47 protein-coding genes, 1 tRNA gene and 1 pseudogene (1 of these 49 running past the window's edge) are annotated in these 57671 nt (G+C 71.1%); 18 read left to right on the top strand and 31 right to left on the bottom strand.

Going from position 1 to position 57671, the window contains the following annotated elements; all coding sequences use genetic code 11:
- Window positions 1-97: the 5' end (the start) of a potassium channel family protein gene (locus tag ACIA8K_RS11945; protein WP_396057758.1), read on the bottom strand. The gene continues 1685 nt to the left of window position 1, outside the view; the window shows 97 of its 1782 coding nt (coding positions 1-97); its start codon is at window positions 95-97; its stop codon lies off the left edge, out of view.
- 151 nt (window positions 98-248) lie between these two features.
- On the opposite strand from ACIA8K_RS11945, the gene ACIA8K_RS11940 reads away from it, so the two are divergent.
- Entirely contained in the window at window positions 249-2075 is a 1827-nt protein-coding gene (locus ACIA8K_RS11940; RefSeq protein ID WP_396057756.1) for a hypothetical protein, read from the top strand.
- A gap of 64 nt (window positions 2076-2139) precedes the next feature.
- Here ACIA8K_RS11940 and ACIA8K_RS11935 read toward each other — a convergent pair whose 3' ends face one another.
- Window positions 2140-5355 carry a S8 family serine peptidase gene (locus ACIA8K_RS11935; RefSeq protein WP_396057754.1) on the bottom strand — a complete coding sequence of 1072 codons (3216 nt, stop codon included), beginning with the start codon at window positions 5353-5355 and terminating at the stop codon, window positions 2140-2142.
- A gap of 67 nt (window positions 5356-5422) precedes the next feature.
- The gene (locus ACIA8K_RS11930) at window positions 5423-6421 is read right to left on the bottom strand and encodes a sensor histidine kinase (RefSeq protein ID WP_396057751.1); all 999 of its coding nucleotides are present in this window, start codon (window positions 6419-6421) and stop codon (window positions 5423-5425) included.
- A 79-nt stretch (window positions 6422-6500) separates the two neighbouring features.
- Here ACIA8K_RS11930 and ACIA8K_RS11925 point away from each other — a divergent pair, with 79 nt between their 5' ends.
- Window positions 6501-6971: an MSMEG_6728 family protein gene (locus ACIA8K_RS11925; RefSeq protein WP_396057749.1), complete on the top strand. Its 471-nt coding sequence runs from the start codon at window positions 6501-6503 to the stop codon at window positions 6969-6971.
- A 42-nt stretch (window positions 6972-7013) separates the two neighbouring features.
- Here the strand turns inward: ACIA8K_RS11925 and ACIA8K_RS11920 are convergent.
- A tRNA-Thr gene (locus ACIA8K_RS11920) sits at window positions 7014-7087 on the bottom strand.
- Between the two features lie 295 nt (window positions 7088-7382).
- On the opposite strand from ACIA8K_RS11920, the gene ACIA8K_RS11915 reads away from it, so the two are divergent.
- Window positions 7383-8471 carry an ABC transporter ATP-binding protein gene (locus ACIA8K_RS11915; RefSeq protein ID WP_396057747.1) on the top strand — a complete coding sequence of 363 codons (1089 nt, stop codon included), beginning with the start codon at window positions 7383-7385 and terminating at the stop codon, window positions 8469-8471.
- Window positions 8472-8759: 288 nt separating this feature from the next.
- Here ACIA8K_RS11915 and ACIA8K_RS11910 read toward each other — a convergent pair whose 3' ends face one another.
- The 6 genes from ACIA8K_RS11910 to uxaC all read right to left on the bottom strand — a co-directional run bounded on the left by ACIA8K_RS11910 (window position 8760) and on the right by uxaC (window position 16766).
- Window positions 8760-9833 carry a polysaccharide lyase family 1 protein gene (locus ACIA8K_RS11910; RefSeq protein ID WP_396057745.1) on the bottom strand — a complete coding sequence of 358 codons (1074 nt, stop codon included), beginning with the start codon at window positions 9831-9833 and terminating at the stop codon, window positions 8760-8762.
- Window positions 9834-9901: 68 nt separating this feature from the next.
- Window positions 9902-11224, bottom strand: coding sequence for a polysaccharide lyase family 1 protein (locus tag ACIA8K_RS11905; RefSeq protein WP_396057743.1), 1323 nt, complete (start codon window positions 11222-11224; stop codon window positions 9902-9904).
- 181 nt (window positions 11225-11405) lie between these two features.
- Window positions 11406-12554 carry a Gfo/Idh/MocA family protein gene (locus tag ACIA8K_RS11900; protein WP_396057741.1) on the bottom strand — a complete coding sequence of 383 codons (1149 nt, stop codon included), beginning with the start codon at window positions 12552-12554 and terminating at the stop codon, window positions 11406-11408.
- Complete coding sequence (locus tag ACIA8K_RS11895; RefSeq protein WP_396057739.1) at window positions 12551-14044, bottom strand: mannitol dehydrogenase family protein; 1494 nt, start codon at window positions 14042-14044, stop codon at window positions 12551-12553. Before ACIA8K_RS11895 ends, ACIA8K_RS11900 begins: the two co-directional genes overlap by 4 nt.
- Window positions 14041-15354, bottom strand: coding sequence for an enolase C-terminal domain-like protein (locus ACIA8K_RS11890; RefSeq protein ID WP_396057737.1), 1314 nt, complete (start codon window positions 15352-15354; stop codon window positions 14041-14043). The genes ACIA8K_RS11895 and ACIA8K_RS11890 overlap by 4 nt, the downstream gene beginning before the upstream one ends.
- Window positions 15351-16766 carry a glucuronate isomerase gene (uxaC, locus tag ACIA8K_RS11885; RefSeq protein WP_396057735.1) on the bottom strand — a complete coding sequence of 472 codons (1416 nt, stop codon included), beginning with the start codon at window positions 16764-16766 and terminating at the stop codon, window positions 15351-15353. The genes ACIA8K_RS11890 and uxaC overlap by 4 nt, the downstream gene beginning before the upstream one ends.
- A gap of 290 nt (window positions 16767-17056) precedes the next feature.
- Here uxaC and ACIA8K_RS11880 point away from each other — a divergent pair, with 290 nt between their 5' ends.
- From ACIA8K_RS11880 to ACIA8K_RS11860, 5 genes are all read left to right on the top strand, one after another.
- A complete protein-coding gene (locus ACIA8K_RS11880; RefSeq protein WP_396057733.1) occupies window positions 17057-18142 on the top strand; it encodes a LacI family DNA-binding transcriptional regulator in 1086 nt (361 codons plus the stop codon).
- A gap of 91 nt (window positions 18143-18233) precedes the next feature.
- On the top strand, window positions 18234-19514 hold the full coding sequence (locus ACIA8K_RS11875; protein ID WP_396057731.1) for an ABC transporter substrate-binding protein: 1281 nt from the start codon (window positions 18234-18236) through the stop codon (window positions 19512-19514).
- Window positions 19515-19526: 12 nt separating this feature from the next.
- Complete coding sequence (locus tag ACIA8K_RS11870) at window positions 19527-20516, top strand: carbohydrate ABC transporter permease (RefSeq protein ID WP_396057729.1); 990 nt, start codon at window positions 19527-19529, stop codon at window positions 20514-20516.
- The gene (locus tag ACIA8K_RS11865; RefSeq protein WP_396057727.1) at window positions 20513-21385 is read left to right on the top strand and encodes a carbohydrate ABC transporter permease; all 873 of its coding nucleotides are present in this window, start codon (window positions 20513-20515) and stop codon (window positions 21383-21385) included. Before ACIA8K_RS11870 ends, ACIA8K_RS11865 begins: the two co-directional genes overlap by 4 nt.
- 7 nt (window positions 21386-21392) lie before the next feature.
- Window positions 21393-22055 carry a hypothetical protein gene (locus tag ACIA8K_RS11860; RefSeq protein ID WP_396057724.1) on the top strand — a complete coding sequence of 221 codons (663 nt, stop codon included), beginning with the start codon at window positions 21393-21395 and terminating at the stop codon, window positions 22053-22055.
- Between the two features lie 180 nt (window positions 22056-22235).
- On the opposite strand, the gene ACIA8K_RS11855 is transcribed toward ACIA8K_RS11860, so the two are convergent.
- The 8 genes from ACIA8K_RS11855 to ACIA8K_RS11820 form a co-directional block, all read right to left on the bottom strand.
- Window positions 22236-24959, bottom strand: a complete 2724-nt coding sequence (locus ACIA8K_RS11855; protein WP_396057722.1) for an Hsp70 family protein — start codon at window positions 24957-24959, stop codon at window positions 22236-22238.
- Between the two features lie 85 nt (window positions 24960-25044).
- Window positions 25045-26193, bottom strand: a complete 1149-nt coding sequence (rlmB, locus tag ACIA8K_RS11850; RefSeq protein ID WP_396057720.1) for a 23S rRNA (guanosine(2251)-2'-O)-methyltransferase RlmB — start codon at window positions 26191-26193, stop codon at window positions 25045-25047.
- Window positions 26193-27608, bottom strand: coding sequence for a cysteine--tRNA ligase (gene cysS / locus ACIA8K_RS11845; protein WP_396057718.1), 1416 nt, complete (start codon window positions 27606-27608; stop codon window positions 26193-26195). Before cysS ends, rlmB begins: the two co-directional genes overlap by 1 nt.
- Before the next feature lie 74 nt (window positions 27609-27682).
- Window positions 27683-29398 carry a S8 family serine peptidase gene (locus ACIA8K_RS11840; RefSeq protein ID WP_396057717.1) on the bottom strand — a complete coding sequence of 572 codons (1716 nt, stop codon included), beginning with the start codon at window positions 29396-29398 and terminating at the stop codon, window positions 27683-27685.
- A 126-nt stretch (window positions 29399-29524) separates the two neighbouring features.
- Window positions 29525-30922, bottom strand: coding sequence for a class II fumarate hydratase (locus ACIA8K_RS11835; protein ID WP_396057716.1), 1398 nt, complete (start codon window positions 30920-30922; stop codon window positions 29525-29527).
- Window positions 30923-30975: 53 nt separating this feature from the next.
- Window positions 30976-33915 carry a BTAD domain-containing putative transcriptional regulator gene (locus tag ACIA8K_RS11830; RefSeq protein WP_396057714.1) on the bottom strand — a complete coding sequence of 980 codons (2940 nt, stop codon included), beginning with the start codon at window positions 33913-33915 and terminating at the stop codon, window positions 30976-30978.
- Window positions 33916-34108: 193 nt separating this feature from the next.
- A complete protein-coding gene (locus ACIA8K_RS11825) occupies window positions 34109-35776 on the bottom strand; it encodes a fumarate hydratase (RefSeq protein WP_396057712.1) in 1668 nt (555 codons plus the stop codon).
- A gap of 51 nt (window positions 35777-35827) precedes the next feature.
- A complete protein-coding gene (locus ACIA8K_RS11820; RefSeq protein WP_396057710.1) occupies window positions 35828-37240 on the bottom strand; it encodes a hypothetical protein in 1413 nt (470 codons plus the stop codon).
- A 111-nt stretch (window positions 37241-37351) separates the two neighbouring features.
- Here ACIA8K_RS11820 and ACIA8K_RS11815 point away from each other — a divergent pair, with 111 nt between their 5' ends.
- The 4 genes from ACIA8K_RS11815 to hisC all read left to right on the top strand — a co-directional run bounded on the left by ACIA8K_RS11815 (window position 37352) and on the right by hisC (window position 40751).
- Window positions 37352-38128 (top strand): HipA family kinase, encoded by a 777-nt coding sequence (locus ACIA8K_RS11815; RefSeq protein WP_396057708.1) that lies wholly within the window; start codon window positions 37352-37354, stop codon window positions 38126-38128.
- Entirely contained in the window at window positions 38125-38502 is a 378-nt protein-coding gene (locus ACIA8K_RS11810; protein WP_396057706.1) for a DUF3037 domain-containing protein, read from the top strand. Before ACIA8K_RS11815 ends, ACIA8K_RS11810 begins: the two co-directional genes overlap by 4 nt.
- Window positions 38503-38673: 171 nt before the next feature.
- Window positions 38674-39678: an RDD family protein gene (locus tag ACIA8K_RS11805; RefSeq protein ID WP_396057704.1), complete on the top strand. Its 1005-nt coding sequence runs from the start codon at window positions 38674-38676 to the stop codon at window positions 39676-39678.
- Window positions 39675-40751, top strand: a complete 1077-nt coding sequence (gene hisC, locus ACIA8K_RS11800; protein WP_396057702.1) for a histidinol-phosphate transaminase — start codon at window positions 39675-39677, stop codon at window positions 40749-40751. Before ACIA8K_RS11805 ends, hisC begins: the two co-directional genes overlap by 4 nt.
- 6 nt (window positions 40752-40757) lie before the next feature.
- Here hisC and ACIA8K_RS11795 read toward each other — a convergent pair whose 3' ends face one another.
- From ACIA8K_RS11795 to ACIA8K_RS11765, 7 genes are all read right to left on the bottom strand, one after another.
- On the bottom strand, window positions 40758-42014 hold the full coding sequence (locus tag ACIA8K_RS11795; RefSeq protein ID WP_396057700.1) for a hypothetical protein: 1257 nt from the start codon (window positions 42012-42014) through the stop codon (window positions 40758-40760).
- Window positions 42015-42080: 66 nt separating this feature from the next.
- Entirely contained in the window at window positions 42081-42563 is a 483-nt protein-coding gene (locus tag ACIA8K_RS11790) for an SRPBCC domain-containing protein (protein WP_396057698.1), read from the bottom strand.
- 94 nt (window positions 42564-42657) lie between these two features.
- On the bottom strand, window positions 42658-43524 hold the full coding sequence (locus ACIA8K_RS11785; RefSeq protein ID WP_396057696.1) for a hypothetical protein: 867 nt from the start codon (window positions 43522-43524) through the stop codon (window positions 42658-42660).
- Between the two features lie 50 nt (window positions 43525-43574).
- Window positions 43575-44672, bottom strand: coding sequence for a tetratricopeptide repeat protein (locus ACIA8K_RS11780; RefSeq protein WP_396057694.1), 1098 nt, complete (start codon window positions 44670-44672; stop codon window positions 43575-43577).
- A 9-nt stretch (window positions 44673-44681) separates the two neighbouring features.
- Window positions 44682-45158 (bottom strand): 2-C-methyl-D-erythritol 2,4-cyclodiphosphate synthase, encoded by a 477-nt coding sequence (gene ispF, locus ACIA8K_RS11775; RefSeq protein ID WP_396058501.1) that lies wholly within the window; start codon window positions 45156-45158, stop codon window positions 44682-44684.
- Window positions 45159-45166: 8 nt separating this feature from the next.
- Complete coding sequence (gene ispD, locus ACIA8K_RS11770; RefSeq protein ID WP_396057692.1) at window positions 45167-45874, bottom strand: 2-C-methyl-D-erythritol 4-phosphate cytidylyltransferase; 708 nt, start codon at window positions 45872-45874, stop codon at window positions 45167-45169.
- A 43-nt stretch (window positions 45875-45917) separates the two neighbouring features.
- Window positions 45918-46403, bottom strand: a complete 486-nt coding sequence (locus ACIA8K_RS11765) for a CarD family transcriptional regulator (RefSeq protein ID WP_033342403.1) — start codon at window positions 46401-46403, stop codon at window positions 45918-45920.
- A gap of 468 nt (window positions 46404-46871) precedes the next feature.
- On the opposite strand from ACIA8K_RS11765, the gene ACIA8K_RS11760 reads away from it, so the two are divergent.
- Entirely contained in the window at window positions 46872-47624 is a 753-nt protein-coding gene (locus ACIA8K_RS11760) for a hypothetical protein (RefSeq protein ID WP_396057689.1), read from the top strand.
- A 382-nt stretch (window positions 47625-48006) separates the two neighbouring features.
- Here ACIA8K_RS11760 and ACIA8K_RS11755 read toward each other — a convergent pair whose 3' ends face one another.
- Window positions 48007-49041: a type III polyketide synthase gene (locus tag ACIA8K_RS11755; RefSeq protein ID WP_396058499.1), complete on the bottom strand. Its 1035-nt coding sequence runs from the start codon at window positions 49039-49041 to the stop codon at window positions 48007-48009.
- The gene (locus ACIA8K_RS11750) at window positions 49041-49760 is read right to left on the bottom strand and encodes a methyltransferase domain-containing protein (RefSeq protein WP_396057687.1); all 720 of its coding nucleotides are present in this window, start codon (window positions 49758-49760) and stop codon (window positions 49041-49043) included. Before ACIA8K_RS11750 ends, ACIA8K_RS11755 begins: the two co-directional genes overlap by 1 nt.
- A gap of 47 nt (window positions 49761-49807) precedes the next feature.
- Here ACIA8K_RS11750 and ACIA8K_RS11745 point away from each other — a divergent pair, with 47 nt between their 5' ends.
- The 4 genes from ACIA8K_RS11745 (at window position 49808) to disA (ending at window position 54355) form a co-directional block, all read left to right on the top strand.
- Window positions 49808-50650, top strand: coding sequence for a UbiA family prenyltransferase (locus tag ACIA8K_RS11745; protein ID WP_396057685.1), 843 nt, complete (start codon window positions 49808-49810; stop codon window positions 50648-50650).
- Window positions 50651-50750: 100 nt separating this feature from the next.
- A complete protein-coding gene (locus tag ACIA8K_RS11740; protein WP_396057683.1) occupies window positions 50751-51545 on the top strand; it encodes a hypothetical protein in 795 nt (264 codons plus the stop codon).
- An 82-nt stretch (window positions 51546-51627) separates the two neighbouring features.
- Window positions 51628-53070 (top strand): DNA repair protein RadA, encoded by a 1443-nt coding sequence (gene radA / locus ACIA8K_RS11735; protein WP_396057681.1) that lies wholly within the window; start codon window positions 51628-51630, stop codon window positions 53068-53070.
- A 100-nt stretch (window positions 53071-53170) separates the two neighbouring features.
- Entirely contained in the window at window positions 53171-54355 is a 1185-nt protein-coding gene (gene disA, locus ACIA8K_RS11730) for a DNA integrity scanning diadenylate cyclase DisA (RefSeq protein WP_396057679.1), read from the top strand.
- 230 nt (window positions 54356-54585) lie between these two features.
- Here the strand turns inward: disA and ACIA8K_RS11725 are convergent, their stop codons facing one another.
- The 3 genes from ACIA8K_RS11725 to ACIA8K_RS11715 all read right to left on the bottom strand — a co-directional run bounded on the left by ACIA8K_RS11725 (window position 54586) and on the right by ACIA8K_RS11715 (window position 56456).
- Window positions 54586-55242: a hypothetical protein gene (locus ACIA8K_RS11725; protein ID WP_396057677.1), complete on the bottom strand. Its 657-nt coding sequence runs from the start codon at window positions 55240-55242 to the stop codon at window positions 54586-54588.
- A 144-nt stretch (window positions 55243-55386) separates the two neighbouring features.
- Entirely contained in the window at window positions 55387-55947 is a 561-nt protein-coding gene (locus ACIA8K_RS11720; protein WP_396057675.1) for a peptide deformylase, read from the bottom strand.
- Window positions 55944-56456, bottom strand: coding sequence for a glycine cleavage system protein R (locus tag ACIA8K_RS11715; RefSeq protein WP_396057673.1), 513 nt, complete (start codon window positions 56454-56456; stop codon window positions 55944-55946). Before ACIA8K_RS11715 ends, ACIA8K_RS11720 begins: the two co-directional genes overlap by 4 nt.
- A 97-nt stretch (window positions 56457-56553) precedes the next feature.
- Between ACIA8K_RS11715 and ACIA8K_RS11710 the strand changes: the two genes are divergently transcribed.
- Window positions 56554-57426: an A/G-specific adenine glycosylase gene (locus tag ACIA8K_RS11710; RefSeq protein ID WP_396057671.1), complete on the top strand. Its 873-nt coding sequence runs from the start codon at window positions 56554-56556 to the stop codon at window positions 57424-57426.
- A gap of 57 nt (window positions 57427-57483) precedes the next feature.
- Here the strand turns inward: ACIA8K_RS11710 and ACIA8K_RS11705 are convergent.
- Window positions 57484-57671 (bottom strand): annotated as a pseudogene (locus tag ACIA8K_RS11705) (AAA family ATPase); the annotation flags it as partial.

Genomic DNA, 57671 nt, shown 5'->3' with positions numbered 1-57671 from the left:
AGTGCGGCGCGGTGCTGTCGCCGTTGCCCCGCCCGTTCCACCACCGGGCGAGCGCCCGGCCGCGCCCGGCAGCGGGCGGAGGATCCACACTCGCCATTCCCGGATCATAGGCAGCAGGTCCAAACCGACCAATTTGGGCGAAACGTCCGTACTGGGTGGTTCGTTGGCTATTGAGGACCCGTGCACATGGACCCTTTCGTCGCGGCACACGGCGGGAGAGCCCTCTCGCCCCGAAAGGACCGCCCGCCATGAACAAGTGGCTGACCCGCGCCGTAGGCACCGCAGGCCTCGCCGGCGGCTTTCTCCTGCTGACCGCGACCCAGGCCCAGGCCGCAGCCCCGGACCACCTCCCCGCCGACGACCTGCTGCCGCTCTCCGGCCTCCAGGACGGCGGCGGCGTCCCGCTCCTGTCCGACCTGCTCGGCTCCGCCAAGTCCCCGAACAGCGCCGACCTGCTCGGACCCGCCGGCGGCGGGCTGTTCGGGCCCTCCGGCGGCGGGCTGTTCGGCGCGGACGGATCTGGGCTCTTCGGCGCGGACGGGCCGTCCGGGCTCCTGGGCGGCGGCAACACCTCGAACGGCCTCTTCGACGACGACGGCCCGGCCGGGCTGCTCGGCGGCGGCGGGTTGTCCGGGCTCTTCGGTGGCGGGCACAACGCCGCGGGACAGCATCCCGCGCAGCGACCCGCGTCGAAGCCATCCGGGAAGCCGTCCGCCAGACCCGGCTCCAAGCCCTCTCCACGCCCGGTCTCCAGACCGGCGTCCACGTCGGCCTCAACCGCGTCGAAGCCGGTCCTCAAGCCGGTGACGGACCCGGTCTCCGGGTCCATTTCCACGCCGGCCTCCGGGCCGCTCCTCGGGTCCGCTTCCATGCCGGCCACCGGGCCGGTCGCGGGGTCCGCTTCCACACCGGCCACCGGGCCGGCCTCGCAATTGGCAGGGGGGCCGGTATCGGGAACGGCAGGCCAGCCCGCCGCGGCGTCCAGCGCGGATGTGCCGGTCGCGGATGCGCCGGATGATCAGCCCGCTTCGGCGGTGGGCATGATCCCTAATCCGGCGGCGCAGTTCCTCGGCATCGACAGCGACTACATGCCCGCGCTGATCGGGAACTCGCTCGCGGCCCAGCGGCCCGAACTCTTCGGCGGCTCCGGCGGCGGCGGTGGGCTGCTCGGCGCGTTGACCGGCCAGAGTCGGCAGTCCGAGTCCCCGGCCCGCGGCCTCACCGCACTGCCCGGCTTCACCATGCTCTCCACGCTTACCGGCCAGCCCACAAGCGCGGGCCGCGGGGCCGAACGGCCCATCGCCACGCGCGGGGGCGAACGGCCAGCGGCCACCCGGCCTACCGGCGGACGACCCACGACCACCCGGGCGGACGCCGAACAGCCGCACAACACGCACGCCGCGGGCAAACGCCCCGGTCAGGCCGCCGACCGTCCCACCACGACGGCAGGCCCCGGGCGTCACCGGGCCCAGCCGGGCACGCTTCCCGCTCAGACCTCGCCACGTGGCGCCGGTGCCCACCGCGCCGATGACACGCCGAAGCACGGCCCGGCGACCGATCCGGGTCGCGGTGGCGGCACCCTCGCCGGTCACCCGGCCAACACGTGGGCCGCCGTCTCCCCCTCCGATGACGGCGCGATCGTCGTGACGCCGGACTCCGACCAGGGCTTCGGCCGGCCTTCCCGCGGTATCTCCGACCGGGCGTCCCAGGCGGCCCCGGCGCAGGCCCTGCACGCTGCGCCAGCGCGAGCGACACAGGCGGTCCCGCCCAAGGCGACAGGGACAACCACGCCCAAGGCAACGCAGGCGCCCCCGCCCAAGGCAACGCAGGCGCTCCCGCCCAAGGGAACACGGGCGACCCCGCCCAAGGCAACACGGGCGGCCCCGCCCAAGGCAACGCAGGCGGCCCCGCCGAGGGCGTCGCGCGCGAACCCGGCCGCGGCGGCACAAGCGGAGACTCCGCGGGCGGTTGATGCGCACCCGGCCGAGTCCCCGAGCCCGTCGACGATCCGGGAACGGCCCGTGGACCGGCCCGATGATCGGCGGGTCGTCGGCGTCGACCCCGACTACGCCTGACGAAGGTGAGAAGGCCCGCCTCCCGGTCGTACCCGGGAGGCGGGCCTTTCTTGTTGTGGGGTTTTCAGGGGGTGATGAGGACGGTGGCGGTGCCGATCACCGCGCCCATGTCGGTGATCACGGACATTTCGCCGGTGAGCGAGCGGTCGCCGGTGAGCGCGGAGGCGACTGTCAGCGAGCCCTTGACCTTTGTGGTGCCGTTTCCGTCGAGGCGGACCGGGTCGCCGGTGACGGCCAGCGAGCCGAGCGCGGGCGAGTAGTAGGCGTCGCGGTAGTCGAAGGCCGTCGTGCCCGCCGGGACCGAGTAGGCCTCGACCACCACGCGGTACGTCCCGGCCTCGGGTGAGGCGATCGAGATCTTCTCCTCCGAGCCGCCGTCCGCCGAGGTGACCAGCGGGGTGGTCTCCTTCTCCCGGTAGAGGAACAGGTCCAGGTCGGCGCTGGTGTCGCTGGTGCCGCCGATCGATACGTCCAGGCGTTTGGCGCCGGACGGCACGGTAAGCGTGTACTCGGCGGACTCGCCGTTCTTCAGCGTCGGCCGGCGGGACGCGAGGCTGCCCAGCGGGCCGCCCTGCGCCGCCACCCTGACCGGGCCGAAGCGGTTCTTCAGATCCCAGCTGAGCGGTTTCGCCACGCCGACGCCGACGGCTGCGAGGGTCGTCTCCGCGGGCAGCACCTCGACGCCCTGGACCGCGGCCGTGATCGAGTACGGGTTGGCAAGCATCGGTGTCGTCCGCCGTGCCTCGACCTCGATCTCCCAGATGCCGGAGAGCGGCTTGCGGTAGTCACGTTCGATGCCGGCGCACGGCGAGACCGGCTCGTAGTTCGGGTAGCAGCCGGTGGTGGCGGTCGGGTCGGCGGGCACGCCGTACGGGTCGATGGCGACGAACCGCGTCTGCGAGCCCGCGGCCAGCCCGGACAGGTTCACCTGCAGCGCCTCGGCCCCGTCCGGCACCTCGACGAAGTAGGACCGGGACGCGTTCCGGTCGATCCGCCCGGCCGCCGTGAACGCGTGCTCGGGTGCGGTGACCGGCGCGGCCACGATGACGGTGCTGAACACCTCGAAGTCGACGATCGGGGTGGCCGGGTCGTCGACGGTCAGGATCGCGCTGTGCACGCCCGCGCCGGGCCGGGCGCCGACGGTGATGGTGACCGGTTTGCGCAGCGGCAGCGTCACGGTCCGGCCTGCCTCGAACGTGCCGTCGTTGCCGATCCAGCCGAGCCGGTGCACGACGCCGCGCGCGGGCCCGGAGTTGCGGGTGAGGACGACCTGGTACGGCTTCCACTCGCCCGGCTTCTGCCCGCCCTCCGCGGCGGGGCAGCGGTTGTAGATGCCGGCGCCCTGGCCGGGTGATGGCACGTCACCGGAGCCGATCAGGTCGGACAGCGCGGTGCACACCGGCGCGACGGCCGTGTAGTCGCGCGTCTCCAGGTTCTTGGACAACAGCTTCCAGGCCGCCGGTACGTCGATCAGGCCGTACCCCTGGGCGACGGTCTTCGCACCCGGCAGGTGTTTCGCCGAGGTGTAGAGCGCCCGCCGCAGCTGGGCCGGCGTGATGCCCCGGTCCTGCGCGCGGGCCGCGGAGAGCAGCAGCGTGGCCGCGCCGGTCGCCTGCGGGGACGCCATCGACGTGCCCTGCAGCATCGCGTACCCGGCCGGCAGCGTGTATCCGGTCTGCGTCACAGGCGTTCCGGACTGCCACGTCGGCACGCTTGAGATCGCGGCGCCGGGCGCGACCAGGTCCGGCTTGAGCCCGCCGTCCTCCCGGGGGCCCCGTGAGGAGAACGGGTGCATCGAGTACGCGGCCGTGACCGTCGACCCGTAGTCGGCGGCCCAGGTCTCGCGGCTGATCGTGGAGCCGACCGAGACGACCTCGCCCGCGGTGGACGGGTCGCCGGTCGTGTTCAGGCCCGGCCCGGAGTTGCCCGCCGAGATGAACATCTGCACGCCGTAGTCGCGGATCAGCCGGTCGTAGAGCAGCACCCAGGCGTTGCGGCCGTCGTTGAGCGCGCCGAGGCCGCCGATTGACATGTTGATGATGTCGACGTGCCGGTTGACGACCATGTCCACGATGCCGTCGGTGAGCGCCGCGTACGTGCAGGAGCCGCCCCAGGTGCAGGCCCGCCCGGAGACGATCTTCGCACCGGGCGCGGCGCCGTCGAACGCGGCGTTGCCGAGCAGGTTGTTGCCGGCCGCGATGCCCGCGACGTGGGTGCCGTGCTGGCTCTCCAGGATGCCGATGTTGACGTAGTCGGACGTGGTCCTGTCGACCGCCACGTCCTCGCGGTACTCCACGACGAACGCCATCCGGTCGATCACCTCGGTCTTCGGATCGTCCACCCCGAAATGGCCGATGTCGTACTTCTCGCGGTACGGCCGGAGGACTGCCTCGTCGGTGAAGCTCTTGTCCTGGTCGACGTCCACCCGGACGTCGTGCGACTCCGGGTCGTAGAGCACGCCGAACGCGTCGGTGGTGTCGCCGTCGCGGTTGACGTCACCGGCGGGCTCGCTGGCCTTGGTGATGTCCTCGTAGAACCAGCTGAACGCGTACTTCCCGGGCGGCGCCGTGAAGCCGGACATGCCGCCGGTGAACGCCGGGCCGGTCACGGTGGTGTTCATCCGCAGCCAGGTGGCGTCCTCGAGCGGGTCGGTGGCGGTGAACGAGTCCACGATCTTGCGCTCGCCGGTGGTGGTCTTCTGCAGCGCGGGATGGTCGAGGTCCACGCCGGAGTCCATGATCCCGATGGTGATGCCGCGCCCGTCGTACGCCTGGTGCTTCGCGACGAAGTCGACAGCGCCGGTCTCCCCGGTCGGCAGGTACGGGTTGTCCGCCGGCGTGTCAGGTCCCGGCCCGGCGTAGGAGCCGCGCGCGACCGCACCGCCGCCGTCAAGCCCTTCGGCCGGGTCGGGACGCCGCACGGCGGAGTCGAGGTCGAGCGCTTCGACGCCGTCCAGCCGGGCCGCGGCCAGGACCGCGCCGGTGGGCATGCGGGCGAGCACGTATCCGAGCCGGTCGACGACGCGGGAGACGGAGCCGCCGAGGCGCACGAGATGACCTGCGACCGCGGTGGCGGCACCCGGGCCGGTGGCGACCAGGACGAGCACGGTCTCCCGGCCACTCGCACGGGCGTCGGCAAGCCGTCTGGCGTCGTCGGCGCCGAGCGCGGTGGCGGATGAGGACTTGGGCTTCCACGTGGTCGGCGCGGCGAGCGCCGGCGCCGGCAGCACCGCCCCGGTCAGGCCGGTGACCAGCAGTGTGGTGAGGAGTTTGCGCAGCACAGAGGCAGGTTATAAGTCTTTATAGGCATATGTCCGATTGATGGCGAGACTTAACGCGTGCGATATGTCAGCGCTTCCGGCCCGTACCCTTGCTGCCGTTCTTGTCCGTTTTCCTTGGTTTGGCGGCCTGCTTCACCGGCGCCTTCTCGACCCGCACCGAAAGCCTCACCTGCCAGCGCCCGTCGTCCTCGGCCGCGGAAAGCTCGCCGCGCACACTCGCCGCCCGCTCGCGCATGCCCCGCACGCCGTGGCCGGCCGGCGGCTCGGGTCCGCGTCGCGGCGGCACCGGATTACTCACGGTCGCGACCAGCCGCGACTCCTCGACCGTCAGCCGCACCTCGACCGGCTGCCCGGGCGCGTGGTTGAGCGCGTTCGTCAGCGACTCCTGCACCACGCGGTAGACCGCGAGGCCCTCCCGGCGGCCGAGCCGCACGTTCTCCGGCGCGACCATGGTCAGCGCCATCCCGGCCGCGCGCATTATCCGCACCAGCTCCGGAAGTTCGGCGAGGCCGGGAACCGCGCGCCGGCCCGGTTCGATGTCGTTGCGGAGCACGCTGAGCATGTCGCCCAGCTCCGCGAGCGTGCGCCGCCCGGTGCCGGCGATCGTGTCGAACGCGCGCGCCGCCGCCTGCGGCCGGCTCTCGGCCGCGGCCGTGCCGCCCTCGGCCAGCACCACGATCACGCCGATCGCATGGCTGACCAGGTCGTGCATCTCCGGGCCGATCATCGCGCGCTCGTCGGCGGCCTCCCGCGCCGCGTCCGCCTCGCGCCGTTCCGCCTCGGCCTGCTCGCGTGCGGCCTCCGCCTCGGCGCGCGCATCCTCCGCCTCGTGCCGGCGCTCCTCCGCCTCCTGCCGCCGCTGCTCCGTGACCAACTGCTGCCGGCGGACCTCGGTGGTCAGCCTGCGGAACTCGCGCGCGGACCGGCGGCCCTCGGCCGTGGCCGGCGCCAGCCAGGCCACCGCGGTGCCGAGCGCCACGATCAGGACGCCCTGCCACAGGCCGGATCGCGCGACCGCGAGCACCGCCGTGAGCAGTAGCGCCACCGCGACCGGCATCCAGCGCATGATCCCTACCTTCCGAGGCAAGCGCTCATTCTTACCGGTCGGGGGAATGACCGCTCGCCCAGTGGGTAATCCTTGCGTGATGCAGACATTCCTGCCTTATGCCAGTTTTCTGGAGAGCGCGCGCGTGCTCGACGACAAGCGTCTGGGCAAACAGCGCGCGGAGACGCTCCAGGTTCTGCGTGGGCTCACCCGGGTCAAGTACGGCTGGCGCAACCATCCTGCCGTCAAGATGTGGCACGGCTACCCGGAGGCGCTGGTCCGCTACGGCCTCGACATGTGCGCGGTCTGGGAGGAGCGCGGCTTCGCGGACACGGTCGCGGCCACGCTGATCGAGGACTACGCCGCCTACCGCGGGGAGTCGGCAGAGAACGTGACGATCCGCACACAGCAGCAGTTGGAGCGGATCATCGCGGTGCCACCGTGGCTCGGGAACGAGGAGTTCCACCTCAGCCACCGGTCCTCACTGCTGGCCAAGGACCCGGACTTCTACGGTCCGGTCTTCGGCGACATCCCGGCGGACCTGCCGTACGTCTGGCCGGTGCCGGCCTAGAGCGCTCCAAAAAGCCGCTCCGACCAGCCACGGGATGAAGTGAGCCTCCTGTCGGATTCGAACCGACGACCACTCGCTTACAAGGCGAGTGCTCTGGCCAGCTGAGCTAAGGAGGCGGGGCGTGCCCCGTCAGCATAACCACTGCGTCGCGTGTGTTCGGAGTGCCACCGCATAGCTTTCACCGCCGCCCGTACCAATCATCCGTTTTTGTCCGGAGAGTTTCGTGGCGGAACGGCCGGCCGGCTCTTGGCAGCGGTCACGAACGCGTTTACGGTGGCGTGACACGGGTGACATCCGGCGCGCCGCCAGGCACATCGGAGATCATCCAAAGGGTCGGTGGAGACATCGGCCTGCTCCTCTTCACTCGGATCGTCCGGCACGTTCCTGCCGGTGAAAGGAAGCGGCCTCACCATGGCTACCGTTACCTATGCGAAGGCGTCCCGCGTCTACCCAGGCCAGGAGCGCCCCGCGGTCAACGAGCTCCAGCTCGACATCGCCGACGGCGAGTTCCTCGTTCTCGTCGGCCCGTCCGGCTGCGGAAAGTCCACCTCGCTGCGCATGCTCGCCGGCCTGGAGGACGTCGACGGCGGTCAGATCCTGATCGACGGCCGCGACGTCACGCACCTCCCGCCGAAGGCACGCGACATCGCGATGGTCTTCCAGAACTACGCGCTCTACCCGCACATGTCGGTGTACGAGAACATGGCCTTCGCGCTCAAGCTGCGCAAGACCTCCAAGGCGGAGATCGACCGTCGCGTCAAGGAGGCCGCCGGCCTGCTGCAGCTCGAGGAGTACCTCTCCCGCAAGCCGAAGGCGCTCTCCGGTGGTCAGCGCCAGCGTGTCGCCATGGGCCGCGCCATCGTGCGTGAGCCGCAGGTCTTCCTCATGGACGAGCCCCTGTCGAACCTTGACGCCAAGCTCCGCGTCCAGACCCGTTCGCAGATCGCCAGCCTCCAGGCGAAGCTCGGCATCACCACCGTCTACGTCACCCACGACCAGGTCGAGGCCATGACCATGGGTCACCGGGTCGCGGTCATGCTTGACGGCAACCTGCAGCAGGTCGACACGCCCCGCGCGCTCTACGACACCCCGAAGAACGTCTTCGTCGCCGGCTTCATGGGCTCCCCCGCCATGAACCTCAAGACCGTCACGCTTGTCGACGGCGGCGCCGACTTCGCCGGCATCGTGCTCCCGCTGACCCGCGAGCAGATCGAGGCGGCGCGCACCGGCGGCAGCGACAAGGTCACCGTCGGCTTCCGCCCGGAGGACACCGACATCGTCGCCGCCAGCGAGGGTGGCCTGCCGATCGTGGTCGAGCTGGTCGAGGACCTCGGCTCCGACGCGAACGTCTACGGTCACGCGACCATCGGCGGCGCCTCCGAGCGCTTCGTGGTCCGCACCGACCGCCGTCACATGCCCAACATGGGCGAGACGATCTACGTGAAGCCGCGCCCCGACAAGATCCACCTGTTCAACGCGTCCACGAACGACCGCATCTGATCTTTCGCACGCACACGTGAGGGCGGCTTCCCCGACGGGGAGCCGCCCTCACGGCATTTCCGGATATACCCACACCCGCCGGAGCCGGGACCCGCATGCTCCCGCGGGCCGCCGGATCCGCTGTCGCACGGACGAAAACGGGGGTGAGGGCGGTGGTGTGGCGGCACCGCCCCCACCCGGCTCGAGGTCTTCGGCCCCCGGGGTGTCTGCCCACCGCCGGGGGCCGGTGGCCCGCACGGTTCTGCCGGCCGCCGGGCCACGTCGCGGCCGCGGGTACGCGTACCCCCGCTAGATATTGATCTTTCCGGTGCCGGCGCCGGCGGTGACCGCGGCCTTGATGCCGTTCGGGTCCTCGACGGTGTAGCTGTAGTACGTGCTCGGCTCCTGGACGGTGCCGCTGCAGACCGGTGTGCCGGACTCGCCGGCGAAGACGTTGTTGCGGGCCACGCACCGGCCGTTCGGCCCGGCGTAGCTGTTGCTGGCCGGCTCCTCGACGTCCTCGAAGTAGTTGCCCTCGATCACGCAGCCGGCGTTCACCTGACAGGCCACGCCGACGTCCGTGTTGTAGACGAAGTAGTTGTTGACCACTTGCACCGGCTCGCCGAAGCGGACGCGTGGGTTGCGCTGCGGCGTGCGGTCGAACCAGTTGTGGTGATATGTCACCTTCAACCAGCCGGTGTCCTGCGCGCCGTTGCTGTCGTCGTGCCCGAGCAGCATGTTCTTCGTGTGGTCGTGCGTGTGGTTCCAGGAGACCGTGATGTATGACGAGCCGCGCTTGATGTCGATCAGGCCGTCGTAGCCGTCGGACAGATCGTTGTGGTCGAGCCACACGTGGTGCGAGAACATCTGCACATTTATCGCGTCGTCAGGCGTGCCGGTGAAGTTCAGGTTCCGGACGATGACGTTGTGCACCGCATCAGCCGGCGGTGAGGTCGCGGCCGAGACCGGCAGGCCGATGTTGAGCCCGCCGCCGGTAAGCCCGGACGCCGCACCCACGCCGACGATCGTCTTGTCGCTCGTCACGTCGTGCATCGGGCCGGGCAGCGTCAGCACGCCGCTGACCCGGATGTTGAGCGGCCCGGGCGTCGCGATCGCGGTCAGGAACGAGGCCGCGGTGCTCACCGTGACCGTGGGGCCGCCCGCGCCGCCCGTGGTCCCGTTCTGGCCGAGCGCGTTGACCGAGGCGAACCCGGCCGGAGGCGCGCCCGGGTCGATCGGCGGCTCGGTGGGCGGCAGCGTCGGCGTCGGGTCCGAGTTACCGTCCTCGAAGGTGTCGGTGAGCAGGGTGGCGGCGCTTGTGGACGAGGCCGCGTAGAGCAGTCCGGCCGCGGCTAGGGCGATCGTGGGGACGACACGTCGCATGGTGGCGGTTCTCCTTCCGGAGGGGTGTGATGCCCGGTCGCCCCGTGGAGCCGCGGGGCGACCGGGCGCTAGATCCTCCCGGCGCCGGCGTAGGAGCCGACGACGCCCGGGACATCCGTGGCGGGCAGCACCGGGCCGGCCCGCAGCACGGGCGTCCAGCCGGCGTCCGAGCCCAGGTCGGGGTCGTGCGTAGCGTTGTAGGCGTCGAGCGCGCTCGTGGCGACCTCGGCACGGTTCCCGGTACGCGTCACGGTGCCGATCTCGGTGATCGCCGTGCCGCCCCAGTCGTGGATGATCGCGTCCGGCCGGAGGTCGTCGTAGAGCCGGAAGTAGTTGTTCTCCGCGTAGATCGCGGACTGCACGCCGACGCCCCACGCGTAGTCGAACGTCTCACCTGACGACCGGTAGTAGTTGTTGTAGACGTCGACCTGGCCGAACCGCACCCGCGGCAGGCGCTGGATGCTGCCGTCGAACAGGTTGTTGTGGATCGTCACCTTGAGCCGCCCGACGTCCGGCCCGACCGTGTTCGACGAGCCGATCAGCATGGTCTTGTCGTGCTCGGTGAACCTGTTCCAGGACGCGGTGACCAGGCTGGACGTGTGCGTGATGTCAAGCGCGCCGTCGTGCACCTGGTACGGCCGCCCGGAGTGGATCGGCTGGTCCGTGTCGAGGTTGTCGCCGTCGGAGAACGTGTTGTGGTCGACCCACACGTTCTCGCTGCGCCGCACGGAGATCAGGTCGTAGTTCGAGTTCCAGTTGCCGAGCGCGCCGTCAGTGGGCGACCAGGCCGGGAAGCAGTCCCGCGCGTCCGTGATCGTCAGGTTCCGGATGATGGTGTTGCTGGCGCCGTCCACCATCAGCGTCAGGCCGCTCACCGTGGCACCCGGCCGGCCCACGATCGTGGTGTTCGGCCCGATGTTGATCTGGGTCTGCGCGGTCTGCCGGGTGACCGAGCGCGCCCGGGCCGACTCTAGCGCGCCGGACGGGTTGACGTACCCCCAGGTGGCCGGGGCGTAGGCGGTCAGGAATGCGTCGAGCGAATATGCCGGATCGGCCAGATCGGCGCATTCGAGCAGCGTGCCGTCGTCCGCCTCGAAACCGTCGATGTCGCCGTCCACGTAGATGATTTTCGGAATGGCGTTCGTCTTGTTCGTCGCATTGTTTCCGCCGAGCGCCGCGACCAGTCCGGCCCGGCTGTCCACAGTGAACACGTGCGCGTCGTCTGCCGCGCTGCCGCCGGTGGTCCCGGGCCCGGAAGCGGCCCAGCCGTCATTCGCCGGGAGGGTCTGCCGTCCAAGGTCAGCACGGCCTTCTGCGGCCTGGGCGGTCGACGGCAGCGACACCAGAAGGAGCCCGGCGACCGCCGCTGCGGTGGTGGTGCGTCTCGTCATTGATCTCTCCACATGAGCGCCACACGGATGCGTTTAACTAACGCGAAACATCTAGGCTCAACGTAGGTATCCACGTGGAAGAGAGTCAATAACGTCGATATGCAGGAATGTTGCACCGGAAATCGGCAGGGCGCATCACCCGGCGAGCATTCGCCGGATTGAGGACGGCTCAGTCCGTTCTTTACCGGACCGGGTGTCCTCCCGTTTGCAGGCCGGCGGTCAGCGGTGGCCGCGCCCATTCGACGCCCACCTCGGAGAGCAGCCCCGGCCGGTCGGCCGCGGCCCGCAGCGCCGCGTTGACGCCGCGGATCACGTTCATCCGGTCCGGCGGCGTGCCCACCGGGTCGACAAGCGCGGCGTCGATCGCGTACGGCACCGGCGCGGCCGCGACCACCTCCAGCACCGCGGTGAACGGCGCGGTGCGCGACAGCGGCACGATCAGGTGCTCCGGGTCGTCGAGCAGGTTCTCCAGCAGGTCACGACGTCCGGGCACGTGCCGGGGCATGTCGTCGCCGGGGAGCAGCAGCCGGTCGGTCGGATACTCAAGGACGGCCCGCCCGCGCGTGCCGTGGACGATCACCTCGCCCGCGATGAAGTCCTCACCGCAGAGCGTCACGGCCATCACCACCGGCGGCCCGCCCGCGAACGTCACGCGCAGGCTCGCGGTGTCGTCCACCTCGATCGGCCGGGTCCGGTACCGCTCCAGCTCCACCATGACCGGGTCCGGGTCGGGGGCCAGCGCCAGCGCCTGCATCAGCGCGTGCGCCTGCGGGTTCGCGATCGCGCCGTCAAGCGTCGGGCGGCCGTTCACTGTGCGCCGACCGGCCCACGGGGTCCGCTTGTAGTACCCGTCCGGCCGCCGCCAGGACGCGACCGCGGCGATCGCGGTGATCTCCCCGAGCCGGCCGTCCGCGATCGCCCGCCGCAGTTCGGCAAGCGCCGCGGAGCCGAGCGCCTGAAAACCGATCTGCAGCGCCCGGCCGGTACGCGTCACCACCCCGCTCAACGCGCGGTGCTCGGCCGTCGAGATCAGCGGCGGCTTCTCCAGCAGCACGTCCGCGCCGGACTCGAGCGCGTCGGTGGCGATCTCCAGGTGCGTGTGCGGCGGCGTGCAGATCACCACCACGTCCGGGCGCACCTCGCGCAGCATCTCCGCATGGTCGGTGAAGATCCGGGTGGTGGCGTCGATCGGTGCGTCCGGCTGTGGCTCCGGCGGGCGCGGGTCCGCGAACGCCGCGATCTCGATCCGGCCGGCGCGGGCCAGCCGGGCGAGGTTGCGGCGGTGCGAGATCCCGTGCCCGCTCGCCCCGATCAGCGCGACGCGTTTCACCGCCCCGCCGCCTCGATGGTGGCCGCCACGCCGTGCCGGGTCAGGTCGTCAAGCCAGGCGGTGATCGACGCGCGCACCTCGTCGTCCGCGACAAGCGCGGCCGGGAACACCGAGTCGATCCGCAGCAGCGCGCCGACCACCGCGGACGGCGTGGACGGCGTGTCCGCGAGCGCGGCCCGGATCCGGTCCGCAAGCGGGTCGTTGAGCGGCAGCGCGGTGCCGTCGTCCGCCGTGCCCTGCACGAACCGCATCCAGGCGGCCACCGCAAGCGTCGCCCAGCGCGCCTCGGCCTTCGCCGCACGCCTGTCGAGGATCGTGTGCAGGAGGCGCTGCGGCAGTTTCTGGGTGCCATCCATCGCGACCTGATGCGTCCGGTAGAGGATCACCGGGTTGGCGAACCGGGCGAGCACGTCGTCGCCGTACCCGATGATCGAGACACCGGCCGGCGGCTCGAAGCTCTCCGCGATGTCCTCAGCGATGAGTTTGCGAAGCGTGCCCTCCATGCCCGGCAGAGCCAGCGCGTCCGCGATCGTCTCCTTCCCGGCCAGCGCGCCGAGGTAAGCGAGCGCGGAGTGGACGCCGTTGAGCGTGCGCAGCTTCAGCCGCTCCCACTGCCCGGCGTCGTCCGTCATGATCGCCCCGGCCTGCTCCCAGGCCGGCCGCCCGCCCGGGAACCGGTCCTCGATGACCCACTGGTTGTACGGCTCGGCCGCGATCGCCGCCTGGTCCTCCACACCGAGCGCGCGCGCCGCCGCGGCAAGTGTCTCCGGCGTGGCGGCCGGCACGATCCGGTCCACCATCGAGTTCGGGAACGTGACGTTGTGGTGGATCCAGTCGGCCTCGGCACCTGTGAAACCGCCGAACGCCAGGCCCGCGCCGACCAGACCGTGCGTGCGCCGCCCGTTCGACGGCAGGTTGTCGCAGCTCAGCAGCGTGAGCGGTCCCGCGTCCGCCGCCGCGCGCGCCAGCAGCCCACGGATGAGCAGGCCGGGCACGGTTAGCGGCGGCCGGTCAGTGGTCAGGTCCGCCGCGACCGCCTCGTCCGCGAGCAGCTCGCCGGTGACCGGATCCAGCTGGTACGCCTTCTCCGTCACGGTAAGCGTCACCACCCGGATCGCGGGGTCGGCAAGCAGCGCCACGATCGCGGCCGGGTCACTCGCCGCATGCCTGACACCCGACAACGAGCCGACCACGCGGGTACGGGACGTGTGCGCGCCGAGCGTGGTCACGCTGAACAGGTTGTCCTGCGCTCGGAGCCGGTCGAAGACGCCGGTGCTGCGCGGTGCGACGCCGATGATTCCCCAGTCGCCGCCGGCCGCCGAGATCGCCTCCTCGGTGTAGACCGCCTGGTGGGCCCGGTGGAACGCGCCGAGCCCGAGGTGCACGATGCCGGGCCGGATCTCGTCCGGCCGGACCAGCGGGCGGCTCTCGATCGGCAGCGAGGAGATCGCGTTCAGCCCGAGCCGCGTGGTGCTGACGGTGCTTGTCATGCGTCCACCCCGTCCGCGAGGCGGGCGCTCCAGATCGGCCCGTCCGGGAAGCTGTAGTCCGCGACCGACTCCGGCTTCATCGAGGCGCTGTATCCGGGCTGCTCGGGGAGCAGGTACTTCCCCTCGCGCGTGGTCACCGGGTCGACGAAGTGCTCGTGCAGGTGGTCGACGTACTCCACCATCCGGCCGTCGAGCGACGCGCTGACCCGCAGGAAGTCGAAGATCGCCAGGTGCTGCACGTACTCGCAGAGGCCGACGCCGCCCGCGTGTGGGCAGACCGGCACGCCGAACTTCGCGGCCATCAGGATCTCGGAGAGCACCTCGTTGACGCCGCCGACCCGGCACGCGTCGATCTGCATGACGCCGATCGCCTCGGCCTGCAGCAGCTGCTTGAAGATGACCCGGTTCGCCGCGACCTCGCCTGTCGCGACCCGGATCGGCGCGACCGCCCGCTGGATGCGCGCGTGCCCGAGGATGTCGTCCGCGTGCGTCGGCTCCTCGATCCAGTACGGGTCGAACTCGGCAAGCCGCGCCATGTTCTCGATCGCCTCGTCGACGTCCCAGACCTGGTTCGCGTCCATCATCAGCCGGGTTTCGGTCCCGACCTCCTCGCGGATGATCCGGGCGCGGCGTACGTCGTCCTCGATCGGGCCGCCGACCTTCATCTTGACCGCGCGCCAGCCCTCCTCGAAGGCGGCCCGGCTGAGCGCGCGCACCTTGTCGTCCGGGTAGCCGAGCCAGCCGACCGAGGTGGTGTACGACGGGAACCCGTCCGCGGCGATCGACGCCAGCCGCTCGTCCAGCCCTTCCCGGCCCTTGTCCAGGATCGCGGCCGCCTCGTCGGGCGTGATCGCGTCCACGATGTGGTGGAAGTCGATCGACCGGACCAGCTCGCCGGTCGGCATCTCCGCGAGCAGGCGCCACAGCGGCTTGTTCTCGATCTTGGCCCGCAGGTCCCAGACCGCGTTGACAAGCGCGCCTGTCGCCATGTGGATGACGCCCTTCTCCGGGCCGAGCCAGCGCAGCTGCGCGTCGGCGGAGAGCGACCGCCAGAACGCGACCGGCTCCGCGACGATCTCCTCGAGCGTCTTGCCTGTGACGTGCCGGGACAGCGCCTTCACTGCCGCGACCGTGATCTCGTTGCCCCGGCCGTTTGTGAACGTGAAGCCGGCCCCGATGTGCGGCGTGTCCGTCCGCAGCTCCACATAGGTCGCCGAGTAGTCGCCGCGGTTGATCGCGTCGGAGCCGTCCGCCGAGTCCGACGTGGGGAACCGCACGTCGTGCACCTCGACCGCGAGAATTGTGGTCACAGTTTCTCTCCGATTTTGAAGATCTTCTTGGGCAGCCGGTAGGCCAGGTCGACGATCGTCTCGGCCGCCTCGTCGAGCGGCAGCCGGTGCTCGGCGACGAGCCTGGCCAGGTATCCGGCGTCGATCCGGCGGGCCACGTCGTGCCGGACCGGGATCGAGCAGAACGCGCGCGTGTCGTCCACGAAACCGGCGGTGTTGTAGAAGCCTGCCGTCTCGGTGACCGCCTCCCGGAACCGGCGCATCACCTCGGGCGAGTCCAGGAACCACCAGGGCGCGCCGAGGTAGAGCGCCGCGTAGCCGCCGGCCAGCGGGGCCAGTTCCCTGGTGAACACGTCCTCGTCGAGCGTGAAGAGGACCAGGCGCAGGCGCGGGTCGTTGCCGTACGCGTCAAGCAGCGGCTTCAGCCCGTGCACGAACTCGACCGCGTGCGGGACGTCGCCGCCCACGTCCCGGCCGTGCTTGTCGTACAGCCACCGGTTGTGGTTGCGGAACGCGCCGGGGTGCAGCTGCATGACCAGGCCGTCCTCGATGGACATCCGCGCCATCTCGACGAGCATGTGTGCGCGGAACGCCTCCGCGTCCTCGGCGCTCGCGGTCCCGGCCAGGCCCTTGTCGAAGAGTGCGCCGGCCTCGGCGGGGGTCAGCAGAAGCGTGCGCGCGGTGAGATGCCCGTGGTCGGTACTTGTCGCGCCGGCCGCGATGAAGTCCCGGCGCCGGGCCTCCAGCGCACGGAGGTAGCCGCGGTACGTCCCGGTGTCCTCACCTGTGATCTCGCCCAGCCGGGCCACGCTCCCGGCCCAGTCCTCGAACTCCATGTCCACCACGTTGTCCGGCCGGAACGTGGTGATAACCCGGCCGCCGGGGCCGCCCCAGCCGTCGTCCGCGAGCTTCGCGTGCCGGGACAGGTCGTCGAGCGGCGACTCCGTGGTGGCCATCACCTCGATGTTGAACCGCTCGAACAGCGCGCGCGGCCGGAACTGCGGCGTGGCCAGCTTCGCGGAGATCTGGTCGTAGACCGAGTCCGCGGTCTCCGGGCCGAACCGGTCCGTCACGCCGAACACGGTCGCGAACGTCTGCTCCAGCCAAAACCGCGACGGCGTCCCGCGAAAGAGGTGCCACTGTGCCGCGAACCGCCGCCAGATCGTCCGCCCGTCCTGCTCGGACGCGGTGCCGTCGCGCGTGGGCACGCCAAGCTCGGCAGGCGCGATGCCCTGGCTGAGCAGCATCCGGGTGACGTAGTGGTCGGGCACGATGATCAGCCGGGCCGGGTCCGGGAACGGCGAGTCGTCCGCGAGCAGGCCGGGATCCACGTGGCCGTGCGGCGAGATGATCGGTTGTTCGGCCGCTAGCGCGTACAGCTCGCGGGCGATCCCGCGCTGGGTGGGCTCGGCGGGGAGGAGGAGGTCGGACACGAGGCTCCTAGAAGGTTGGTTCACTCGGGTCGGGGGTGCGCGGTCGGTCGTTACATCGCTGCCGATAACTGCAAAGGTTTGCAGCGAAGAAACCATGAGGGGTAGCAGTCCGTCAACGGCCGAACACAAAGCGGGCTACTTTGCCCTATTTGCCCGGCAAATCGGTTCTCCTGGGAGCGCTTCCGCAATGTTTCCGCAACAAACATCCATTGACATGAGCACAACCGTTTGCATTAATTGGCCAACTACGTGACGCCGACCACAACATCGACCACCGCGAAGGGGGCCGCGTGCCAGCCACGATCCGAGACGTTGCCCGGGCCTCGGGGGTGCACATCTCCACCGTCTCGCGGACCTTCTCGGCACCGCACCTGGTCAACCCGGACACCCGCAGTCGCGTGCTCGCATGCGCGGAGACGCTCGGCTACCGGCCCAACCGGGCGGCCCGGGCGCTGATCACCGGCCGCACGCACAACATGGGCCTGATCGTCGCGGACATCGCGAACCCGTTCTTCCCCCCGCTGATCAAGGCCGCGGAAAGCCAGGCCCGGCAGCGCGATTACCACATCTTCGTCGCCGACACGAATGAGGATCCGGCCGCCGAGGAGGAGCTGGTCCACGCGCTCGCCAAGCAGGTGGACGGCATCCTGCTGTGCAGCCCGCGGATGAGCAACAGCCTCATCGAGCAGCTGTCCCGCGAGGTCCCGCTTGTCGTCATCAACCGGCAGGTGACCGGCCTGCCCTCGGTGGTGATGGACGTCGGCCAGGGCGCGCGGCTCGCGATCGAGCACCTGATCTCACTCGGCCACCGCGACCTGGCGCTGCTCTCCGGCCCGCGCGGCTCCTGGACCAGCCGCGAGATCCGCCGGTCCGCCACCACCGCGGCCCGCACCGGAAACGCCGAGCTGACAGTGCTCGGGCCCAACCCGCCGACCGAGCGCGGCGGCCAGACCATGGCGGAGCAGGTGCGGCGCGCCGAGGTGACAGCCGTGCTCGCCTACAACGACCTGATGGCGATCGGCCTCATGGAAGGGCTCGACTCGCTCGGCATCGCGGTCCCGGCCGAGGTGAGCGTCGTCGGCATCGACGACATCACGCTCAGCCGGCTGACCCGGCCCAAATTGACGACGGTGGCCACCCCCGCGGGGGCCGCCGGACGGGCGGCCGTCGACATGCTCCTGCAACAGGACGGCTCCTGGCCGGGTCGCGTCGGACGCGGCGCCACCGGGACCGTTCCCGTCGACGACCGCCGCACCACCGCCCAGGTAACGCTGCAGACCCAGTTGGTCATACGCGACTCCACGGGCCCGGGTCCGCATGGCACTGCGGACCCGGGCGGCGCGGTCGCGCCGATCCCGGAAGTTGTCGCCTCCTAGCCCAAGGAGTGAGCGCAAGATGCACCCCGCCACACATCCGGAGTCCGCGCTGCCCGCGCGCACTCACCGTACCCTCAAATTTGGTCGTCTTATGCGCGGCCTCGCCGCGACCGCTGTCGCACTTCCGCTGATCTTCGGCGCTGCCGCCTGCGGTGGCGACGACTCCGGCAGCGGCACCGATCCGAACGAGCCGGTCGAGCTCAGCGTCTTCTGGTGGGGTGACGACTCACGCGCCGAGACCACCAAGAAGGTGCTCGACGCCTACCACACCGCCCACCCGAACGTGACGTTCGTGACCACCTTCCAGGGCAACCAGGGCTACCTGGACAAGCTCTCCACCCAGGCGGCAGGCGGGAACGCGCCGGACATCTTCCAGCTCGACGACAACATGCTCTCCGAGCTGGCGGAGCGGAAGGTCACGCTGGACCTGACGCCCTATGTGGAGGACAAGTCCCTGGACCTGTCCAAGTTCCCGGAGAGCCTCGCCAAGTACGGCGTGGTCGAGGAGAAGCAGGCCGGCGTCGCGCTCGCGGAGAACACACCCGGCCTGATCTACAACAAGACCAAGCTCCAGGAGCTTGGCGTCACGGAGCCGACCACAGGCATCACCTGGGAGGCGTTCATCGCCTGGGCCAACGACGTGAGCAAGAAGTCCGGCGGCGCGCTGCCCGGCACGATGGACCCGAGTGCGGACTACAAGGCGCTCTGGGTCTGGCTGCGCCAGCAGGGCAAGGAGTTCTACAACGGCAAGGAGCTCGGTTTCACCGCCGAGGACCTGACGAAGTGGTTCGAGCTGTGGAAGGGCGCGCGTGACTCCGGCGCCACCCCGACCGCGGACGTGATCCACGAGGGCAACAGCTCGGACGCGGCCAAGCAGCTCGTGGTGACCGGCAAGGCCGCCACCAGCTGGGTCTGGTCGAACCAGCTCGCCGCGCTGTCCAAGAACACCAAGGACCAGCTCGGCCTGATGGCGTACCCGGGCGACCCGAAGGGGCAGTGGGCACGCGCCTCGATGTACTGGTCCGGCTCGGCCAAGACCAAGCACCCGGACGTGGTCGCGGACGTGATCAGCTACTTCGTGAACGACGCCGAGGCCGCGAAGACGCTCGGCATCGAGCGCGGCATCACGCCGAACCTGGACCTGCGCCCGCAGGTGGAGGCGACGCTCACGGACGCGAACCAGAAGGCGTCGCTCGCCTTCGAAACCGAGATCACGCCCAAGTTCGGTGCGGCCCCGACGCCGCCGCCGAAGGGACACGCCGCGGTCCGCACGCTGCTCGTGACGATCGCGGAGACCGTCCAGTACGGCAAGGCCACGCCGGCCCAGGCCGCACAGGACTTCATGTCCCAGGCCCAGAGCAAGCTGGCATAAGGAGGCTCGCTCGTGGCACTGACCACGGCATCCGCCCCGGTCGTCCCCGAGCAGCCCGGTCGCCGCTCCCCCGCCGCGCGCAAGCGGCGGGGGTCCGGTACCGGGCGAAATCGGGAGGGCCTGGCCGGGTACGTATTCCTGTCGCCCTGGCTGCTCGGCCTGATGGGCATCACCGCCATCCCGATGCTGCTGTCGCTCTACCTCAGCTTCACCGACTACTCGGTCTTCTCCACCTGGGACGACGTCGAGTGGATCGGGCTCGAGAACTACGTCACCATGTTCACGAACGACCCGTCGTTCTACCGGGCGATCACCGTCACGCTTGTCTACGCGCTGGTGATGGTGCCGCTCAAGCTCGCGGCCGCACTCGCGGTGGCGTTGCTGCTCAACCGCGCCTGGCGTGGCGTCGGGCTGTTCCGCGGCCTGTTCTACCTGCCGTCACTTCTCGGCGGCAGCGTGGCGCTGGCCCTGGTGTGGAGCGCGCTGTTCGCCGGGGACGGCGCGGTAAACGAGTTCCTGCGCTTCTTCGGCATCACCGGCAAGGCCTGGGTCAACGATCCGGACTACGCGCTCGGCACGCTGATCATCCTGGGCATCTGGCAGTTCGGCGCGCCCATGGTGATCTTCCTGGCCGGGCTCAAGCAGGTGCCGGTCGAGCTCTACGAGGCCGCGTCCGTCGACGGTGCCAGCCCGGCGCGGCAGTTCTGGCACGTCACCATGCCGATGCTCTCCCCTGTCATCTTCTTCAACCTGGTGCTGGAGACGATCCGCGGGTTCCAGAGCTTCACGTCCGCGTTCGTGATCAGCAACGGCAACGGCGGTCCCGTCGACTCGACGCTGCTCTACACGCTCTACCTCTACAAGCGCGGCTTCACCGAGTTCGACATGGGGTACGCGTCCGCGCTCGCCTGGGTGTTCCTGCTGGCGATCGGCATCCTGACAATCGTTCTGTTCAGCACCGGCCGGTTCTGGGTGCACTACGCCGACGGGGAAGACCGATGACCGCAGTGGCACGGCATGTCGCCGTCCGGAAGAACAGGTTCAGCGCGGGCCAGGCCGTCCGGCTGATCGTGCTGATCGCCGGCCTGCTGCTCGTGCTCTACCCACTGGCCTGGGTAATCGGCTCGTCGTTCAAGTCGGACGCGGAGATCGCCAGCAACATCAACGTGCTGCCGACCGAGTTCACGCTCTCGCACTACGCCGCGGGCTGGAACAGCTTCGACGTCAGCTTCACCCGGTTCTTCATCAACAGCACCGTGATCGCGCTGCTCACAGTGGTCGCCAACGGGGTGTCCTGCCTGATCGCGGCCTACGCGTTCGCCCGCCTGCGATTCCGGGGGCGCGGGCTCTGGTTCGCCATCATGATCGGCACGCTGCTGCTCCCCGGCGACGTGCTGATTATCCCGCAGTACATCGTGTTCAACACGCTGGGCTGGATCGACACCCCGCTGCTGCCGCTTATCGTGCCGAAGGCGCTGGCCACCGAGGCGTTCTTCGTCTTCCTCATGGTCCAGTTCATGCGGGGCATCCCGCGCGACCTGGACGAGGCGGCCACCATCGACGGCTGCTCACCGTACGGCGTCTTCTGGCACGTGATCCTGCCGCTGAGCAGGCCCGCGCTTGTCACCACCGCGATCTTCTCGTTCATCTGGACCTGGAACGACTTCTTCACCCAGCTGGTCTACCTGAACGACCTCGAGGACTACACGGTCCCGATCGCGTTGCGCCTGTTCATCGACTCGACCGGGCAGAGCTCGCTCGGCGCGATGTTCGCCATGTCGGTGCTCTCGCTGCTGCCGGTGTTCCTCTTCTTCGTCGCCTTCCAGCGGATGCTTGTCGAGGGCATCAACACCAGCGGCCTGAAGGGTTAGGCCCACCATGGATAACCGCCAGTCGCGCTGGCCGGCAGATACCGTCCCCCGGCCGCCGGCCCAGCGCGACTGGCGGGACACGCTCCGCGCCGCCACCGACCTGGCCCTCGCCGGGATCCTCATGACGGTGGCCGCGCTGCCCCTGGTCACCGCGGGCACCGCCGTCGGCACGGCATCCGCCGCAACAGCGAAATACACAGATCAAGAGCGCTTCCCTGGGGTACGGGAGTGCGCGCGAATCTTCGGCCGGGGCCTTCTGCCCGGGATTCCGCCACTACTCATCGCCGTCGCCGCGTTCGTGCTGCTCCGCCTCAACATCCACGCGCTCGGCGTCGGGCTGGTGCCGGGCGGCCGGCCGCTGATCTGGGCGACAGTGCTGCTCGGCCTGGCCCTCGCCGGCTTCGCGGGCCTGGTGATCACCGAGTTTGGCCGCGCCGGCGACGGCTGGCGCACTGCCACCCGCGACGCCGCCCGGCTCACCGTGGCCCGGCCGGCACTGCTGGCCGCGAGCACCGGAATCATGGCGTTCACCATCGGGCTCGGCTACCTGATCCAGGCCATCCTGGTCCCGATCCTGGCCGGCTACACGCTGCTCGCGCTGCACGTGGTCCGCCGCCGACTAGCCGATCCCGCCGCCCCGGTGACTCTTGAACTCCACCAGCACCACTGATCAACTCGCGCACGTTCCAGACCGTTCGCCATGAGCGCCGCTGACGGGACCGATGCGTGCGGGCCGTCTAGGCGCTGTATCGAAGTGGGATGCCGGGCTGCGGCGAGGCCCAGGCGGCCCCTGGACCGCGCCTCGCTCCGACCCCCACTTCGATACAGCGCCTAGGGCGTGGGTGCCGGGTCAGCCTGCGGCGAAGTGCTGGACGCGGAAGCTGTTGGTGCCGCTGGCGCAGATGATCGTGGTCTCGTTCCAGGAGCAGGTGGAGAGTCGTGCCTCCGGCAGCGTGCCGATCTGTGTCGGATTGTCGCCGTTGTCGACGACGGCCGAGACCGGCACGCCCTCCGCGCTCGTCGCGCCGGACGGCTCGCGGTCGAAGAGCAGGAAGCTGCGCGGGTTGACGCGGGCGGCGACGCCGTTCAGATCGAAGACCGCCGTGCCGTCCTTGTCGAAGAGCGCCGACTGGAAGCTGCCGCCCTTCTCCTTGTGCCGGACCAGCAGGCCGGTGTCGGTGGAGACGATCACGCCGGTGTCGCTGAACGAGGTCAGGCCGGCCGCGGGTTTGCGCCAGGCCTCCGTACCCCCGGTGTCGGAGGGCTGCACGGCGGCCACCTCGTCCGACCCGTCTTCGGCGACGTCGGCCAGGCAGATCCTGCCCCCACCGCAGGTGATCAGCATCTTCAGCTCGCGTTCTGCGGCGCCGTTGTAGACGACCACCGGCTTGTCGCCGAGCGCATCCAGTTTGTACGCGTCGATCCGGTACCCGGTGCTCTTCGTCCCGATGTAGAGGCGCTCGGAATCGGCCACGATCTGCACGCCGATGCTCAGCGAGAGGTCTGACGGTTCGACCGCGACCGTACCCTCGGACGTGACCGTGCCGTCCGCGTCGAACACGCGGGCCTTCTTGTCCGAGCTGATCAGCACGAACCGCTGCGCGGACTCGGTGTTCCACCCCATCGGTGTCCCGCTGGCGTCGGCCGGGCCGGAGAAGTCGGCGGCCGAGCCGACCGGCGCGATCCGGTAGTAGGTGTAGCTCTTGTCGCTCGGCACGGCGAAGTTCCACCGCTCGGAGCCGTCCGACAGATCCAGGCCGATGAGCTTGCGCTGCTCCGCGTCGATCAGCAGCAGAACGTCATTGAAGATCAGAAACGTGTCCTCGGACGCCAGACTCCTGTTCCACAGGGGTGTGCCGTCCTTGCCGTACACGACGAGCGGGCGCGCCAGATCGCCGCTGGCGTCGCCGTCAGCGATCACGTAACGGTCCGTCGCGTAGAGGGCCGACCAGTTGATCGCGGTCAGCTGCGGAGTGACCTTGCGCCACGCCTCCTGGTTCTTCGCCAGGTCGATCGCGGTGATCTCAAGCGATTTGTCCGGGCGCTGCGCGGCGGCATAGGCCCGGTCCCCGGCGACAGACGTGTAGAAGTAGTAGGCCGAGCTGTCCGGCTTGTCGGCGATCGCGGGAAACGTGGTTCCCTCGTCAAGCTTCGAGAACGCGACCGGCGCGGCGCGGCCCCACGGTCCGAAATACACGACACCCGCCGTGACAAGCACGATCAGCACGACCGCGGCGGCCAGGCCGGCCAGCAGGAGCGGCCGGCGGGACCTGGGGGCCGGGCTCGGCATCGGCGCTCCGGACATCGGCACCGGCGGACCGTAGGCAGGCGGCCCGGAAGCCGGCGGGCCCGAAGCAGGCGAGCCGGACACTGGCGGGCCGGAGACAGGTGGGCCGGAGACGGGTGCGGGTGAGACCGGCTGTGGGGCGGCAGCCAGCAACTCGGCGAGCGCGCCCTCCGCGACCGGCAGCTCCGGCTGTTCCAGCACGGTCGGCGGGATGTGCAGGTCGGAGTGGAGCAGCCGGCCGACCATCGGAACGCGGGACGAGCCGCCGACCAGGAAGAGACCGGCCAGCTGGTTCGGGGCGATGCCGGCGGCGCGGATCACGCCTGCCGCCTCGTGCACGCCACGGCGGAGCAGCGGCGTGACCACATGCTCCAGCTCCTCGCGGGTCAGGTGCACCGCATGCTCGACGCCGGGGACCGCAACCGGCGCGACAGTGGTCCGGGACAGCATCTCCTTGGCGCCGCGCACGTCGTCCCAGAGCTGACGGCGGTTGCGCCACTGGGTGGTGGAGCTCGGCCGTGCCAGCGCCTGCCAGGCCGCGGCCGCCCCCAGGTTGAGCTGCTGGGTTGGCCCGTCCGGCCCGCCCTGCGGCGGCGGCCCGGTCAGTGAGCGGCCGACCTGCTCGACAAGCGCGGCATCCAGGTCCAGACCGCCCAGGTCGGCGACGCCACCGGAGCTGATCACGGAGAAGACCGGGCGGCCGGTCGGGCCGTGGCCGTCGTTGCGGACCACAGCGACGTCGAGCGTGCCGCCGCCGAAGTCGAAGACCGCAAGCGAGGAGCCGACCGGCACCGGGCGGCTGAGCACCTCGGCGAAGTAGCGGGCGGCCGCGACCGGCTCCGGCGTGAAGCGGGTGCTCGGCGGCCAGCCGGCGCGCGCCACCGCCTGGTTCAACACGTTCCGCCGGACGGGGCCCCACGCGGCCGGGTGGGTGACCATGGCCGGTGGCAGGAAGCCGACCGTCTCGACGGCCGCGCGGGCGACCGCGCCGAGCAGCGCGGCCAGCAGGTCGACGACCGGCACCTCGCCCGTGCCGAGCAGCACCGAGGTCTCGTCGATGCGGCGCTTCGGGTTGGGCTCGTAGCGGGCCGGGTCGGCCTGGGCGAGGCGTTGCGCGTCCCGCCCGACGTGCAGCCGGCCCTGCTGGTCCAGGAAGACCCCGGACGGCATGAGCGGCTGCCCGTCGAAGAGCAGCGGGCGGGTACGTCCGTCCGGGGTGTGCAACACCGCGACGGTGTTGGAGGTGCCGAGATCGACACCCAGCCCGTACGGGCCGTCCTGCCTCATGATCCGTCTCCCTGCCCACCCCCGCGTGGACCCGGGAGATCAACCTGCATGGTAGTTACCCCATGCAGGTTGTCACACCCACTGATCAGGCGTTACGACGCCGGGTGATCTCGGACAGCGCGACCGCGGCCGCGACCGAGGCGTTGAGCGACTCCACATCCGACGCCATCGGGATCGAGACCAGCAGATCGCAGGTCTCGCCGACGAGCCGGGACAGCCCGCGCCCCTCCGAGCCGACCACAACGATTGTCGGGCCGGTGGCGGCCTCCAGGTGGTAGACGTCTGTGGCGCCCTCCGCGTCCAGCCCGACCGCCATGAAGCCCGCCTGCTGGCAGGCCTTGATCGCCCTGGTCAGGTTCGTGACCTGGGCGACCGGGAGGCGGGCGGCCGCACCGGCGCTTGTGCGCCACGCGGTCGCGGTGATCCCGGCGGCACGGCGCTCCGGCACGAAGACGCCCTGCGCGCCGAACGCGGCGGCGGACCTGATCACGGCGCCGAGGTTGCGCGGGTCGGTGACGCCGTCCAGCGCGACAAGCAGCGGCGCGGTGTGCTCCATCGCGGCGCTGACCATGTCGGTGAAGTCCGCGTACCCGAACGACGGCACCTGGATGCCGATGCCCTGGTGCAGCACGCCGCCGGTCATCCGGTCCAGCTCGGCGCGGGTGATCTCCATGATCGCGATGCCCTTGTCGGCGCAGAAGCGCACCGCCTCGCGGATCCGCTCGTCCTGCTCGATGCCCTGCGCCACGTAGAGCGCGGTCGCGGGCACGCCGGAGCGCAGCGCCTCGACCACCGGGTTGCGGCCGACAAGCAGCTCGGGCGAGTCCTTCGGCGGGTTGGAGCGGCGGCCCGGCGCGATCCGCGGACCGCGCGCGCCGACCTTGCCCGCGCCCCGGCCACCGGCCAGCGCGCCACGGCCGGACGAGCTCCGGCCGGCCCCGGGGGCGCCACGGCCGGTGCCGTTCCGTCCCCAGGTGGTGTCCTTCGAGCCGGGAACGCCGATCTTGGGCGCACGGCCCTCCGCGGCGGCGGCCCGTCGCTCCTTGTCCTGCTTGCGCGCGGTCTTCTCCGGCAGGTCCTCCGTGCCGGAGTAGCCCTTGTGCCAGGGACGCTCGTCCGCCGGCAGCGTGCGGCCGCGACCGGCCAGGCCGTCGCGGTTCTTACCGCCGGAACCGGACGGCGCGCCCCGCTTCGGCGTGACGCGCTTGTTCCTGCGCTGCGAATTGCCCGGCATCAGTGCTGCTCCCCAATGGTCCATCGTGGCCCGGCCGGGGTGTCCTCCACCGCGATGCCGGCGTTCTTGAGCTGGTCGCGCACGGCGTCCGCGGCCTGCCAGTCCTTACGTCCGCGGGCGGCGGTGCGCTGTTCGAGCGCGAGCGCGACCAGCGAGTCGACGATCCCGCGGAGGTCGTCTCCGCCATTCCCGGCCGACCAGGCCGGGTCAAGCGGGTCGACGCCGAAGATGTCGAGCATGGCTCGCACCTCGGCCAGCGCGGTGGCGACCGTATCCCGCTCGCCCGCGCTGAGCGCGCTGTTACCGCGCGTCATCGACTCGTGCACGACCGCGAGCGCCGCGGACGTGTTCAGATCATCGTTCATGGCGGTGGCGAACGCGGGCGGGATGTCGCCGAGGTCACCCACGCCGACAAGCTCGACCGCGCGCTGCACGAAGCCCTCGATCCGCCGGTACGCCACGGCGGCCTCCTGCAACGCCTCGTCCGAGTAGTCGATCGTCGACCGGTAGTGCGGCTGCGCCTCGTAGTAGCGCAGCTCCACCGGGCGGACGCCGAGGCCCGCCACGTGGTCGAGATCGAGCACGTTCCCGAGCGACTTGCTCATCTTCGAGGAACCGAGGTTGAGCAGCGCGTGGTGCACCCAGTAGTTGGCGAAGCCGAAGCCGGCCGCCCTGGACTGGGCGATCTCGTTCTCGTGGTGGGGGAACTGCAGGTCCAGCCCGCCGCCGTGGATGTCGAACTCCTCACCCAGGTAGCGCCAGGACATGGCGGAGCACTCGATGTGCCAGCCGGGGCGGCCGCGGCCCCACGGCGACGGCCAGTTGCCGGCCGGCGGTTCGGACTCCTTGACGCCCTTCCACAGCGCGAAGTCGCGCGGGTCCCGCTTGATCCGGGCCGGGCCGTCCGGCGCGTTCTTCATCTCGTCCGGGTGCTGGCCGGAGAGCGCGCCGTACGCCGGGAAGTCGCGCACGGAGAAGTAGACGTCGCCGCAGCCGTCCGGCGACGGGTAGGCGTGACCGCTCTCGATCAGCTTCGCGATGATCTGCTGGATCTCCGGGATGTGGCCTGTCGCGCGCGGCTCGTAGGTAGGCGGCAGCACGTTGAGCGACCGGTACGCGGCCGCGAGCTTGACCTCGTTCTCGTACGCGATGGCCCAGAACGGACGGCCCTGCTCGGTCGACTTGGCGAGGATCTTGTCGTCGATGTCCGTCACGTTCCGTACAAACGTCACGTCATATCCGGAGTGGATCAGCCAGCGGCGCAGCACGTCGTAGTTGACACCGGAGCGAAGGTGGCCGATGTGCGGCACGGACTGCACTGTGAGACCACACAGGTAGATGCCGGCCTTGCCGGGTGAACGCGGGACGAAGTCCCGCACCGACCGGGTCGCGGTGTCGTACAAGCGCAGTGTCACCCTGCAAGGGTAGCGGCCGGTCCCCTCATCTCGGGGACCGGCCATCGTACAGGTGGATGATCTTGATTAGGCTGTTACGGCCTCACCCAGGGCTTCAGCGGCGTGGTCACGGCCGAGTAGGCGTCGACGACGCCGTAGCCGTAGAACCCGTTGAAGTTCTTCGTGCCCTGGCAGAGCGCGTCGAACTCGGCCGGGCGACCCTCCTGCGTGTAGCTGACGAGTGCCGGCGTCGGGCAGGCCTTCTCCGCCGCGGTGCGGTAGAGGTGCTGCTCGACCAGGTCCGGCGCGAGCGTCAGGCCGCCCTTGCGCCAGTCCCTCGTGCCGAACTTGCTGACGATCAGCGCGGTGACACCGGCGGCGTGCGGCGACGCCATCGAGGTGCCCTGCAGGTAGGTGTAGTAGCCGCACTTGCCGGCCTTGGTGCAGTCCTTGAACACGAAGTCCGCGGCGTCCGGAAGCACGTTGCCGTTCGCGTCGACGGTGCCCTCCTCCTGCAGCACCTTCAGCGGGTACGACGAGAGGATCATGTTCGCGTCGGTCTGGAACGAGTCGGTTCCGTACCCGTCGCGGAACCAGCCGCCCGGTGCGGCGACGGAGATCTGCTCCGTGCCGTAGTTGGAGAAGTCCGACTTACGGCCGGACGGGCCGAGCGAGGAGACGCCGATCACGAACGGGCCCTCGGTCGGCAGGTCCCAGCAGGTCGCGTTGTCGATCGGCCGCGGGCGCACGGTGTCACCCGGGTAGTTCGGGCTGCCCACGTCGGTCCGCGGCTTACCGAGGTCCTCGTGGTTGTTGCCGAGCGCGCCGACAAGCGTCACACCCTTGTTGTGGGCGTAGGTGAGCGCGCGCTTCATCGCCGTGATGATCGCCCGCTGCTCCGCCTGCTCCTGCGCGGAGTCGGCCGGGTTGCCGAGGCAGTTGTAGAGCCACGGGTCGACATAGAAGGACATGTTCACCACGTCCAGCCCGGCGTCGCCCGCGTAGGTGAGCGCGTTGACGACCGACTCCAGGAAGAAGTAACCGGAGTCCTGGCCGCCCTTGAGCTCGACAAGCGTCACGTTCGGCGCGATGCCGGAGACGCCGACGCCGTTGGCCGCGGCGCCGATCGTGCCCGCGACGTGCGTGCCGTGGCCCGCGTCGTCCGTGCCGACCGGGTCGAGACAGCTCGCCACCTCGCACGGGCCGTCGATCGCCGCGATGTCCGGCGCGAAGTTGCGGGAGAGGCTGCGGCTGAAGTTCGCCGCGAGGTCGGGGTTGCTCGCGTCCAGGCCGGTGTCGAGCACGCCCACCGTCACGCCCTTGTTGCCCGACTCCACCCGGCGGGCGTCGTCGGCGCGGATCATCTCCAGGCCCCAGAGCCGGTCGTCGAGCGGGTCCAGCTTCGGCCCCTTGTGGGGTCCGCCGCCCCTGTTCCGGGCCGCCTTCTTAGCGGCGTCCAGCAGGTGTTCCTGCTCCACGAGGTCGATCTTCGGCGCCTGGCCGATCGCCCTGTCCGCGCTCGACGCACCGATCAGCGCCGACGACGCGGTCGCCTTGGACGCGAAGTCGCCAGCGCCGCTGCTCACCGTGAACGTGCCGACACTGTCGTTGCTTGACACGACAGTGCCGCCGGCCGCCGCGATGGCCGCCTTCGCCGAGTCGGCACTGACCCCGTCCTCGGCGACCACTGTGTATTCGGTAAGGGCGGTACCCGACGGCGCGGCGGTGGCCGCACCGGCCGGAACCGCCAGCACCAACGCCAGCCCGGTCACGGTCGCGACCGAGCCGGCGGTGAAGCGTCTGCTCGCCATGTGCTTCCTCTCGAGAGTCGAGACGGCCGTCGATGACGGCCTGGAAGCATCCCACCCGATCTCGAAGAATTCGCATAGAGGAATGCACAAATTCTTTACAGAGGCGTAGTGGGCGAAACAGGTGTGCTACGGACGTGTCATACGAAGCACGTCGAGAGCGGTGTCCAGCTGCTCCTCGGTGAGCTTTCCGGAGGCCACGTGGCCTCGCTCCACGACCACCTCGCGGATCGACTTGTTCTCCTTGAGCGCCTGCTTCGCGATCGCGGCGGCCTCGTCGTACCCCAGGTGGCGGTTGAGCGGTGTGACGATCGACGGCGAGCCCTCCGCGTAACCGCGGGTGACCTCGATGTCCGCCTCCAGGCCGTCGATGCAGCGGTCGGCGAGCAGCCGGGACACGTTCGCCACCAGCTTGATCGACTCCAGCAGGTTGCGGCCCATCACCGGAAGCATCACGTTCAGCTCGAAGTCGCCCTGCGAGCCGGCGAACGCGACGGCCGCGTCGTTGCCGATCACCTGCGCGACGACCTGGCGGGCCGCCTCCGGCACCACCGGGTTCACCTTGCCCGGCATGATCGACGAGCCGGGCTGCAGGTCCGGCAGGCGCAGCTCACGCAGGCCGGCCCGCGGTCCCGAGCCCATCCAGCGGATGTCGTTGGCGATCTTGTAGAGCCCGGTGGCGATCGTGCGCACCTGGCCGGACGTCTCGACAAGCGCGTCCCGCGCGCCCTGCGCCTCGAAGTGGTTGCGCGCCTCGCTCAGCGGCAGGCCGGTGGCGTCGCGCAGCTTGCCGATCACGGCGGCCGCGAAGCCGGGCGGCGTGTTCACACCGGTGCCGACCGCGGTACCGCCGAGCGGCAGCTCCGCGAGCCGGGGCAGCGTGGACTCCAGGCGCTCGACGCCGTACCGCACCTGCGCGGCGTAGCCGGAGAACTCCTGGCCGAGCGTGACCGGCGTGGCGTCCATCAGGTGGGTGCGGCCGGACTTGACCACCTCCGCCCACTCCTCCGCCTTGCGGCTCAACGCATCCCCGAGGTATGCCAGCGCCGGGATCAGATCGTGCGTGACCGCCTGCGTGGCGGCCAGGTGGATCGAGGACGGGAACACGTCGTTGCTCGACTGCGACGCGTTCACGTGGTCGTTCGGGTGCACCTCGCGGCCCAGCTCACGGGCGGCCAGCGTGGCGATCACCTCGTTGGTGTTCATGTTGGACGAGGTGCCGGAGCCGGTCTGGAACACGTCGATCGGGAACTGGTCGTCGTAGCCGCCGTCCGCCACGTGCGCGGCAGCGGTCCCGATCGCGGCCGCCACGTCCGCGTCGATCACGCCGAGTTCCGCGTTCACCGCGGCGGCCGCCCCCTTGATCTGTGCCAGGGCCCGGATGTGCGCCGGTTCCAGTCCCCGGCCGGAGATCGGGAAGTTCTCCACGGCCCGCTGGGTCTGGGCCCGCCACAACGCGCTCGCCGGCACCCGGACCTCGCCCATGGTGTCGTGCTCGATCCGGAATTCGCTCTCGTTGGCAGTCACCGCCCCATCCTCCCTCCACCGCGCGCCAACCGCAGTTGATCTCCAGCACGCTTTCAGGCGACGCCCATCTCGCCGAAGATCACCCGGGCGCGCTCGCGGTGCTGCCGGGCCTCCTCCGGCTCCCGGCGTCGCAGGCACTCGCCGAGGCCGGCCAGCGCGCGGGCCTGCTCGTACCGGTGCCCGATCTGCACGCAGATGGCCAACGACCGCCGGTACGCCGTGGCCGCCGCCACCTCGTCCCCACCCGCCAGCAGCGTGGCCGCGAGGTCGTTGCCGACCATCGCCTCGCCCTGCCGGTCACCGACCGTGCGCATGATCCGCAGCGCCTCCTGGTGATGCTGCTCCGCCTCGCCCAGCCGGCCCTGCAGGTGGCGCGCGGTGCCGAGGTCGTTGAGCACCTCGGCCTCGTTGTACGGGATCCCCCGCTGGCGGCGCAGCGCGGCGACGAGCCGCCGGGCGCCCGCGTCCGCCTCGCCGATCCGCACCCGGACCGCGCCGATGTGGCCGAGCGCGACCGTGACGTTGTGCTGGTCCCGGCGCTCGGAAGCGAGCAGCAGGTGGCGGCGGTGGTAGTGCAGCGCCTCCTCGTACCGGCCGAGCAGCGCCGCGACGAAGCCCATCTTCGGGAGGTGAAGCATCCGGCCCCGGTCGTCGCCGAGCCGCTCCCAGACCGCGTAGGCCGCGCGCGCGTTCGCAAGCGCCTCCGGCAGCAGGCCCATCATCAGCTGCACCGCGGAGAGGTTGCCGCGGGTGGTCGCGGCACCCCTGTCGTCACCGAGCCGCTCGCGCAGGCGCAGCGACTCGGTCAGGTGCGTCACCGCCTGCCGGTACCGGCCGGTGCGGTAGTAGGACGAGGCCAGGTAGTTGAGCACCTGCGCCACGGCCGCGTCGTCGCCGGCCAGCAGCGCCGCGGCCAGCCCGCGCTCGTGAAGCACGATCAGGTCGTCGTGGTACGCGTTGACGTACAGGAACCGCCACGCCGCCCGCGCCAGCCACCAGGCGTAATGCGCGTGCCCGGCGCCGATCGCCCGGTCCGCGAGCGCGATCAGCCCGCCGCGCTCGTCCTCCAGCCAGCGCAGCTTGCTCGGCAGCGCGTCGATCAGATCGGGGCGCTGCGCGGGTCCCCAGCCGCGTACGTCGCCGGAGGTGTGCGCCTCCATCGCCACAGTGGCCGCATCCGCCGCGTGCAGGTAGAAGTCGAGCAGCCGGCCGACCGCGGCGTGCCGCTCGGGCAGCGGGTCCCGGGCCGCCAGCCCGGCGGCGAACTCGCGCATCAGGTCGTGCAGGCGGTAGCGCCCGGCCTGCGGCTCCTCGACCAGGTGCCAGTCCACCAGGTCGTCGAGCACGTCCTGCGCGTCGTCGAGCGGCAGGTCGGCGAGCGCGGCAGTGGTGAACGCGTCGAACCGGTCCCCCGGGTGCAGGCCGAGCAGCCGGAACACGCGCTGGGCGACGGCCGGCAGATGCGCGTAGGACAGGTCGAACGCGCTGGCCACCGTGCGTTCCTCGGCGGCCAGCTCGGGCAGCGCGGAGCGTCCGGCCAGCCGGCGGGCGAGGTCCGCGACCTTCCACCGGGGACGGTGCGCGAGCCGGGCCGCGGCCAGCCGGATGGCCAGCGGCAGGTGCCCGCAGCAGCGCACCACCTCGGCCGCGGCGTCCGGCTCGGCGCGGACCCGGTCGCCGGCGATCCGGGCCAGCAGGTCGACGGCCTCGGCCTCGGAGAGCACCGGAAGCGACTCGGGGCGTACCGCGTCCAGGCCGAGCAGGCGACGCCGGCTGGTGATCAGCGCGAGGCTGCCCGCGGAGGCCGGAAGGAGCGGCGCGATCTGCGCGGTGCTCGCCACGTTGTCGAGCACGACGAGCGCGCGCCGGGAGGCCAGCTCGCTGCGCCAGAGCGCGACCCTGTCATCCATGTCGACAGGGATCCGGTCGCCGGGCAGGCCGAGCTGGCGCAGCAGCGTGACAAGCGCAGCCGAGGCGTCGAGCGGGCGGCGCAGGCTGTGCCCGTGCAGGTCGATGAAGAGCTGCGCGTCCGGGTAGCGCGGCGCGACCAGGTTCGCCACGTGCACGGCCAGGGTGGTCTTGCCGCTGCCGGCCATGCCGTCGATCACCTGGATGACCGGGCCGTCGAAGCTCGCGTGCTCGACCGCGTGCACAAGCCGGTCGACCGCCTCGGCCCGGCCGGTGAAGTCCGCGACGGTACGCGGCAGCGCGCGCACCGGCGGCGTCACGTCCCGCTGCGCGGGCGCGGTCGCCACCTCGCCGGTGAGGATCTGCCGGTGCACCTCGCGCAACGCCGGACCGGGCTCGATGCCCAGTTCGGAGGCGAGCGCCTCCCGCGCGTCCCGGTAGACCGCGAGCGCGTCCGCCTGCCGCCCGGCCCGGTAGAGCGCGATCATCAGCTGGCCGCGCAGCCGTTCCCGTAGCGGGTGCCGCTCGACCAGCCCGGTCAGGCCGCTGATCGCCTCGCGTTCCAGGCCGAGGCGCAACTCCACGTCGAAGGTGTCCTCGATGGCCAGCAGCCGCTGCTCGTCGAGCGCGGCGGCGGCGCGGCGCACGGCCGGGCTGTTGATCCCGGCAAGCGTGGGCCCCTGCCAGAGCGAGAGCGCGGTCCGGAAGTGGTCGCGGGCCTCGGTCCACTCCTCCTTCTCCACAGCGAGACGGGCCTGCGCGAGACGGCGGGCGAAGACGTGCACGTCGATCTGGTCCGGGTCCGCGACCAGGCGATATCCGGCCGGGTCGGTGACGATCAGGTCCGCGGGCAGGCCGGCCGCGGCGAACGCGCGCCGGATCCGGGAGACGCTGCTCTGCAGCTGGCCGCGGGCGGTGGCGGGCGGCGACTCGTCCCACAACGCGTCGACCAGCTGATCGGTCGACACCACATGAAGCGAGTTGAGCAGCAGCATGGCGAGTACGACCCGGTCCCGCCCGGCGGCGACCGGCGCGTCCACCTCACCGTTGGCGGCCCGGAGCGGCCCTAGGACGCCGAACCACATCGCGCCTCCCGCTTGTCCGCCGGAACTGATCCGCCGGCCGTGAGAGCGGAACGGCAGCGAATCGGAAGCGGCGCCCGGCAGGCTATGGCCGCGGATGTGTGAACACGTCTTGCAAGAACACCTCGGGGGTGGTCGCCTGCCCGTCCGTGCGTCACCACGGCCGGGCGGGCATGCGACCAGCGAGACATGGCGACTACCGACGACCCACGGTCAGGACCGGCTTGGTGACCTCGGCGAAGAAGTCGTTGCCCTTGTCGTCCACCACGATGAACGCGGGGAAGTCCTCCACCTCGATCTTCCAGACTGCCTCCATGCCCAGCTCGGGGTACTCGAGCACCTCGACGTGGCGGATGCAGTCCTGGGCCAGGCGTGCGGCCGGGCCGCCGATCGAGCCGAGGTAGAAGCCGCCGTGCCGGTGGCAGGCCTCGGTGACGCCGCGGGACCTGTTGCCCTTGGCAAGCATCACCATGCTGCCGCCCGCGGCCTGGAACTTCTCCACATAGGCGTCCATCCGGCCGGCTGTGGTCGGGCCGAACGAGCCGGACGCGTACCCCTCGGGGGTCTTCGCCGGTCCGGCGTAGTAGACCGCGTGGTCGCGCAGGTACTGCGGCATCTGACCGCCGTTGTCGAGCAGCTCGGCGATCTTCGCGTGGGCGATGTCGCGCGCCACCACAAGCGGGCCGGTAAGCGAGAGCCGGGTCTTCACCGGGTAGCGGGACAGTTCCGCACGGATCTCGTCCATCGGGCGGTTGAGATCGATCTTGACGACCGCGTCGGTCTCCAGCGTCTCGTCGGTGACGTCCGGCAGGAAGCGGGCCGGGTCGGTCTCCAGCTTCTCAAGCCACACGCCGGACGGGGTGATCTTGGCGACCGCCTGCCGGTCCGCGGAGCAGGAGACCGCGATCGCGACCGGGCAGGACGCGCCGTGCCGGGGCAGCCTGACCACGCGCACGTCGTGGCAGAAGTACCTGCCGCCGAACTGCGCGCCAATGCCGAACTGGCGGGTCAGCTCAAGCACCTCCGCCTCCAGTTCCACGTCGCGGAAGCCGTGCGCAAGCATCGAGCCGGAGGTGGGGAGCGTGTCCAGGTACTTCGCGCTGGCCAGTTTCGCCGTCTTCAGCGCGTGCTCGCCGGAGGTGCCGCCGATCACGACCGCCAGGTGGTACGGCGGGCAGGCCGCGGTGCCGATCAGGCGCAGCTTCTCCTCCAGGAACTGCATCATCCGCGTGGGATTCAGCAGCGCCTTCGTCTCCTGGTAGAGGAAGGACTTGTTGGCCGAGCCGCCGCCCTTGGCCATGAACAGGAACTTGTACGCGTCCGGGTGCCCGCCCGGGTCCTCCGCGTACAGCTCGATCTGCGCCGGCAGGTTGGTGCCGGTGTTCCGCTCGTCCCACATGGTGATCGGCGCGAGCTGCGAGTACCGGAGATTCAGCCGGGTGTACGCCTCGTAGACGCCGCGCGCGATCGCCTCCTCGTCAAGCCCGTCGGTGAGCACGTGCCGGCCGCGCTTGCCCATCACGATCGCGGTGCCGGTGTCCTGGCACATCGGCAGCACGCCGCCGGCCGCGATGTTCGCGTTGCGCAGCAGGTCGGTGGCGACGAAGCGGTCGTTCGGCGAGGCGGCCGGGTCGTCGATGATGGACCGCAGCTGGGTGAGGTGCGCCGGGCGCAGGTAGTGCGCGATGTCGTGCATCGCCTCCGCGGTGAGCTGGGTCAGCACGGCCGGCTCGACGGTCAGGAATCGGCGGCCGCCCGGACCGTTCACCACGTCGACGCCCTCGTCGCTCACGAGGCGGTACTCGGTCAGGTCTTCCCCGAGCGGCAGCAGGGGGGCATGGGAGAAGGCGGCGGCACTGCTCATGAGCGGAAAGCCTAGGCCAGTCCGGACACGGGCACGGTGACCGGTCCGTCGCTACTTGCCGGAGACCCCGCAATTGGGCTGTTTTTCGCCCCCGCAGTCGGTTTGGGTGCCGGATTGGCCGCCCGTTTGGTCGGAGTTTCCGCCATTGGCAAGTTGAGACCCGTAAGGCACGTAGCCGATGTCCCGGCCGTCGCCGATCACCAGACCGGCCGGGCCGACCGCGAGCACGTCCGCGCCGGAGCGCAGCTGGGCCAGGAGCGCACCGTCGGCCGGCGCGAGCGCGATGACCCGGTCCGGGTCCTTCTCGATCACCACGATCGCGAACCTGGCGATCGCGGCCTGGGTGTCCTCATCGGCGTTCCGGGACCAGGCCACGCCCGACTCGCCGAGCACATAGCCGCGCAGCAGCCGGTTGTCCGCGGAGCGCACGGCCGCGTACCTATCGTCCACGGAGAGCACCCGGTCGCCGGGGTCGCCGGTCCAGAGCATGCGGCCGTCGTACATGTCAGCGATCACCTCACGGCGGTCCGGCGCCACGCCGAGCACCACGTTGCGCCCGCCGCTCGGGTCGTCGCGCTGCGCGCACCCGGCGGTCTCCGCGGTCCGCAGGTTGAGCGCGGTCTGCTTCCACACCTCGCGCCCGGTTCCCGCCTCGTGGCCGGAGACAGTGAAGTAGCAGGTGCCGTCCGCGGACTGGGCCAGCACCCGGATCACCCGGCCACCGGCCGTGGTCACACGTTCCTCCCGGCCCGGGTCCGTCACCCGGGCCACCCGGCCGGTCGCGGTCTCCACCACGTAGACCTTGTTGTCGATCGGCAGTCCCAGCAGCACCGGCGCGGGCTGCGGCCCGGCCGCGTCGTCGTTGACCCGGGGCGTGGTGAGCAGCTGCGTGCCGAACGACTTCGGGTTGTCCGCGCTCAGCCCGACCTGGATGCCGGGCAGGTCGGTGGACCACAGCGGCGCGGCACCGCGTGGTTCCCAGGCGGAGAGCACGCAATCCTTGGCGGCGAAGCACCGCACGTCGAGCAGCAGGTTCCGGTAGGTCCAGACACCGATCGCATCAGTGCTCTGCCGCAGCACCGTACCGTTGGCGGGGTTGATCACCTGGTAGCCCTTGACGAGCAGCTCGCCGGTCAGCACCACCGCGTCGTTGCCGTCGCCGGCCACCGCGTTCCAGCTGATCCCGGTCTTCTCCCAGGCCACGCCGCCGCTGGCGATCGCCCGGCCCTCGACCGCGTCGCCCCGGTCGACGATCACGGCGCCGCCCGCGATCGTGACCGTGCGGGGTAGCGCGCCGACCCGCTGCTGCCAGAGCGGCGCCGGCTCGGAGAGCGTGCCGCTCTGGTTAACCCAGGCCAGCAGGCCGGGCCACGGGTTCCAGACGTTCGTCAGCGCCAGCGTGACAAGCGCGACTACGGCAAGGATCAGCCAGCACCGCACACAGATCCGCCGGCCGTTCGCCACGCGCCCACGCTAACCAGGCTGATCACGATGGTCCCGCTTGCACATTTCCCGCCTGTCCATAACAAATAAGATCAAAACCGGCCATCGAGGGTACGCCGTAAGCTGTTGACCATGCTTCGCCGAGTTGTCGGAACGCGGTACGTGACACCGCTTCGTGAGGGTGGATCACTGCCCGGCGTGATCGAGGCCGACGACCTCGGCACCTACGTGGTCAAGTTCTCCGGCGCCGGCCAGGGCCCGAAGGCGCTGGTCGCCGAGGTGATCGCGGGCGAGCTGGCCCGCCGCCTCGGCCTGCCAGTCCCCGAGCTCGTGGTGCTCGAGCTGGACCCGGTGATCGCCCGCGCCGAGCCGGACGAGGAGGTCCAGGAGCTGCTGAAACACTCCGGCGGCGACAACCTCGGCATGGACTTCCTGCCCGGCGCGTTCGGCTTCGACCCGCTCGCGCACCCGGTCGACCCGCTGCTCGCCTCCCGGATCCTCTGGTTCGACGCGTTCACCGAGAACGTAGACCGCAGCTGGCGCAACCCGAACCTGCTGACCTGGCACCACGGCGGCCTCTGGCTGATCGACCACGGCGCCGCGCTCTACTTCCACCACAACTGGCCGCGCGCGGGCGCGGTGGTGCACAGGCCGTTCAAGGGCGACGACCACGTGCTCGCACCGTTCGCCACCCGGCTTGCCGAGGCGGACGCCGCGCTCGGCCCGCAGATCACGTCCGCGCTGCTGACCGAGGTGCTGGCGCTGGTGCCGGACGGCTGGCTGGCCGCGCCGGACAGCGTGGACCCGTCGTTGGCCACGCCGGACGGCGTACGGGCGGCCTATCACGATCACCTGCTGGCCCGCGCGGCCGGCCGGGACGCATGGCTCCCGGCGGGAGTGGCGAAGTGACCGAACTCTTCGAGTACGCGCTGGTCCGGGTAATGCCCAGGATCGAGCGCGGCGAGCAGATCAACGTGGGCGTGATCCTCTACTGCCAGCGGGCCGGTTTCCTCGCCGCCCGCACCCAGCTGGACCTGGACCGGCTGCGCGCGCTGGACCGGACCGCCGACGTGGACGCCGTGCTCGGCGCGCTGCGGTCGTTCGAGGTCACCACCGCGGGCGACGTGGTCTGCGGGCCGGCCTCCGGCATGCGCCCGGGCGAGCGTTTCCGCTGGCTGACCGCGCCGCGCAGCACGATCATCCAGACCGGCCCGGTGCACACCGGGCTGACCGGGGATCCGGGCGCGGAGCTGGAGCGACTGATGGACGTGCTCGTCAGGTAGCTGGCGCTCGCAGACATTCCTCAGCGTGACCTGGGAGACTGTCCGCGTGAATCCGCAGTTCTCGGGTCCCCCTCCCGCATATAACGGTCAATCCGGAGTTTCCGCGCCCATGACGACTGTCGTTAAGGTTTCTCCGGTGAGCAGCACAGCATTCGCCGGCGGTGTGATCAAGTGAGCGACATCGCCCCCGGCTGGTACAAGGACCCGGCAGACCCCGCCACACAACGCTGGTGGGACGGCGAGGGCTGGATCGGCACGGCGTTGCCCGCGGACGCGACGCCGCCCGACGGCCCACCGCCCCCGGAGCCCGAGCCGGTCCCGGCCGCACCCGTGCCCGGCGTCGACGGCACGCCCCCGGCCCGCGACGGCGGCCCCCAGGGCTGGCCCGCCGACCGGTCCGCGACGCCTCCGCCCACGGCCTTCCAGGGCCCGCCTCCGGGTTGGCAGGGTGGACCGCCTCCGGGCTGGCAGGGCGGCCCGCCCCCGGGCTGGCAGGGCCCGCCGCCCGGTTATCCGATGCCCGGCCATCCGATGCCGTACGCGCCGCCCGGCTGGGTGCCGCCGGCCATGCCGCACGGGATGGCGCTCGCCGGTTACGGCGCCCGCTTCATGGCCCGGCTGATCGACCTCGGCGTGCTGCTCGTCCTGGTCGGCATCGCGAACTCGTGGTTCCTTGTGCAGTACATCCAGGAGTTCCAGCTCTACCTGCCCGCGGTAAACGAGTACGCGGCCGCGATCGAGCGGGGCGAGGGCGCGACCATGCCTACCGCGTCCGACAGGTTCGCACTGCTGCAGCTGGCCATGCTGCTTGTCACCGCGATGGTCTGGTTCGCCTACGAGGTGCCGCAGATCTCCGGCACCGGCCAGACGCTTGGCAAGCGTCTGATGGGCATCAAGGCCATCTCGCTCTCGTCCGGGACCACGCCCGGGTTCGCCCGCGCGTTCCGCCGCTGGAACCTCTACGGCGTCGCCACGCTGTTCTGGTCGTGCTGCGGCATCGGCCTGCTCTGGCAGATCCTGGACGGGCTGTCGCCGCTCTTCGACAGGCAGCTCCAGCGCGGCTGGCACGACCGGGTCGCGGACACCGTCGTGGTCCAGCTGCCCCGGACCGCGCCCGGCGCGCCGGTGACCGCGACGCACGAGGGCCGCACCGACACCACCGGAGGAGACCGATGACCCGGCTGACCCGCGCCGACCTGGATGCGATCCCCGCCTACGTGGCCGGGCGCAGCCCCGCCGACCTGGCCCGGGACCTGGGCCTGCCGGAGGCGATCAAGCTCGCCAGCAACGAGGTGCCGTTCGGGCCGCTGCCCGGCGTGGTGGAGGCGGTCACCGCGGCCGCCGCGGGAAGTCACCGCTACCCGGACCCGGCCGCTGTCGTGCTGCGGGACCGGCTCTCCGCGCGGTACGGCGTACCGGCCGACCGGCTCGTCACCGGCTGCGGCTCCGTCGCGATCTGCGAGAACCTGGCGCGCGCCACCTGCCTGCCGGGCGACGAGGTGATCATCTCCTGGCGGTCCTTCGAGGCGTACCCGATCGTCGTGGCCGGCGTCGGTGCCACAGCGATCCGGGTGCCGAACACGCCCGCCCACGGTCACGACCTGGACGCGATGGCGGCCGCGATCACCGACCGCACGCGGCTGGTCTTCGTCTGCAACCCGAACAACCCGACCGGCACAAGCGTGCGCCGGGCGGAGCTGGACCGGTTCCTCGACTCGGTGCCGGAGAACGTGCTTGTGGTGCTGGACGAGGCGTACCGGGAGTTCATCACTGACCCGGACGTGCCGGACGGCATCGACACCTACGCGGACCGGCCGAACGTGGCAGTGCTTCGCACGCTCTCCAAGGCGTGGGGCCTGGCCGGCATGCGGATCGGCTTCCTGGTCGCGGCGCCGGAGGTGGCGGCCGCGGTGCGCAAGGTGACCACGCCGTTCTCGACGAACCTGCTGGCCCAGGCCGCGGCGCTGGCCGCGCTGGACCAGGAGGAGGAGATGCGCCGCCGCTGCGCGCTCGTCACCGGCGAACGCGACCGGCTCACGGCGGAGCTGCGCAAACTCGGCCAGGACCTGCCGGAGAGCCAGGCGAACTTCGTCTGGTTGCCGCTCGGCGACCGGTCCGCCGCGTTCGGCGCCGCGCTCGAATCGCGCGGTGTGATCGTCCGCCCGTTCCAGGGGGACGGCGTGCGAGTCACGGTCGGCACGGCCGCGGAGAACGATTCGTTCCTCGCGGCCGCGGCCGACGCGTTGTAGACAGTCCTACTCGGTGATCGCCACCGCGATCGCCTCGTGCATGAAGTAGTAGCCGTCGTCCGGCGACAGGTAGGACGCCTTGACCCTGCGCCGGACGGAGACGACCAGGTTGTCCTGGGCGTACGACGGGCCCGGCGTCCAGTGCAGCTCCTCCCCGGTCTCCTTCGAGATCGGCACGCCGAACGCGAAGAGGGAGATCTGGGCGCCGGTGGCCGAGTCAAGCGTGATCAGCCGGTTCTCCAGGTTGATCAGGTGCACGCGGCCCTCCTGCACGGCCAGCACCCGCAGGTTCTTGTCGTACTCCCGGCCGGGCCAGGTCCAGAGCACCGCGCCGGTGGCCATGTTCGTCGCCGTCGCGGTCCGCGCGCTGTCCGTGGTGAACACGATGTCGCCCCACACCTTGGCACCGTCCACGTCCGCCTGCGGCGCCGCCTGCACACCGGTGTCGGTGAACCGGAACGCCTTGCCCTTCAGCTTGTCCTCGCGGATCAGACCGCAGCGCGAGGAGCCGAGGAAGCAGGAGTCGGCCTTGAACTTGTCCGGGTAGGCCCAGTCGTACTTCGTGCCGGAGGCCAGGTCGTAGACGCTCAGACCGGCCGAGGTCTGGCACGCGTACCGGCCGTCCGCGGAGGTGAAGCTCTTCGGCCCGCAGTCCGCCTCGATCTGCGGGCGCTCCTGGCCGGTGGTCGCGTCGTAGACCCGGACCGCGTTCTCCCCGCGCACCACGACAAGTGCGACACCTGCCGAGTCCACAGCCGTGTAGAGGTCCGGCGGTGTCCAGCTCACCTGCTCGTTGGTACGCCGGTCCCGTGGCGTGCCCGCGTCCGGCGCGGACTCGGGGCCCTCGGCCCGCCAGGCCCGCGCGCCGTCCCGCACCCGGATCGCCACCAGGTCGCCGTCCGACCAGCGGCTGATCACCAGTTCACCGGACGAGACCATGCCGAGCAGGCTCTGCGGCCAGCGGCGCAGCGACCAGGACGGGGTCCGCTCGGTGGTCCCGTTGTAGGGGTAGTCCGCCCGGATCAGCCGGTCACCGGCGAAGACGCGATAGTCACCCACGACCAGCGGGGCCCAGTAGAGCAGCCCGGCCGTACCGGGCACCCGCGCGATCGGCCGGCTCTGAATTGACGTGGTCACGGTCAGCACCTCGGCCGGGCCGAGCACTCGGACCCCCGCCGTCACACCGAGCACGAGCAGCACGACCGCAGCGATCGCGGCCTGCCACCACACTGCGCGGCTCTTTTTCTCCGCCTCCTGAAGCACCCCGGCACCCTACCGTGAACGCGCTCGCGCCTCCCTGTCACTCCGGTCACCGTGACGTGAATTCGATCAACGGGCCGCCGGGAGCTGCCCGCGCACCGCGATCTCGAGATCGTGCAGATCCTGCCGGAGCGCCCCCTCGGACACCACGGCCGCCAGCCCACCGAGGAGCAGCGCCACCAGCCGGGCCCGGGGCGCGAGCGGCGTGCCCTCCTGCACCGCGGTCACCACCGTGTCGCCGCGTCGCCGGCCGGTCCTGACCGGCGCGAACGTATACGTCATCCGGTAGTCGGCGCCGACCCCGGACGAGCTGACCACGAATCGGAGGCCCTCGTCGCACTCCTCGACCCGGAACTCTTCGGTGACGCGGCCGCCGTCCGGCAGGCGCCGCGTCTCCCGCCAGACCGAGCCGGGCCGCAGTTCACCGGCGGTGAGCACCTCGACCTGGTCGACGGTGGAGAGCCAGGTCGCGCGCTGGTGCAGATCGGTGAAGAGCCGCCACACACGTGCGGCGGGCGCCTGGATCATGCGGGTAACCGTGATGGTCGACACGAAACGCCTCCCCGTACTCCCCTAATGCCGCAGAGTAACGGGATCCTCACCTGTACGGATAGGCGTTTTAACTATCCGGCAGACGATGGTGACATTAATCGAATCCGCCATTGACAAGCCCGAATCGGATCAGATCGGTCAACGGGTCGATGACCGCGGACGCGCCGAACCCCTCCCACAGCGGCCGCGGCTCCTCGCGCCGCACCCGCACCGCCTCGATCAGCCGCATCGGATCGGTGGTGGCCAGCACCTCGGCCACGTCGGCCACCTCACCGCCGTCCGCCGCCAGCAACGAGCCGACAAGCATGTTCAGAAAGCCGTGATGCACGAAACCGGTCTCCGGGTCCGCGCTGCGCACCGCGTGATGCGGGCCGGCGGTCACCTTGAACGGCAGCTCCCGCTCACGGCAGGCGCAGATGATCGCGGCCAGCTCGACAGGCGTCGGGAACAACTCCGCGGCCAGTCCGCCGGTGCGGAACTTCACGGCGACCGGCGCCCCGGCCGCGCGCGCCGCCGAAACCGTGTCGAGCGCGCCGAGCAGACCCCAGCTGAGCGGGACCTCGGCGTACCCGCGGGGTGCCGCGCCGGACGCCAGCGCGCGGATCAACCGATGCAGGCCGGGCTGCGGGTCCTCGCCGCGCTTCGCGACCGCCACCTCGACCTGGCGCAGCGTGAAGTGCCTGTCGATCAGCGGGCGGGCCGCGACGAACGCATCCAGGCCGGTGTCCGCGATCACGGCGATCTCCGGCCGCACGCCGGACGCCCGTGCCTGCCCAAGCGCGGACGCGGGGATCAGCAGCGGGCCGACCAGCGCCGCGTACCACGCCGTCGTGTGGTCACGGTGCACCGACGCGGCGTCCAGCAGCGCGGCGGTGTCGAGCGGCACGGTGCCACCGCCGGAGACCAGCGCCGCGTCGTCCACCAAACCCGCGAGAAGCGGCGGTATCAACCCCGTCGGCATGGCTATTGAACTTAATGGAACTCTCGATCGACCGACAGGGGCAGCGCGCCTCAGAAGCGGCGGACCCGCAGAAAGACCACCAGTTCGGCGACAGCGCCGCACACGATCGCGGCGACAAGCGGCCACGGCGTGCCGATCGCGGCATAGATCAGGATCAGCACCGGCATGGCAAGCGTCGCCACCAGCGCGGTCATCAGCTGCCGGTCGGCGCGCAGCAGCGCCGGGAAGCCCTCGCGCACCATCCGCGGCATCCGGGCCAGGTAGAGCACCATCGCGACCACGCCAAGCATGGTCAGCGAGACGGCGGCGAACCGGGACAGCGCGCCGTCCACCGCGGCGGAGAACGCGACGAGCAGCGCCACGACCAACGCGCCGGCGCCACCGATCAGCAGTGCCCGGTGCAGCTTCTCGTCAGTGGTGCGCCCGAGCGTCTGGGTGGCGGTCTCGCGTACCCGCGGGTCGAACGCGACCGGCTCCTCCCGCGCGGCCTCCGCGGCGAGGCTCTCCAGTGCCCGTGCGTACCGCCGCTGCTCCAGCCGCAGCAGCCCGGAATCCGCGCCGCTCGCGGCCAGGTCCGGGTTCAGCCGGATCGCCTCCCGGTACGCCCGCTCGGCCAGGTCGAACTGGTGCAGCCGGGCAGCGACCACCGCGAGCACCAGATGGCTCTCCGGCTCGGTCGGCGCGAGCGTGACCGCGTGCCAGGCCGTGTCCAGCGCCACCTGGCCGTTGCGCGTCTCGCTGAGCAGCGCGGCGCCGGTGCGCTGCGCATAGGCCTCCTGGGCGCCGAGCGCGAGGATCTGCTCCGCGACCTGCGCGCCCTCCGCGAACCGCTGCAGGTCGACAAGCGCGATACCGCGCACCACAAGCGGCGCGACCTGGCCGGGCGCGGCCTGGACCGCCTGGTCCGCGCTGACCAGCGCGTCCGCCGGGCGGCCGGTGATCAGGTAGACCCGGGCCAGCATGGCGCGCGCCCAGGGATCGTCAGGCTCCAGCGCGAGCGCGGCCTCCAGCTCGACGAACGCGTCCGGGTAGGCCTCCAGGTCGGCGAGCAACGCGGCACGCTGCACATGCTCGCTCGCGGTGATCGCTTCGGCGCCCTCGTCCGGAGAACGGTCGGGCGTGCTGTCGGGGGCGGCGTCGCTCGGCACGCCCCGAGCTTATGCGAGCGGCGCTTGCGCCCTGTAGACCATCGCAACCGCGAGGCCGGCCAGCCCTTCGGCACGCCCGGTCAGGCCGAGCCCGTCAGTGGTGGTCCCGGACACGGTCACGGTCGCGCCGACCGCGTCGCCGAGCACCCGCTGCGCCTCGTCCCGCCGCTTGCCGATCTTCGGCCGGACGCCGATCACCTGGATCGAGACGTTGCCGATCTCGTAACCGGCCGCGCGCACCCGGGCCGCGGCCTCGGTGAGCAGCGCGATTCCGGACGCGCCGGACCACTCCGGCCGGTCGGTGCCGAAATTCGCCCCCAGGTCGCCGAGGCCGGCCGCGGAGAAGAGCGCGTCGCAGGCCGCGTGTGCGGCGACGTCGCCGTCCGAGTGACCGGCAAGCCCGGTCTCGCCAGGCCAGTGCAGGCCCGCGACCCAGCACTCGCGCCCCGCCTCGAACGCATGCACGTCCGTCCCCACGCCCACCATCGGAATGATCACGCGGTGGATCCTGCCTCATGACCGAGCAGGTACTCCGCGAGCACCAGGTCGATCGGGCGGGTGATCTTCATGGCATGGTCCGAGCCGGGCACGCAGAGCACGCGCTCGCCCAGCTTCTCCACCATGCCGGCGTCGTCGGTGTGCGCCGCGACCGCTGCCGCATGCGCGGCGACGAGCAGGTCGCGCCGGAAGCCCTGCGGGGTCTGCACCGCGCGCAGCGTGGATCGGTCAACGGTGCCGAGGACCACCTCGGACGCGTCGACCTCCTTGATCGTGTCGACCACCGGCAGCACCGGGATCACCGCGCCGGCACCGCCCCGCACGGCCGCGGCGACCGACTCGACAAGCGCGGCCGGGGCCAGCGCCCGAGCCGCGTCGTGCACAAGAACGACATCGACCTCCGGGGGTACGACCGAGAGCGCGGCCGACACGGAGGACTGCCGGTCCGCCCCACCGGGAACGACCGTCACCTCCGCGACCGGCGCGAGCAGCTCCCGGACGAACGCCACGTCCGCCGGGGGTGCCGCGACCACGATCAGCCGGACACCACGGGCGGCGGCGGCCCGGCGCACCGCGTGCACCAGCAGCGGCTCACCACCGAGCAGACGTAACGCCTTGGGGCCGCCCGGGCCGAGCCTGACGCCGGCACCGGCGGCAGGAACAAGGACCGCGACGTCACCGCGCGGGTCAAGGTGCGCGGTCACGTCGCGGTCCTGTCGTTTATCGGGGTGGAACACAGGCCGTGGATCAGGCCTCGGTGAGGACCTTGTCGAGGAGGGTCTCCGCCTCGTCCTTGGTGCTCTTCTCGGCGAGAGCCACCTCGCCGACGAGAATGTCCCGAGCCTTCGCCAGCATGCGCTTCTCGCCGGCGGAAAGGCCCCGCTCCCGCTCACGACGCCACAGGTCGCGGACGACCTCAGCGACCTTCAGCGGGTTGCCGGAGGCCAGCTTTTCCAGGTTTGCCTTGTAACGCCGCGACCAGTTGGTCGGCTCCTCGGTGTGCGGGGCACGGAGAACATCGAAGACCTTGCCGAGGCCTTCCTCTCCGACCACTTCACGCACACCGACGATCTCGGCGTTCTCAGCGGGAACCCGCACCGTCAGGTCGCCCTGGGCGACCCGCAGGACGAGGTACAGCTTCTCCTCGCCCTTGACGACCCGAGTCTCGATAGCCTCGATGAGTGCGGCCCCGTGGTGGGGGTAAACAACGGTCTCGCCGACACTGAAAACCATAGGTTCGAAACCCCTTTCGCTGTGTCTAGCGTAACACGGTCGGACACCGATGTCCCACCCCGACCCTGACCATTTGCGCAGCTCAGAGACCCTGTGAAAGGTCTTTCTCGGGCTTGACAGCGCGCCATTCAGATGATTCGCTGACGCAGCGTGACCAATACATCACCGACCTGCGGCTACCGACGAGATCGACAGTCGCTAAGGCCGGACAGATCAGCACGTCTGGATCGAGCCACCCCAACCAGGGCGAAACGGAGCGCCGGCGGCGGTCCGTACGACAAGGATGGGGCGAGGAAATCTGGGCCAGAAAAACTTGCACGGTCTTGCAAGAGGTGGTGGCTCAACGATGCGGCGGCCCTATTCTATCGCTGATGGCCACCCCGCGCCCCACTGGCGGTGAACGCCCGCGTGCGGGACGCTATAAGCCGGACCCCGGTCTACGTCACGGCGGGCGGTCAGGGAGCGCAGATGGGCACGCTTGGCGGCAACGGCGACGTACCACCTCCAGACGACAGTGACCTGCCGAAGCTCCCTCCGGAGTGGCGATCGATCGTCATACCGGACGATGCCTCCGCGCTCGCCGACGAGGCGGCTGCGGTCCGGCGCGAGCTGCGTGAGCTACGCCGCCTCACCGAGGACCCGCCCGCGCCGTCGGAGCCCCACCGCCCCCGCGCGGTGGACTGGCTGGCGCGCCCGCCGAGCGAGACCGCACTACGCATCCCTCTCGTGATCATGGGTATCGCCATCATCACGACGCTGACCAGCCTGTTCCTGGTCAGCTGGCTCGGCCAGCCCCGCCCGCCGGCCATCCAGCGCACGACGGCCGGCCACACGCCCAGCCCTGGCCGCACGCTCCCCGCGCTCGACCTCATCGGCACGGACGGCGGCAGCACGCCAGTGCGAGGCCTGCTCCCCGCCGTCTTCGTGATCATCGACGGATGCGCCTGCGACGAACTGCTGCGCCAGACGCTTGAGGTCGCGCCGCCGGGCGTCCGCGTGGTCGCGGTCAGCAGGACACCCGTATCCGCCCCGCCCGGCCCTGAGCCGAACCTCACCCGGCTCACCGACCAGTCGGGCACGCTGCGCGCGGTGACCGACCTCCCCGACCCGACCGGCCAGGGTGCGGTCCTACTGGTCACCGGCACGAACGAGATCCTCCGCACCATCCCGTCCGCCACCACCGTGGACGAGTACCGCCTCCCCCTCGAAGCCCTGACCTGACCTGCTCACCCCCACCGCAGGCCAGCGGGTTCACCACCGCGGCAGGCAGGACGATTCGGTGGCTCACCGCTCGCCAGGCAGTGGACGATATGGGTGATTTCCGCCAGGTAAGCAGAGCGGTCCGTGCAGGTCCCGGACTAGGTAAGCAGAGCAAAGCCTGCGGCGATGCGCGTCCGGAGTGGCGGCAGCGTTGATCTTGACAGGGGTTTCAACCACGGCGGAACCGGCTCCGGAGCGACGTGCGGAGCGCCAGCGGAGCCCGACGCTCCGGTTTGCCCGCGGGAGCGTGCGGGCCGCCACCACCGCGGGAGCGGGACAATGAATTAGATCTTGATTTTTGAATGCGAATTACGCCTTTTATCGGAATGTGGTGAAGCGGCTTTCACACGCGTTCGATAAAGGCTGCGTAGAGCGTCAGGCCGGGGCCGAAGGCGAGGGCCAGGATGCGGCGCGGCGGGGTGGGCCGGCGGCGGAGCGCGTCCAGGATCAGGAGAACGGTCGCGGACGAGCAGTTGCCGTGGGCGGCGAGGACGGCGCGGGACTCGGCCAGCGCGGTCTCCGGGAGGTCAAGGTGGCGCTCGACCGTCTCCAGGATCCGGGGGCCGCCGGGGTGCACGGCCCAGCCGTCGACGTCGGCCACGGTCAGACCGTGGTTGGCCAGCAGGTCGTCGACCATCGGGCGGACGTGCCGGGCGAGCACCTGCGGGACGCGGGCGGACAGGCCCATCCGGAAGCCGAGGTCGGTCACCTCCCAGGACATGTGGTCGGCGGTGGTCGGATCGGTGAGGGCGGCGATCTCGCGCACGGCGTATCCGTGCTCCTCCGGCTGGAGCACCACGGCCACGGCGGCGTCGCCGAAGAGCGCGTGCGAGACCACCTGCTGGGTCTCCAGCCTGGCGGCGGGCGGCTGGATGTGCAGGCTGGTCAGCTCCGCGCAGAGCAGCAGCGCTGGCCGGCCGCGCGCGGTCACGAAGTCGGAGACCGCGCCGAGGCCGGGCAGCGCGGCGTAACAGCCCATGTGGCCGATGAAGAGGCGCTGCGTGCGTGGCGACATGCCCAGGTCGCGGGCGAGCAGGATGTCCAGGCCGGGCGTGGCGTAGCCGGTGCAGGAGCAGACCGCGAAGAGCCCGACGTCGTCGGCGGCGAGGCCGGACGAGACGAGCGCGCGCTCCACCGCCTCCTTGCCGAGCGGCAGCGCTTCCTCCTGGTAACGGCGCATGCGCTGCTCCGTGGACCAGCCGGAGACGTCCTCGTCGAGCGGGCTGACCGCGGCCTGCCGGGTGCGCACGCCGGAGTTGGTGAAGATCTTCTCCGCGATCGCGGCGACCCGCCCGGTGTAGTGCGAGGCGAAGTATCCGGACCACAGCTCGGCCTGGCTCGCGGCCGGAAGCGACGCCACCCCCGTGCCACCCAAGATCACCACTGTTTCAGCCCCAATCCCTGGTAAGCAACGGCGGTCGACCTGGTCGGGCGCATACGGCGGGCGTGTTCCGGCACCGGCCGGCCCAGCAGCCAGCCGGTGAGCGCGGTCAGGCCCGGACGGGTACCCCGGATCCGCAGCCTCACACCGTGACGTGCGCAGAGCGCGGTCAGCCGGGCCGGGTCCACATAGAACCGGGCATCGTGGATGCCACGTGCCCGCGGCACCAGGAACTCCGCGACGGTGATCGTGACCAGGCGGCTGAGCAGCGTGTCGTTGAGCGTGTCGAGGACGAGCAGGCCGCCGGGGCGCAGTACCCGGCACAGCTCCGCGACCGTGGCCGGCAGGTCCGGCACGTGCTCCAGCAGTTCGCCCGCGACCACCACGTCCGCGATGCCGTCCGGCAGCGGCAGGCGGGCGGCGTCCGCACGCACCGGGACGACGCCCTGGGCACGCGCCCGGACCAGCGCGGACGCGGTCAGGTCCAGGCCGACGTGCCGATAGCCGCGGTCGCGCAGGTGGGGGGCCAGCAGACCGGCGCCACAGCCCACGTCGACAAGCAACGCACCCGCCCGGGGCGCGGGCGGGATCAACGCGGCGCGCGCGACGGCCAGCCAGTGCAGCAACTCGAAGAGGCCACCCGGACGCCACCATTCCCCGGCGAGGAGGTCGTACTGCCGGGGATCGTTCCGCGCCGTCACCTGGGGCGGGGCCATCCGTCGAGCCTGGCACGAGTCGGCGGGAAGGGCCAGACTGACGCGTTATGGCCCTCGGAAAGTTCCACGCCCTGTTCCGCGCCGCCCATCCCGAGCCCGGGCTCGCGGTGACCACGGTGAGCGCGCTGCTGGCGGCCGGTGCCGGGCACACGTTCGGGCGCGGCGCGCTCATCACCGCGACAGTGCTGGCCAGTCAGGCCGCGGTCGGCTGGAGCAACGACTGGCTCGACGCGCGGCGGGACCGGGCGGTGGGGCGGCCTGACAAACCGGTCGCCACGGGTGCGGTGAGCCGTACGGCCGTGGGAGTCGCGGCGGCGGTGTCCGCGCTCGCCGTACCGGTGATCGGGCTCTTCACCACGCTGCCGGGCGCGGCCTGCATCACGCTTGCGCTGGTCTCGGCGCTGCTCTACAACGCGCCGCTGAAGCGCACAGCGTTCTCCGTGCTGCCCTATGTGGTCTCGTTCGGCGCGCTGCCCGCGTTCGTCGTGCTTGCGTTGCCGGGCGCGCCCACGCCGCCGCTGTGGCTGGTCCTGGCCGGTGGGCTGATCGGCGGCGGCGCACACTTCGCCAACGTGCTGCCCGATCTGGAGGACGACCTGACCACCGGGGTACGCGGCCTGCCGCACCGGATCGGCGCGACCGCGTCCCGGATCGCCGCGGCCGTGCTGCTGCTCGGCGCGACGGTCACGCTCGCGTTCGGACCGCCGGGGCCGCCGTCCTGGGTGGGCATCGCCGCGCTGGCCGCCGCGGCCCTCACGCTGCCCGCCGGCTGGCTCGCCGCCCGCGCCGCCACCGCACGTGGGCAGCGCTCGCATGCGGCGTTCCGCTCGGTCATCGCGGTCGCGCTGATCGACGTGGTTCTGCTGGTCGCGGGCGGTTCGGTGGGGTGAGCGCCGGACAGTTGGCGGGTCGGCTCACGAAGCGGATCACGGCCAACTACGCTGAAGCCCGGCCAGCTCGCGTTCTGGTAGTAGTTCGAGGAGGACCGACGTGACGCGCTCGATGACGGTGAGCCGCCGGGCTCTGCGCCTCGCGGTGGGAGCCGCCGCGGTCGCTCTCGCTGTGACCGGCTGCAGTGCCGGGCAGATCGCCGAGACGGCGCTGAAGCAGGCCTCGGTCTCCGGCGTCTCCGCGAACTCGGCGGACGGAAAGCTAGCCGTGCGTGGGCTCGCCGTGGCGTACGAGGGTGTCGAGGGCTACCCGGCCGGTGGATCCGCGCCGGTGTCGGTCGCGCTCGTCAACCAGACCCGCAACCCGCTCACCGTGCAGATCGGCCTGGGCGCGCCGGAGGGTTCCGACCCGACCGTGACGTCCGCCCGGCAGGTCCTGCTGACCTCCGGCGCCGAGACTCCGGCAGGTGCGGGCAGCACGCCGACGCCGACTGGTTCGACGTCTCCGACGCCGAAGGCGCCCGAGTCGCCCGAGGGTGAGGCCGCGGCGCCTAACACGTCCGGTTCCGCGACGCCTGACGCATCCGGTTCCGTCACGCCGAGCGCAGGTGGTTCGGCCACTCCGACCGCACCTGTCACGCCCGCGGTTCCGGCCGGGCAGCCGGCGCAGATCACCATCCCGGCGAGCAGCATCGTGACGTTCACGCCGGAGAGCGCGCAGCAGCTGTCGCTGGTCGGGCTGGCAGCGGCGCTGCGCAGCGGCATGGCGGTCACGTTGACGTTCCAGGTGACGCAGGACGGGCAGCAGAGTGAGCTGCTCACGGTCAAGACGCCGGTCGCGATCCCGCTGACGGCGGCGCCGCGCGAGGCCGGCGAGGCCGAAGAGCACGAGTAGAACGACTTCGGGAGCCCGTCCGCTGCGCCACACCGGCGCGACGGACGGGCTTTTTGTCGTAGGGAGTGGCTACGGTTGCGCGGTGACCCGACCCGTGCCCCGCGGCGCCTCCTCCACCCGCGCCCGCTCCGGCGGCGCCAAGGAGCCCCGCCCGAACTACCAGTGCGACGCCTGCGGCCATCAGCCTCCCAAGTGGGTGGGCCGCTGCCCGGAGTGCGGCGAGTGGGGCTCGGTCATCGAGGCGGCGCCCAGCCCCGTCGTGTCCGGCAAGGTGGTCAGCTCGCGCCTGCCCGCGGAGCCGGCCCGGCCGATCTCGCAGATCAGCGCCGCACCGGCCAAGGCCCGCTCGACCCACATCCCGGAGCTGGACCGGGTGCTCGGCGGCGGCATGGTGCCCGGCGCCGTGGTGCTGCTCGCCGGTGAGCCGGGCGTGGGCAAGTCCACGCTGCTGCTCGACGTGGCCCAGCGCTGGGCCGAGGCCGGTGAGACGCCGTCGCTGGTGGTCAGCGGCGAGGAGTCGGTCAGTCAGGTGCGGCTGCGCGCGGAGCGGATGGGCGCGCTGCACGACAAGCTCTACCTCGCGGCCGAGAGCGACCTCGGCGCGGTCATCGGCCACCTCGATGCGGTCAAGCCCGGCCTGCTGATCGTCGACTCCGTCCAGACCATCTCCACCGGGACCAACGACGGCGTGGCCGGCGGCGTCACCCAGGTCCGCGCGGTCACCGCCACGCTCGTCAGCATCGCCAAGGAGCGCGGCATCGCGACGGTGCTTGTCGGCCACGTGACGAAGGACGGCAACGTGGCCGGTCCGCGCGTGCTTGAGCACCTGGTCGACGTGGTGCTTCACTTCGAGGGCGACAAGCACTCGTCGCTGCGGCTGGTCCGCGGCATCAAGAACCGGTTCGGTGCCGCCGACGAGGTGGGCTGCTTCGAGATGCACGAGGGCGGCATCAGCAGCCTCTCCGACCCGTCCGGGCTGTTCCTCACCCGCTATGCGGAGCCGGTGCCCGGCACCTGTGTGACGGTGGCCATGGAGGGCCGGCGCGCGCTGCTCACCGAGGTTCAGGCGCTGATCGGCGGCACGGTCCCGGGCTCGCCGCGGCGCACGGTCTCCGGGCTGGACAGCGCGCGGCTCGCCATGGTCCTGGCCGTGCTGCAGCGCCGGGTCGAGCGGCTGACGCTTCACGACAAGGAGGTCTTCGCGGCCACGGTCGGTGGGATCCGGGTGACCGAGCCCGCGGCCGACCTGGCGATGGCGCTGGCCGTCGCGTCCGGCGGGCTCAATCTCGCGCTCCAGCCGACGCTTGCCGCGATCGGCGAGGTCGGGCTGACCGGCGAGGTGCGGCGGGTCGGTGCGGCGCCCCGGCGGCTGGCCGAGGCGGCCCGGCTCGGCTTCAAGTTCGCGCTGGTCCCGCCCGGCTGCGGCCCCGCATCCACCGGGATTACACCTGAGGGTATGCGGGTAGAGGAGGTCGGCGACCTGCGCAGCGCGCTACAGTGGGCCGCCCGATTCTCGGCAGAGTGAAACCGGCGGGGAGGTCACTCAACGTGATGCAAGATCACTGTGTGGTGTTGCGGCCGAACCGCAACGGCGGCCCGTGGATGACGGTCCGTAGACTGTGCGGGTGCCGATCGACGGAGATGCCAGCACGTCCGCTGGTGCCAGCCTTCCCGGCCGCGCAAGCGTGGTCGGCTCACCCGCTCGCGCCGTGACCGGCTCCCCCGGGCTCAACGGGTCCAGCGCCGTCGGCGACCCGCTCCGGGCCAACCTCGCTCTGATGGCGCCCGGCACCGCACTCCGCGACGGGCTTGAGCGCATCCTGCGCGGCCGCACCGGCGCGCTGATCGTGCTCGGCTACGACACGACGGTCGAGTCGCTCTGCACCGGCGGCTTCGCGCTTGACGTGGAGTTCTCCTCGACCCGGCTGCGCGAGCTGTGCAAGATGGACGGCGCGGTGGTGCTGTCCAGCGACGGCACCCGCATCGTCCGCGCCGCAGTGCACCTGATGCCGAACCCGGACATCTACACCGAGGAGTCCGGCACCCGGCACCGCACGGCCGAGCGCGTGGCGAAGCAGACCGGCTACCCGGTGATCTCCGTCAGCCAGTCGATGCACATCATCGGGCTGTACGTGAACGGCCAGCGCCACGTGCTCGACGACTCCGCCGCGATCATGAGCCGGGCCAATCAGGCGCTGGCCACGCTGGAGCGGTACAAGCTGCGGTTGGACGAGGTCTCCGGCACGCTCTCCGCGCTGGAGATCGAGGACCTGGTCACGGTCCGGGACGCGGTGGCGGTCGTGCAGCGGCTGGAGATGGTCCGCCGCATCGCGGACGAGATCGCCGGCTACGTGGTGGAGCTCGGCACGGACGGCCGCCTGCTCGCACTGCAGCTGGACGAGCTGATGGCCGGCGTCGACGCGGACCGCACGCTTGTCATCCGCGACTACCTGCCGACCGGGCGGAAGGCCCGCACGCTTGACGAGGCACTTGTCGAGCTGGACCTGCTGTCCGCCGCCGAGCTCATCGACCTGGTCGCGGTCGCGAAGTCGATCGGCTACCCGCCGGCGTCCGACGCGCTTGACGCACCGGTCAGCCCGCGCGGTTACCGCCTCCTGGCAAAGGTGCCGAGGCTGCCCGGCAGCGTGGTCGACCGGCTTGTCGACCACTTCGGCAGCCTGCAGCGACTGCTCGGCGCCACGGTCGAGGACCTTCAGGCGGTCGACGGCGTGGGCGACGCCCGCGCCCGCAGCGTCCGCGAGGGCCTCTCCCGCCTGGCCGAGGCAAGCATCCTCGAACGCTACGTCTGAGCCTGAAACCCGGCCAAACACGTCCTTCGTCTGCAGTTTCCCATGACCCCCCGCGGGTCTCGACCACGTCGTGAGGCGCGGACGACTGAAGAAAGTCGGTGTCAGTCAGACACGCTCTTCGTCTGCCTGACACCGCCTTTCTTCAGCCGTGGCGTCGAGCCCGGAGGAGCGAAGCGACGACCAGCTAACTAGCCGTGGCGTCGAGCCTGGAGGAGCGAAGCGACGACCAGCTAGCTGAGTTCGATCGCTATCGGGGTGGTGATCTGGCGGGAGAGGCGGCCGAAGAACTGGTAGGAGCCGGACTCCGGGGCCACGCCGGCGGGCCAGCCGCCGGCGCACTTCGAGGAGTCCTTGCCGTTCCAGACCGCGGTGCCGATTATCGTCTCCTCGCCTGCCGCGAAGGTGCGCATGTTCGACACGCCGGGGTCGCTGCAGATGTCCGACGACCAGACCGTCTCCGCGCCCTTCTTCAGGTACATCTCCTGCTCCTTGGAACCGACGTCCACTGTGCAGGGTGCGGTCGAGGAGTTCTTGACCTTCAGCTGGAAGCGCAGCTCCGTACCCCGCTGCGTGGTGGTCTTGTCTGTCACGCCGGTGATCGTGATCGCGCCCTGGGCGCAACCGCCGTTGCCGACCACGATGCCGTCCGCGCCCGCGGTGGGGAAGAGCGACTCCTGCGCGCCGGGAAGGTTGGCCGAGCCGCCCTCCGGCGCCGGAGCGAACGACTGGTCCTGGCCGGGCGGGTTCGTCTGCGGCGTCAGCACCGTGGCGGAGGCCTGCGGGGAGTTGGTGGTGTCCGCGCCGGGTGAGGGTGTACCCGTCGATCCGGGTTGGGCGTTCGGCGTGCCGTTGCCGCCTCTGCCGACGCACGAGTAGACAATCACCATGACGACAACGAGTATCGCGCCGATGACAACCGCGCGTCTCCGCCAGTAGACGGCGGGTGGGTGGGGTCCAACCGTCATTCTCATGATGGGGTCACCGTATCGAGCGATACGCGCGCGGCGGGTGCGACGCGCCGTGAGTATCACTCACAGGTAGACCTTGCGTTGGTACACCGCATGCGCGCCGGCCACCCTGTCCAGGAAGAGCAGCCCCGCGCAGTGATCGATCTCATGCTGGAGCGCGCGCGCCTCGAATCCGTCCGCCGCGAACTTCACGGTCATTCCGGTGCCGGGTAGCTGGGCCTCGACCACGAGCCGGCTGGCCCGCTTCACGTCACCTGTCAGGTCCGGCACTGACATGCAGCCCTCGCGTCCGGGCCGCCACCGGCTCGCCTCGACCACTGTGGCGTTGCAGAGCGCGAACGTACCGTGCACGGTGACCGCCTTCGGGTGGCCGATCACGTTCACGCAGAAGACCTGGGCGCTCACGCCTACCTGCGGCGCGGCCAGGCCGACGCAGCCGGGCGAGACGCGCATGGTGGCGATCAGGTCGGCGGCGAGCCGGACGGTCTCCGGGTCGCAGGGGTCGACCTCGACGCCGGCCCGGCTGAGCGCGGGGTCGGGCGCGGTGACCACGGTGCGCGGCGCCCCGGGCTCACCGAGCGCCTCCGGCGTCCACCCGGCCAGGTCGTCGAGCGGGGCGGTCACAGCAGATCCGTTTCCGCGTGCCGCAACGTCACCTCGACGTCCAGCTCCTTCGCGACCTCGTGCAGCCGGTCCGCCAGCCGCTCGGCCGCGGCGGGTGGCAGGTCCACCTCGGCGATCAGCAGGTAGAGCGGGCCGGTCAGGCGGGTGGTGAGGTCGGTGACGTTGCCGCCCTCCTCCTCGACCACGCGGGTGACGGCCGCGACGATGCCAAGCCGGTCCGCGCCGTGCACGCTGACCAGGTACGGCTCGCCCTGTGGTGCACCGCCGGCGTCCGGCTCGACGGCCCGTACCGTGGCGAGCAGTTGCCCGTCCGCGGTGAGCGGCACGAGCGCGGACTCGACCGCACCGGCCTCCGGCCCGTTGCAGACGAGCGTCATCGCGAAGTGGCCGCGTAGCCGGGTCATCGTGGAGTCGGTGAGGTTGGCGCCCAGACCGGCCAGCACCCCGGCCACGTCGGCGACGATGCCGGGCCGGTCCCGGCCGATGACGGTGATCGCAAGCTCCTGCACCCGTGCAGTCTCCCCGAGCGGGGTGGCCGGGGCGTGTTCCCCCGCCGGAGGGTCCAGCGTGCGGGACGCGGATTCGATCGGGCAGGATTGTCGCGCGATGACGATAATTGCCGAGACCGCAATCGACTGGTTCGACGCGAATGCCCGGGATCTTCCGTGGCGGGAACCGGACGCCTCCCCCTGGTCCATCCTGGTCAGCGAGGTGATGCTGCAACAGACGCCTGTGGTACGGGTGCTGCCCGCCTGGCGCAACTGGATGGCGAGATGGCCGACGCCTGCCGCACTGGCCGAGGACCCGCCCGGTGAGGCGATCCGGATGTGGGACCGGCTCGGCTACCCGCGGCGCGCACTGCGCCTGCACGCGTGCGCGACCGCCATGGTGGCGGAGCACGGCGGCGAGGTGCCGGACGAGTTGGACCAGCTGCTGGCCCTGCCGGGGATCGGCGTCTACACGGCGCGGGCGGTGGCCGCGTTCGCATACGGCCAGCGGCACCCGGTGGTGGACACGAACGTACGCCGCTTCGTGTCCCGGGCGGTGGCCGGCGATCCGGACGCGGGCCCGGCGACCACCCCGGCGGACCTGGTGGCGTGCGAGGCGCTGCTGCCGGTGGAGCCGGGCCGGGCCGCGCGGGCCAGCGCCGCGTTCATGGAGATCGGCGCGCTGATCTGCACCGCCCGGTCGCCCCGGTGCCCGGACTGCCCGGTCGTGTCGACGTGCGCGTGGAAGGCGACAGGCAAGCCGATGCCGGAGGGCCCGACGCGGCGCCCGCAGAAGTACGCGGGCACGGACCGGCACGTCCGCGGCCTGATCATGGCGGTGCTGCGGCAGTCGGAGACGCCGGTGTCCCGGCACCGGATCGATCTGGTCTGGCCGGATGAGGCACAGCGGAAGCGCGCGCTGGCCGGGCTGCTGACGGACGGGCTCGCCAAGGACGCGCCGGACCTGCCAGAGCATTACGTGCTGCCGTGATTCGTTGCCTGACATGAGAAAAGGGGCCCCGAGGGGCCCCTTTTCACCGACTGGCTGTCACTCCTCGGTCGTTGCGGCCCCGAGGTCGGCCGGAACCTTCTCCGGTACCTCGACCGGCCGGTCCGAAGCCGTGAACGTCAGCTTGGACTGGTCGATGTTGTCCGGGTCGCCTTCGCAGTCGACGACGATGATGTGGCCGGGGCGCAGCTCGTTGAAGAGGATGCGCTCGGACAGGTTGTCCTCGA

The sequence above is a fragment of the Catenuloplanes sp. NPDC051500 genome, assembly GCF_044454585.1.
In the GTDB taxonomy this organism is placed as follows: domain Bacteria; phylum Actinomycetota; class Actinomycetes; order Mycobacteriales; family Micromonosporaceae; genus Catenuloplanes.
Note: the sequence above shows the minus strand (reverse complement) of the source record. Positions and strands in the feature narration are given on the sequence as shown.

Excerpts from the sequence above, each read along its gene's own strand:
- ACIA8K_RS11940 (WP_396057756.1), top strand. The coding sequence starts at position 249 with ATGAACAAGTGGCTGACCCGCGCCGTAGGCACCGCAGGCCTCGCCGGC.
- ACIA8K_RS11930 (WP_396057751.1), bottom strand. The coding sequence starts at position 6,421 with ATGCGCTGGATGCCGGTCGCGGTGGCGCTACTGCTCACGGCGGTGCTC.
- ACIA8K_RS11925 (WP_396057749.1), top strand. The coding sequence starts at position 6,501 with ATGCAGACATTCCTGCCTTATGCCAGTTTTCTGGAGAGCGCGCGCGTG.
- ACIA8K_RS11915 (WP_396057747.1), top strand. The coding sequence starts at position 7,383 with ATGGCTACCGTTACCTATGCGAAGGCGTCCCGCGTCTACCCAGGCCAG.
- ACIA8K_RS11910 (WP_396057745.1), bottom strand. The coding sequence starts at position 9,833 with ATGCGACGTGTCGTCCCCACGATCGCCCTAGCCGCGGCCGGACTGCTC.
- ACIA8K_RS11905 (WP_396057743.1), bottom strand. The coding sequence starts at position 11,224 with ATGACGAGACGCACCACCACCGCAGCGGCGGTCGCCGGGCTCCTTCTG.
- ACIA8K_RS11895 (WP_396057739.1), bottom strand. The coding sequence starts at position 14,044 with ATGACAAGCACCGTCAGCACCACGCGGCTCGGGCTGAACGCGATCTCC.
- ACIA8K_RS11875 (WP_396057731.1), top strand. The coding sequence starts at position 18,234 with ATGCGCGGCCTCGCCGCGACCGCTGTCGCACTTCCGCTGATCTTCGGC.
- ACIA8K_RS11865 (WP_396057727.1), top strand. The coding sequence starts at position 20,513 with ATGACCGCAGTGGCACGGCATGTCGCCGTCCGGAAGAACAGGTTCAGC.
- ACIA8K_RS11860 (WP_396057724.1), top strand. The coding sequence starts at position 21,393 with ATGGATAACCGCCAGTCGCGCTGGCCGGCAGATACCGTCCCCCGGCCG.
- ACIA8K_RS11855 (WP_396057722.1), bottom strand. The coding sequence starts at position 24,959 with ATGAGGCAGGACGGCCCGTACGGGCTGGGTGTCGATCTCGGCACCTCC.
- rlmB (WP_396057720.1), bottom strand. The coding sequence starts at position 26,193 with ATGCCGGGCAATTCGCAGCGCAGGAACAAGCGCGTCACGCCGAAGCGG.
- ACIA8K_RS11840 (WP_396057717.1), bottom strand. The coding sequence starts at position 29,398 with ATGGCGAGCAGACGCTTCACCGCCGGCTCGGTCGCGACCGTGACCGGG.
- ACIA8K_RS11830 (WP_396057714.1), bottom strand. The coding sequence starts at position 33,915 with ATGTGGTTCGGCGTCCTAGGGCCGCTCCGGGCCGCCAACGGTGAGGTG.
- ACIA8K_RS11825 (WP_396057712.1), bottom strand. The coding sequence starts at position 35,776 with ATGAGCAGTGCCGCCGCCTTCTCCCATGCCCCCCTGCTGCCGCTCGGG.
- ACIA8K_RS11815 (WP_396057708.1), top strand. The coding sequence starts at position 37,352 with ATGCTTCGCCGAGTTGTCGGAACGCGGTACGTGACACCGCTTCGTGAG.
- hisC (WP_396057702.1), top strand. The coding sequence starts at position 39,675 with ATGACCCGGCTGACCCGCGCCGACCTGGATGCGATCCCCGCCTACGTG.
- ACIA8K_RS11785 (WP_396057696.1), bottom strand. The coding sequence starts at position 43,524 with ATGCCGACGGGGTTGATACCGCCGCTTCTCGCGGGTTTGGTGGACGAC.
- ispF (WP_396058501.1), bottom strand. The coding sequence starts at position 45,158 with ATGGTGGGCGTGGGGACGGACGTGCATGCGTTCGAGGCGGGGCGCGAG.
- ACIA8K_RS11765 (WP_033342403.1), bottom strand. The coding sequence starts at position 46,403 with ATGGTTTTCAGTGTCGGCGAGACCGTTGTTTACCCCCACCACGGGGCC.
- ACIA8K_RS11760 (WP_396057689.1), top strand. The coding sequence starts at position 46,872 with ATGGGCACGCTTGGCGGCAACGGCGACGTACCACCTCCAGACGACAGT.
- ACIA8K_RS11750 (WP_396057687.1), bottom strand. The coding sequence starts at position 49,760 with ATGGCCCCGCCCCAGGTGACGGCGCGGAACGATCCCCGGCAGTACGAC.
- ACIA8K_RS11745 (WP_396057685.1), top strand. The coding sequence starts at position 49,808 with ATGGCCCTCGGAAAGTTCCACGCCCTGTTCCGCGCCGCCCATCCCGAG.
- ACIA8K_RS11725 (WP_396057677.1), bottom strand. The coding sequence starts at position 55,242 with ATGGTGATTGTCTACTCGTGCGTCGGCAGAGGCGGCAACGGCACGCCG.
- ACIA8K_RS11710 (WP_396057671.1), top strand. The coding sequence starts at position 56,554 with ATGACGATAATTGCCGAGACCGCAATCGACTGGTTCGACGCGAATGCC.